This is a genomic window from Micromonospora saelicesensis (assembly GCF_900091575.1).
Lineage (GTDB): Bacteria > Actinomycetota > Actinomycetes > Mycobacteriales > Micromonosporaceae > Micromonospora > Micromonospora saelicesensis.
The window spans coordinates 115,344-172,646 of the sequence record NZ_FMCR01000008.1 but is presented as its reverse complement, the minus strand read 5'-3'; the positions used below and the strand labels follow the sequence as shown (position 1 = coordinate 172,646).

Here is a 57,303-nt window from a genome sequence, read left to right as displayed (position 1 = left end):
GCCGGGTGGAGAGTCGCACCGCGCCGACAGCGACCAGCAGCACGGCCGCACCGAGCAGCAGCGCGATATCCAACCCGGGCGTCACGGCTGCCTTGCCTGGGCTGTCCTCACTCGGCGGATCCGTCGCGCAGGCGGCGCAGCACCTCGGGCAACTCCGGGCCGGGCCGATCGACGAGGAAGAGCTTGTCCCGGCTGGCCGCGCCGGCACGCAGAGACACGGCGGCCCGTCGGACGCCCAACGCGCCCGCCAGCGCCCGGCGGGCGGCCTCGGTGGCCCGACCGTCGACGGCCGGGTCGTGGACCGCGATCACGAGGGCGGGCCCATGCGGGCCGTCGAAGCGGCCGCCCACCCGGTCCCGGGAGGCGCCGGGCTTCACCCGTACCGCCACGGTGAGCGTGTCCTGCGCGGGCACCGGCGCCGCTTCAGATCGGCCGGGCGTCGGCGAGGAGAGCGGTCGCCGGCGCGCAGTGCGCGCACGGGGTGAAGCCGAGGTCCACTGCCTCGGCGACCGGCAACGTCTCGGGTTGCCAGCCGATCAGGTGGGGGCAGCCGTCGAGGTGGTAACGGGGGCGGCCGTCGACGACCTCGACGGCTTCGAGCAGTCGGGCCACCCGGGCCGCCTCGGCGGCCGTGATCTGCTGGGCTGCCGGCTCGTCGACCGCCGCGACCGCCGGGTCGAACACGTCATCGGTTGACGCCGCGACCGGGGACGCCGGGCTGACCGGCCGGGCCCGCGCGGGCGCCTCGTCCGCCGCACTCACCAACGGCGACGCGTCATCGACGTGCGGCGCGTCGACCGGCGAGGTCTCATCGACCGGCGGCGCATGGTCGACCGGCGGCTCGGGTGGTTGCCGCCACCCGGTGCCGCCGGTACCAAACGTCGTGGGCACGTGCTGGACCGGCACCTCCGGCTCGACCAGCGGCGGCCCGTACGCGACACCCGGTGTGGCCTGGCTGGCCGTGCGGGGTGCGTCGGGGTGCCGCCGGTCGGTCCGGCCGGGATCCGCCATGGCGCGGTTGGCGGCTGCCTGGCGGGCGCCCACCACCAACGCCACGGCGGCCAGCAGACTGGCCGCGATGGAGATGACCAACAAGAAGCTGGAACCACCGGCCAGGCCGAGCACCAGTAGCACCACCGCGACGAGGATGAGCAGGAGACTTGCGACTATCACGGCTCACCCCCGCCGCGTCGAACCGTCCAGGCCGGGCCGGCGACCGTCACCATTGGCGGACAGCGATCGCCGGCCGGTGCTCAGCGTCCGGCTTCGAGGGCGCCGGAGCGCCCGCCGCCGCCGTACGAACCAGCGAGACCTGCTGCGGCCAGCCCGTTGCCGCCAGCGACCCGGCCGGCTTCGGAGCGGGTCATCTCGGCCTCGAGGCCCTGGCCACGACCGTCGAGGTCACGCAGCTGGCTCTCCAGGTACGCCTTGAGCCGGGTGCGGTACTCGCGCTCGAACTGCTTGAGCTCCTCGATGTGCTTCTGCAGCGCCGTGCGCTTGGCGTCCAGGCCGCCCATGGCCTCCTGGTGCCGCTGGCGGGCGTCCCGCTCAAGGGCGTCAGCCTTGGCGCGCGCCTCCCGGGTCACCTCCTCGGCCTTGCTGCGAGCCTCGGACAACAGCTGGTCGGCCTCGCGGCGAGCGTCGGACACGTGGTCGTCGGCGGTGCGCTGGGCCATCATCAGCACGCGCAGGGCCTGCTGCTCACCGTCACCGGTGACGCCGCCGGCCGGGCCGCCGGTCGCGCGGACCTGCTCCAGCTCGGCCTGCATCGCGCGGGCAGCCTGCTCGGCCGCCGACTTGTCGCGCTGCACCCGGTCCAGTTGGGCCTTGACATCGTTGAGCTCCGCCGCCAGTCGGGCGTCGCCGCCGGGGCCGGCGGGGGCACCGCCACGGCCGCCGCGCTCCACCTGGGCGCGCAGCTCGTTGTTCTCCTCGATGAGACGGGCGAGCTCGCGCTCGACCTCATCCAGGAAGGCGTCGACCTCCTCCTCGTCATACCCCCGTTTGCCGATCGGCGGCTTTTTGAAGGCGACGTTGTGGACGTCGGCCGGGGTCAGCGGCATCGAAACTCCTCGGGTCAGTTGCGGCCGCGAAAGCGCGTCGGTCATCAGGCAGATGCCCTGATCGACGGCCCTAACACGAACTCCATCAGCACGAACAGGATAACCAGGAGCACAAGGGAGGCCAGGTCGATGCTCACGGTACCAATTCGCAGCGGAGGGATCACACGCCTCAACGCGTTGAGAGGGGGATCAGTGACGCTCCACACGGATTCCAATCCTGCCGATGCTCCACGCCCCGGTTGCCAGCGACGGCCGTACTGCAGGACGGCGCTCAACACGAACCGGGACAGAAGAAGGAGCAGGAAGACATAAAGGATCAGGTACAACACTTGCAGTAAGATCGACAACACGGTCAGCGACGTCCCTCGGGTCGGGCGGGATCAACTCAGACTGAAAAAGCCGCCCTCAGCGATCTTGGCTTTGTCCTCTGCGGTGACCTGGACGTTAGCCGGTGAGAGCAGGAACACCCGATTGGTCACGCGCTCGATCGTACCGCGCAGGCCGAACGCCAGTCCGGCGGCGAAGTCCACCAGACGGCGGGCATCGGCCTCATCCATCTCGGTGAGATTGATGATCACCGGGACGCCGTCGCGGAAGTGCTCACCGATGGTGCGCGCCTCCCGGTAGGTGGTGGGGTGCAGCGTGGTGATCTGGTAACGCTGCTCCTCCTCCGGCAGGGCCCGCTCGCGCGACGTGACCTGCGGCGCGAGGGCCAGGTTGTCCCGAGTGTGGTAGGTCAGCGCACCGGAGGTCTCGCCCGCCGACGACCGGGTGATCGACCGGACGCTGGACCGCTCGATCCGCTCCGGCCGCTCACCGTCACCGCGCTCGGACTCGCTCAACCGCCCGCTCGACCGCTCGGAGAGTCGACCCCGCCCGCTGTCGCGCGGCCGGGGAGCCGGCGGCTCCTCGGCGTCGTCCTCGTCGTCGTCGGTGAACTCCTCGGCGTACCGGCTCTGCCGGTAACGCGAGTCGCGGTAGCCACCCTTTTCGTAGCCACCGTCGTCGTAGGCCCGCTCGTCGTCTTCTTCGACCAGACCGAGCCAGACCCCCGCCTTGCGCAGTGCACCCATCCCGCGCCCTTCCGTCCGCCGTGCGGCACGCGCCCCCGTGCCATGTCGCCCGTCGCGAGTGGACAACCATGCCCATCGGACCGGAACGGCAATCCCCCCGGCGCGCGATTCGCGTCGCGCGCCATGACCCCCGACTAGGAGACACCCGCCCCTGAAACAACACTGATGTAATTTGCTTGTCTCGCGGTCAGGCTACCGCAGCGTGGGACGCATTCCGAGCAACGCGCTACCGACGCGGACATGTGTCGCGCCGTAACGGATCGCGATTTCGAAATCTCCGCTCATACCGGCGGACAACGCGGTGGCTCCCGGATGGACGGCCCTGAACGCGTCGGCGACCTCCGCGAGCCGGGCGAACGCCCGCTCCGGCTCCCATCCCAGCGGAGCGACCGCCATGAGACCGACCAGACGCAACCCCGGCGCGTCGGCCACCGCCTCGGCCACCGGCTCCAGACCGGCGGCCGGATCGGTCGAACCGGGCAGGGCTCCGCCCCGGGCCGCGTCGCCGTCGATGCTCACCTGGACCAGGGCGTCGAGCGGCTCCTGCCGGTCGGCGGTGGCGGTGGCCAACGCCCGGGCCAGCCGGACACTGTCGACGGAGTGCACCACGTCGGCGTAGCGGACCACCGAGCGGGCCTTGTTGCGCTGCAACTGGCCGATGAAGTGCCAGCGGGGACGCACCCCGGCGGTAGCCACCTCGGCGGCCTTGCCGGCTGCCTCCTGGTCGCGATTCTCCCCCACGTCGGTCACCCCGAGCCCGGCCAGCGCCAACACGTCGCTGGCCGGGTAGGTCTTCGTCACCGCGATCATCGTGACCTCGGCGCGGTCCCGGCCGGCCTGCGCGCAGGCGTCATCGATCCGGGTCCGAACCTGGGCCAGACCGGCCGCGAGTTCGGCGTGCCGATCTGGTCGTACCGTGGCTGAGCTGTCGGTCATCGGCGGTGCTCAGGACCCGTTCTTGAGGAAGTCGGGAACGTCCACGTCGTCGAAGAGCACGCGACGCGGCGACTGGGCCGGAGCCGGGTTGGTGGCCGGCGCGGGCGCCGGGGTGCTCTGCGGCGCCGGCTGGTTGGTGTTGGTCTTGCGGGTCGGCTCGGCCGCCTTGTACGCGGGCGTGCCGCCGTCGAAGCCCGCCGCGATGACAGTCACCCGCACCTCGTCACCGAGCGCGTCGTCGATGACCGCGCCGAAGATGATGTTGGCGTCCGGGTGGGCCGCGTCGGTGACCAGCTGGGCGGCGTCATTGATCTCGAACAGGCCCAGGTCGGAGCCGCCGGCGATGGAGAGCAGCACGCCCCGCGCGCCGTCCATGCTCTGCTCCAGCAGCGGGCTGGAGATGGCCGCCTCGGCCGCCTCGACCGCGCGGTTCTCGCCGCGGGCGCTGCCGATGCCCATCAACGCGCTGCCGGCGCCGCTCATCACGCTCTTGACGTCGGCGAAGTCCAGGTTGATCAGACCCGGGGTGGTGATCAGGTCGGTGATGCCCTGCACACCCGAGAGCAGCACCTGGTCGGCCGTGCGGAACGCGTCCATCATGCTGATGTTGCGGTCGCCCAGGGCCAGCAGCCGGTCGTTCGGGATGACGATCAGCGTGTCGCACTGGTTGCGGAGCTCGTCTATCCCCGTCTCGGCCTGCACCTGGCGGCGCTTGCCCTCGAAGGAGAACGGCCGGGTCACGACGCCGATGGTCAGCGCGCCGAGCTTGCGGGCGATGTTTGCCACCACGGGAGCGCCGCCGGTGCCGGTGCCGCCGCCCTCGCCGCAGGTCACGAAGACCATGTCGGCGCCCTTGAGCACCTCCTCGATCTCGTCGCGGTGGTCCTCGGCGGCGTTCTTCCCGACGTCCGGGTTGGCCCCGGCCCCCAGGCCACGGGTCAGCTCCCGGCCGACGTCGAGCTTGACGTCGGCGTCGCTCATCAGCAGCGCCTGCGCATCGGTGTTGATCGCGATGAACTCGACGCCCTTGAGCCCAACCTCGATCATCCGGTTGACGGCGTTGACGCCGCCACCCCCGATGCCGACGACCTTGATGACCGCCAGGTAGTTGTGCGGAGGTGTCATCTCCGGTCCTTTCCTTCGAGATTGGCTTCGGCCGACCGGTTACGGCGTGGCCAGACCAGCGGCCGACGACAGCTGTCACCAACGAGGATCAGGGGTAAACCCTAACCCTCTACTAGAGGCTTACAGTTATGTCAACCACTGAAGCTCTTCGAGGCAACGTAAGCGCCACCGCGCGATGAGCCAAGGACCCGGGCGGCGTGTCGCCGCGCGGAGCGCCACGGGTCACGTCCGCGCACGCTCACCGGTCAACGAAAGGTCACCACATCCGGCGCGCTCACGTCGATCCGGTCGGTGTCTTCGTCGAGCAGCGCGGTGGCCACCCGAGCCTTGTCCGTACCCCGGCTCGCGTCGCCCCAGACCACCGTCCGGTCGCCGCGCAACCGCAGGCTGATCCGGGCCAGCCCCGCCACGTTCACGTCCACCAGCTCCGCGCGCAGCTGCGGCGTCAGCGCGACGAGCACCTCCAGCCCGGCCCGGGTGCCCGGGTCGTCGGCGGCCGGCCGGGCCACCGTCACCTGTGGCAGGTCGGCGGGCCGTCGCTCCACGGTCCGGAACGCCACCCCGCTCCGGTCGATCAGGGCGAACGCCTCGCCCTGCGGCACCACCGCCACCGCGGTCCGCTCGGTCACCCGCACCACCAACGCGCCGGGCCAGTCCCGGGAGACCGTGGCCCGCTCCACCGCCGGCAGCGCGCCGACCCGACGGGCGGCGGCGGTCAGGTCCACCCGGGCCAGCGGCACCCCGTCCGGCACCCCGACCGCGTCGTGCACCTGCACCGGAGTGACCAGGTCGGCACCCTCCACGCGTACCTCCCGCACACCGAACAGCCCGGTGCCGAGCACCGTCCAGGCGACCAGCCCGGCCAGGGCGAGCACCCCGGCGGCCACCGCCCACGGCAGCGCCGCACGCATGCGACGCTGCCGGGCACGGGCCATGAACCGGCGGGTCGAGGGCGGTACCGCGTCGCGGCCCGCCCGGACCAACTGCCACCGCCGGGCCGGACCGCGGCGCGGGGCGCCGCCGTCGGCGGCGCTGGTCCGCCCTCGGGCCGGGCCGGGACTCATCCGGCCGTGGGCGCCGAGCCGCCGGGCACGGCGGTGCCACCGAGAGCCGCGCCGTCGCCGCCGGACGTCGTCCCACCCGGCACCGGATCACCGATCGCCGGGGTGGTGGCCACCGGGTCGACGGTCGCGGTCGGTGCCGAGCCGGCCGTACGCTCACCCAGGGCGGCCAGCAGCTCGTCGCCCATCAGCGAGATCGGCGGGGCACCCATGGTGACCACGACGTCCCCGGAGCGGGCGCGACGGGCCACCTCGACCGGGGCCTGCTCCCACGACTCCACGAACACCTTGCGGTCGGCGGGCAGATCCACCGCCGCGATCAGCGCCGCCGAGCCCTCGCCGGGCTGACGCAACTCACCCGGCCCGAAGACCTCCAGGAGCACCACCTCGTCCGCGATGGCCAGCGCCTCGGCGATCTCCGCCTGGTTGTCGCGGGTGCGGTACAGCCGGTACGGCTGGAAGACGACGATCAGCCGGCCGTCCCCGGCGACCTCCCGCAACGTCTGCATGGCGAGGGTCATCGAGGTCGGGTGGTAGGCGTACTCGTCGTAGACCAGCACGCCGTCCGCGACACCCTTGCGCTCGAAGCGCCGTCGCACCCCGGGGAAGACCGCCAGCGCGGCCTCCGCCGCCTCCAGCGGCAGTTCCAGCAGGTACGCGGCCAGCACCGCGGCCGCGCTGTTCAGCCCCATGTGCCGCCCCGGCACCGGCAGCCGGAACTCGCCCAGCGACCGGCCGTCGATCGCGGCCAGGTAGCGCACCCCACGCGCGGAGGAGACGATCTCGGTCAACCGCAGGTCGGCGTCGGCGGCCTCGCCGTAGGTGAAGACCCGCCGTCCCTCGGACCGCAGGCTCTCTGCCAACCGCCGACCGCCCGGGTCGTCGGCACAGGTGATGATGAACCCGTCCGGGTCGGTGAGGCGGGCGAACTCCACGAACGCCGCCTCCAGCGTCGCGTAGTCGCCGTAGGTGTTCAGGTGGTCCGCCTCGACGTTCGTGATGATCGAGACGTACGGGCGGTAGATGAGGAACGAGCGGTCGCTCTCGTCCGCCTCGACCACGAAGTGCTCGCCGGTGCCGTGGTGGGCGCCCGAACCGACCTCGGAGATCTCCCCGCCGATCACGAAGGACGGGTCCACTCCGGCCTGCTGGAGCACCATCGTCACCATCGAGGTGGTGGTGGTCTTGCCGTGCGTGCCGGCGACAGCCACCGCCCGACGGCCGGTCATCGCCGCGGCGAGCGCCTCCGAGCGGTGCAGCACGCGCAGGCCACGCCGACGCGCCTCGACCAGCTCCAGGTGGTCCTGCGGAATGGCCGACGAGTAGACGACGGTGTCCACGCCGTCGAGGTTGGTCACCTCGTGGCTGAGGTGGATGGTGCCGCCGAGCGCCCGCAGGCCGGCCAGCGAAGGCCACTCCCGCAGGTCGCTGCCGGAGACCCGGATGCCACGGGTGAGCAGCAGCCGGGCCACGCCGAGCATGCCCACCCCACCCACTCCGATCAGGTGGACGGCGCCCAGGTCCTCGGCGGTGAGCGTGCCGGCCGGGGTGAACTGCGCGGTCATCGGGCCACCGCCGCCAGCACGAAGGACCGCAACGCCTCGTCGCCGTCGCGCCGGCCGTACGAACCGGCGGCGGCACCCATGTTGTAGAGCCGCTGTGGGTCGCGGATGAGGGGGATGACGGTGCGCTCCAGCCAGTCCGGGGTGAGCTCCGCGTCGTCGACCAGCAGCCCACCGCCGGCCTCCACCACGGGCAGCGCGTTGCGCCGCTGTTCCTGGTTGCTGTGCGGGTACGGCACGTAGATCGTGGGCAGCCCGATCGCGGCCACCTCGGCGACGGTCATCGCCCCGCCCCGGGCCAGCATCAGGTCGGCGGCGGCGTAGCCCAGCTCCATCTCGGACAGGTACGGCAGCGTCACGTACGGCACCGGCAGGTCGGTGGGGATCGGCACCGGCTCGTTGCGGGCACCCATCACGTGCAGCACCTGCACGCCGTTGCGGGCCAGCTCCTTGGCCGCCCCGGAGACCGCCAGGTTGATCGAGCGGGCGCCGGACGAGCCGCCGGACACGAAGAGCACCGGCAGGTCCGGGCGGAGCCCGAAGTGGGCGCGGGCGGCGTTGCGCAGCGCGTACCGGTCCAGACCGGCGATGCTGCGGCGCAGCGGCACACCGACGACTGTGGCGTCCCGCAGCGACTCGGCCTGGCTCGGCTGGTTCGGGAAGCCGACGGCCACGTTCTTGGTGAACTTCATGCCCAGCTTGTTGGCCACGCCCGGCGGCACGTTCACCTCGTGGATCACCATGGGCAGCTCACGACGCCACGCGGCCAGGTAGGCCGGCACCGAGACGTACCCGCCGAAGCCGACGACCACCTCGGCGCGCACCTCGTCGATCACCTTGCCCGCGGCGCGCGCCGCGGTCCACATCCGGCCCGGGGTGCGGACCAGGTTCATGTTGACCGACCGGGGCAGCTGGTACGCCGGGATCTGCCGCAGGTCGTAGCCCTGCGGCGGGATCAGGTCGTTCTCCATGCCGCGGGGTGTGCCGAGGCAGGTGATCCGGACGCCCGGGTCGTGTCGGCGCAGGCAGTCGGCGAAGGCGAGCAGCGGGTAGACGTGCCCCCCGGTGCCACCTCCCGCGAGCACCACCGAACGCAGCGGACCCATCAGCGTCTCCTCTCGCTCGCCGTACCCCCGCGGCTGCGGTCCTGTCGGACCCCGCGCGGTGCGGCCTGATCGTCATGGCGCCGCTCGCGGGACCGGGGCACGGACCCTCGGCCAGCGGGCGGCGTCGCCGGTCGGCGACGCCGGCCGGGAAGCGGCGGCAACGGGGCCCAGAGTAGTCGGACCCACCGGGCCGGCGGACGGGCATGCAGCGCTCTGGCCGCATCGGGTTCGGCGCGGGCGAAGGACGCCAGCATGCCGATGCCGGCCAACGTCACCACCAGGGCACTTCCGCCGTCGGAGATGAACGGCAACGGCAGACCGGTGATCGGCAGCAGCCCCACCACCCCACCGATGTTGATCACGGCCTGGCTGACCAGCCAGGTGGTAACGGCGGTGGCGGCGAGCCGGCGGAACGGGTCGTCGACCCGCCGCGCGATCCGGAAACCGGTGTACGCGAGGACCGCGAAGAGGCTGAGCACCACGACGCACCCGATCACGCCCAACTCCTCGGCGATGATCGCGAAGATGAAGTCGTTGTGCGCCTCGGGGAGCCAGTCCCACTTCAGGCTGCCCTTGCCCAGCCCGACACCGAACCAACCACCGTGTTCGATGGCCAGCCGCCCCTGGTAGAACTGGAGGCAGTCGTTGAGTTTGCAGGTCTCCGGGTCCGGCGGATTGAAGAACATGTCCAGCCGGGCGAGGCGGTAGTTGTCCGCGCCGCGCTCGCCGGAGCCGGCGCCCAGCGAGGCCACCGCCACGAGCAGGCCGATCCCGACCAGACCGGCAGTGGCCAGTGCGCCGAAGACCCGCATCCGCACCCCGGCGGCCCAGAGCAGGCCCACGACCAGGGCCAGCAGACAGAGCATCGTGCCGGTGTCGTTGTAACCGACCAGGACGAAGAGCAGGCCGACCACCGGGAAGAGCGGGGTGGCCAGCTCACGCCACCAACCGAGCGCGGCGCCCTTGCGGGCGACGATGTGCGCACCCCAGAGCACCATCGCGAACTTGGCCAACTCGGAGGGCTGCACCTGGATCCCACCGATGAACAGCCAGTTCAGCCGGGCCTCGATCGGCCCGATCTGCCCTGATTGCTGGCTGGTCAGCCGGGCGTAGGCGACCAGCAGGTTGAGCACCACCAGCAGGGCGATCGAGGTGAACAGCAGCGGCCGGCCCAGCGACCGGTAGGTGCTGGCGGGCAGGCGCTGGCAGACCCAGAACGCGCCGATGCCGATCACCGCGAAGATGGCCTGCTTGGTCACCGAGGCCGAGGCGTTGCCGTCCTCGGCGTAGTCCTTCACGCTGGTCGCCGAGAAGACCATGGTCAGCCCGATCAGCAGCAGCAGGCCGGCGCAGGACAGCAGCAGGTAGTACGAGGTCAGCGGCCGGTCCAGCAGGCCGCGCAGCGCGGCGAGCCCGCCGGCCCCGTCGATACCGCGCAGCGGCACGGGCGCCGCTGGTTCCGCCGCACGCGCCGCCGCGCCCGGTTCCGGCCCCCGCGCGTCGTCGGTTGGCGCAACCGCCTCCGCGGTACGCCCCGACGCGCCCGGCGACCGCCGCGCCCGCCCGCCTGCCCTGCCCTCAGTGCCGATGTCCTCCCCCACCCCGACATCATCACCGCTAAACACGCCCGAGACCCCCAGAACGCCCCCTCGGGCGTGTCGGCCCTGCGGATCAGGTCATGTTGGCGAGGAACTCGCTGTAGAACAGGCCCAGGGCGATGGCCACGCCGATGCCGGCGATGATCCAGAAGCGCACCACGATGTTGACCTCGCTCCAGCCGGCCAGCTCGAAGTGGTGCTGGAGCGGAGACATTCGGAACACCCGTTTACCGGTGGTCTTGAAGGAGATGATCTGGATCACCACGGACATCGTGATGATCACGAAGAGCCCGCCGATGATCGGCAGCAGCAGGATGGTGCGGGTGGACATCGCCATGCCGGCGATCAGACCGCCCAGCCCCAGCGCCCCGGTGTCGCCCATGAAGATCCGCGCCGGGGAGGTGTTCCACCAGAGGAAGCCCACACAGGCCCCCGCCGCCGCCCCGGCGATCAGCGCGATCTCCAACGGGTCGCGGACCTCGTAGCAGTACGGCTGGGTGTAGTTCGGGTCGGCGCACCAGTGCCGGTACTGCCAGAACGCGATCAGCGCGTACGCGGCGAGCACCATCACCGACGCGCCGGTGGCCAGACCGTCCAGGCCGTCGGTGAGGTTGACGCCGTTCGTCGCGGCCATCACCACGAAGATGAAGATGATCACCGCGCCGACCTTGCTGACCTCCAGGAAGTCGATGTCCCGGATGAAGCTCAGCGTGGTGCTGCCCACCGTCTCGGTGTTGGTCGCCAGGCCCGAACCGTTGGTCATCGTGCTCGGGAACCACAGCGCTATCACCCCGAAGACCGCACCGACCAGGATCTGGCCGAGCAACTTGCCGCGCTTGTTCAGCCCGGCGCTGTTGCGCTTGCGCACCTTGAGGAAGTCGTCGAGGAAACCCACAGCGCCGGAGAACACCATCAGCCCCAGCAGCACCAGCGCCGTGATGGTCGGCTCCACCTGGGCGATCTGCTGGTCCGGCAGGGTGGTCAGGGCGAGGTGCCCGGCCACGTACGCGATCACCGTGGCCAGGATGAAGACCACGCCACCCATCGTGGGCGTGCCCTTCTTGCCCTGGTGCATGGCGGGGCCGTCGGACCGGATCGGCTGACCGGCCTTGAGCCGGGTGAACACCTTGATCGCGATCGGGGTGCAGAAGAGCGAGACGAGGAAGGCCACCCCGATGGCGACGATGACCGCCCTCATCGGGTCGACTCCCCACCGGCGTCGGCGCGCAGGGCGTCGGCCACCTCCCAGGTCCGGTACCGGGAGCCCTTGACCAGGACGACATCACCCGGTCGTAGCTCGCTCCGCAGCACCTCGACGGCCGCCGCCTGATCGGTGAGCAGCACCGACTCTCCTCCCCAGTTTGCTACCGCTGTCGCGCCTTCGTGGATCGGCGCGGCCGGCTCACCCACCACGAGCAGCCGGTCGACACCCAACTCGGCCGCGAGTTGGCCGACCTCGGCGTGGCCGTCGTACTCGAACGGGCCCAGCTCGGCCATGTAACCAAGCACCGCGACGGTACGCCGCCCCTGGCCCATGCTCGCCAGCGCCCGCACCGCTACCGCCATCGAGGCCGGGTTGGCGTTGTACGAGTCGTCGATCACGGTCACCCCGTCGGGGCGGTCGAAGACGTCCATCCGTCGGGTCGAGACCAGCCCCAGCTCGCCGAGGGCCGTGGCCAGCTCGGCCAGCGGCATGCCCAGCTCCCGGGCGACCGCCGCCGCCGCGAGCGTGTTGCCGACCTGGTGGCGGCCGGCCAGCCGGAGCCGCACCGGCGCGCGTCCCTCCGGGGTGACCAGGGTGTACGACGGGTGACCCCGCTCGTCGAGCGTGACGTCCTCGGCGCGCACGTCGGCATCCGACGCCTCGCCGTAGCGGACCACCCGGGCCTGCGTGCGGCTCGCCATCGCATCCACCCGGGGGTCGTCGGCGTTCAGCACGGCCAGCCCGTCCGGCGGCAGCGCCTCCACCAGCTCGCCCTTGGCCAGGGCGATGGCGTCCTGCGAGCCGAACTCGCCGATGTGCGAGGTGCCGACGTTGAGCACCACGGAGATCCGGGGCGGCACCAGCTCGCACAGGTACCGCACGTGCCCGACCCCGCGCGCACCCTTCTCCATCACCAGGTAGCGGGTGTCCGGGTCAGCCCGCAGGGCGGTGTACGGGTGCCCCAGCTCGTTGTTGAACGAGCCGGGTGGCGCCACAGTGGCTCCGAGCCGGGCGGTGAGCTGACCGATCAGATCCTTCGTGGTGGTCTTGCCGGACGAGCCGGTCACGCCGATCACGGTCAGCCCGGTCAGCCGGTCCACCGCGGCGCGGGCCAGTCGGCCCATCGCGGTCAGGGCGTCGTCGACCAGCACCATCGGCACCCCGGGCACCTGGCGGCTGCCGAGCACCGCCACCGCGCCGGCCTGGATCGCCGTCGCCGCGTAGTCGTGCCCGTCGACCTTCTCCCCCGGGAAGGCCACGAAGAGCGACCCGGGTCCCACCTTGCGCGAGTCGAACTCCACCGATCCGGTCACGGTGGCGGCCGGGTCGGCGGCCACCAGCCGCCCGTCGACCGCCGCGGCCACCTCGGCCAGGCTCAGCGCGATCACCGCTGACCCGCCAGGTCCCCGAAGCGGGCCCGCAGCGCCTCGGCCAACTCGATGCTGTCGTCGAACGGAAGCACCTGGCCCGCTACCTCCTGGCCGCGTTCGTGGCCCTTGCCGAGCAGCGCGATCACGTCGCCCGGCTGGGCCAGCCGCACCGCCTCGTCGATCGCGGCGCGGCGGCCCGCCACCTCGATGATCCGAGCGGCCGTGCCGGCCCGGTACGCCCCGGCCAGCACCTCGGCGCGGATCTCCCCCGGGTCCTCGGTGCGCGGGTTGTCGTCGGTCACCAGCACCACGTCGGCTCCCTCCGCCGCGGCCGCGCCCATCACCGGCCGCTTGCCCCGGTCCCGGTCCCCACCTGCGCCGATCACACAGATCAGTCGGCCGGCGCTCAACTCGCGCAACGCGGCCAGCGCGGCCACGATCGCGTCCGACTTGTGGGCGTAGTCGACCACCCCGCGCACCGGCGCGGCCACGTCGACCAGTTCCAGCCGGCCGGGGACGCCCCCGCAGGCGGCCACACCGGTCGCCGCGGTCACCGGGTCGACCCCGGCACCGACGAGTGCGGCGATGGCCAGCAGCGCGTTGGCCACGTTGTGCCGGCCGGGCAGCGCGACACCGGCGGCCAGGGCCACGCCGTTCGGGCCGTGCGCGGTGAACCGCTGGGCGTACCCTTCGCCGCCCACACCGTCGGCCCACCAGGTTGCGCCCTGGTCACCGGCCGCCGAGTAGGTGACAGTGGCCGGCTTGAGCAGCGGCTTCAACGCCGGGTCGTCGTGGTTGAGCACCTCGACCGCGCAGCGCCCGTCGAACAGCTGGGCCTTCGCGGCGAAGTAGTCGTCGCTGTCGGCGTGGAAGTCCAGGTGGTCGGAACCGAAGTTGGTGTAACCACCGACGGCGAACCGCACACCGCCCACCCGGCCCATGGCCAGCGCGTGGCTGGAGACCTCCATGACCACGGCGGTGACCCCACGCTCGCGGGCGGTGGCCAGCATGGCGTGCAGGTCGGTCGCCTCGGGGGTGGTGCGGACACTGTCGATCACCAGATCGCCGAGCCGGGTCTCCACCGTCCCGACCAGCCCGGTGGTGTGCCCGGCGGCCCGTAGCCCCGACTCGATCAGGTACGCCGTGGACGTCTTTCCCGCGGTGCCGGTCACCCCGATCACTGTGAGATCGGCGGTCGGGTCGCCGTACACGGCCGAGGCCAGCTCGCCGAGCACGGCGCGCGGGTCGGGCACGACAAGGGTGGGCAGGCCGGTTCCCGCCGCCAACTCCGCGCCGGCCGGGTCGGTCAGCAGCGCCACGGCACCCGCCTCGACGGCGCCGGCGGCGAACTCCGCGCCGTGCCGACGGGCACCGGGCAGCGCCGCGTAGAGGTCGCCGGGGCGAACCTCCTGGCTGGCGTGGGTGACCCCGGAGACGACCACCGCGGCGGCGTCCGCCGGAAGGTCGACGGCGAGCCGGACGGCGAGATCACCGAGCCGGACTCCGGTCACGGTACGTGGACGTGGATTGCCGGGCACGGCGTCAGACCCTACCCGGTCGTCCGGTTCCGGCCGCACAGCCGCCCCGGTGGTTCGTCGGCACTCACCGATGATGTCCCGCCGTTGCTGCTCAGCGCGGATAGACCACGAACTTGGGCGCGGATCCGCCGGTGGAGGGCGGCACCCGGTAGTGACGCAGCGTGAACTGCATCATGTCCCGGAACGCCGGATTGGCGATCGCCGCGCCCCCGCCGTTGGGCGCGTAGACGAAGACGGCGATCACGTAGCGGGGGTTCTCGGCGGGGGCCATCCCGATGAACGAGGACACCTCACCGGGCTGCTTCTTGCCGTTCACCAGCCGCCACCCGGTGCCGGTCTTGCCGGCGACCCGGTAACCGGGGACCGCGGCGGTCAGGCCGGTGGCGTGGTCGACGGTGGTGACCGCCTCCAGCATGGTGCGCAGGGCCGCCGCGTTCTGCGGGCTGAGCACCGACCGGGTCACCGGAGCCGGCGCGGGGGTCCGCTTGCCGTCCGGCCCGATCACCTCCTTGACCAGGTGCGGCTGCACGTACGTGCCGTTGTTGGCGATGGCGGCGTACGCGGCGGCCATCTGCAACGGGGTGGCATCGACGCTGTGCCCGATCGGCACCGACCCGCGCGACGACCCGCTCCACTCGTCGGCCGGCAGCAGTCGCCCGCTGGCCTCCCCGGGCATCCCCTCGCCGGTGGGCTTACCCAGCCCGAACCGCTTCTGGTAGTCGATCAGCCGGTCCCGGCCGAGCCGCTCGGCGATGGTGATCGTGCCGACGTTCGACGAGTAGGCGAGCATCCCCGGCACACTCATCCGCTTGCCGTCGGCCGGGTGCGTGTCGGAGAACCAGGTGTCGCCCATCTTGATGCTGTTGGCGATCGGCAACGTGGTGTCCGGCGTGATCACCCCCTCCTGCAGGGCCGCGCCGTAGGTGATCGCCTTGTGCACCGAGCCGGGGTCGACCACGAAGCTGGTCGCGGCGTCCTCCCGGGCGACCGGGTCGCTGGGCACCGGCTTCGCCGCGTCGTAGGTGGGGTTGCTGGCCTGGGCCAGCACCGCGCCGGAGGGAATCTCGATGACCACCGCGGCGCCGGTGCCGCCCGGCGCCTGGGCCATGCCCGCGCTGAGGATCTGCTGCGTCCGGAACTGCAGGTCGCGGTTGACGGTGAGGGCGAGCGAACTGCCCGGCTTGGCGAGCGTGGTCCGGCTGTAGCCGCCCGGAATGGGCGCGGCGAGATCGCCGAGGCCGGCCTCGTACACCCGCTTGCCGTCCTGACCGGCGAGCACGTCGTCGTAGCGGGCCTCCAGCCCTTCCAACCCGACCATGTCCTGGCTGGTGAAGCCGATCAGGTTGGCCGCCAGGTCACCGCCGGGCACCTCACGGCGCTCGTCGCGGTGCACCCCGATGCCGAGGAGTTCAAGCGCCTGCACCCGCTTGGCGGTGGAGATCTCCACTCCCCGCGCCAGGTACACGAATCGGGACGCCTTACCGTCCTCCAGCTTGCGGGGCTTCATCAGCTCCACGAGCTTCGACACCGGGATGCCGAGCAGTGGGGAGAGCGCCTTGGCGACGGCGGCCGGGTCCTTCACCTCGGTCGGGTCGGCGTACACGTACCGCGCCTCGACACTGCGGGCCAGCGGCGCGCCGGTGCTGTCGTAGATCGCGCCCCGCGGCGCCGGCAGCTCGACCGTGCGGAGGCGGTCGCTGATGCCACCCCCGGCGTACGCCGGAGCATCGACCGTCTGGAGGAAGATCAGCCGGATCCCGATGGAGGCGAAGAGCGTCAGGGCGAGCACGGTGCCCAGCCGCAGCCGCAGCCGCGAGTCGGCCAGCTTCGGTGGGCGTCGTGGCTTGCGCGACGGCCGCCGGGCCGCCGGTCGGTCGGTGCGTCGCGGCGCGCGTGGCGTGGTCCGGCGGCGCGGCGGCGGCTCGTCCCCAGCCGGGCCACGGGGGGTACGCGGCGCGACGGTGCGCACCACAGCACCGCGTCCGGCCGCCGGAGCGTCGCGCCGGCCGGCCCGGGCGGCGGCCCGACCGCCGTCGAGCACCTGCAACGCCGGCCGGAACGGGTCACCGGACCGGGTGCTGCGCGGCGTACGCCGCTGCTCGGCGCCCTGACCGCGGGCCGGCGTGCCGCGCTCCTCGCGGACGGTCCGACCCCTCGGGGTGTACGCCCGGGCGCCGGAGATGCCCCCGATGCCCGGCTCGCCGGTGCGTGGCTCGCCGTCGGCGGGCCCGGCATCACGTGCAGAACCGCGCCGGGACCCCGTAGGGTCCCGGCGCGGCTCGTCCGACCTTGGTGGCACCGGTCAGCCTCCCGCACCCTGGCTCGTCACCGACGGCTGGCCGTTCGCCGGCTGCGGCACACCGATGGTCTTGCCGTCCGGCAGCCGGATGTAGCCCGGCTCGCCGGCGTCGACCAGGCCCAGCCGCCGCGCCTCGGCGGTCAGGTTGCCCGGCGCCTCGGCGTCGGCGATCTGCTTGTCCAGTTGCTGCTTCTCCAGGTCCAGTCGAGCCTGCTGCTGCTGCAACCGCTCCAGCCGGAACGCGTTCTCGTTGATCTTGGTGTTGACCGCCAGGATGCCCAGCACCCCGCCGACCACCAGCACCACGATCAGCGCGGCGAACGGCGCACGCGGCACCGAGATGGGCGGCGGCGGCGCCACCCGCAGCCGCGGCGGCCGGGCGCTGGTCGCGCTGGCGGCCTTCTCGACCGGTCGCAGCGCGGCGGAGCCCTGAGTCGGGAACTCGCGCGCCCCCCGGGCACGAGTCTCCCCCTGCCGATTCGTTCGATCGATGCGTGGCGTACCGTTTCCGAGGCGCGGAGCCCGCTCCGCCGCGGTCCGGCCCCCCGACCGCGGTGCGCGCTGCCCGCCGCCGGTGACGTCCCGGCGGTCGCGCTTGTCAATGCTCATGTCCCTCCCCCTCAACGTCCGTCCCTCTAGCCGTCCCGGCGCCCCTGACCCCCCACGGATCAGGCGGACCCCGTGCCCGGTTGGTGCATTCCCTTCACCCGTCGGCGAGACCGTTCGCGGTCGGTCCGCCCCTGCTCTGTCGCGTTCGGGTCGAGGCGCTCCGCGGCCCGCAGCCGCACCGAGGCGGCCCGCGGGTTCGCGGCGACCTCCGCCTCCCCCGGCAGTTCGGCGCCCCGGCTGAGCAGCCGGAACGTCGGACCGGACCCGGGAAGCTCGACCGGGAGGTCAATCGGGCCCTTACTGCGGACCCGGTCCGTGAGGGCCGCCTTGGTGAGCCTGTCCTCCAGCGAGTGGTAGGACAGGACCACCATGCGACCGCCCACGGTCAGTGCGTCTAGTGCGGATGGCAACGCTGTCTCCAGCGCTGCCAGCTCTCTGTTTACCTCGATCCGTAAAGCCTGAAACGTTCTCTTTGCCGGGTGCCCACCCGTTCGTCGGGCTGGCGCCGGAATGGAGTCTCGAACCAGCTCCGCCAGCAGCGCGGACGAGGTGATCCGGGCCCGCTCCCGCTGCCGGATGATCGCCGAGGCGATCCGGCCGGCGAACTTCTCCTCGCCGTAGACCCGCAGCACCCGGGCCAGGTCCGGATGCGCGTACGTGTTGACCACCTCTTCGGCGGTCACCCCCCGGGTCTGGTCCATCCGCATGTCCAACGGCGCGTCCTGGGCGTACGCGAACCCTCGGTCGGGCGCGTCCAACTGCAACGACGAGACACCCAGGTCGAACAGGATGCCGTCGATGGCCGGATAGCCCAGCCGGTCCAGTACGTCCGGCAACTCGTCGTAGACGGCGTGCTCCAGGTGCACCCGATCGGCGAACCGGGCCAGCCGGACCCGCGCGTGAGCGAGCGCCTCGGTGTCCCGGTCGAGCCCGATCAGGACCGTCTCCGGATGCGCCTCGAGCACCGCCTCCGCATGCCCGGCCAGACCGAGCGTCGCGTCGACGTAGACCGTCCGGCCGCCTCGACCCAGCGCGGGGGCCAGCAGCTCGAGACACCGCTCGAGCAGCACCGGCACGTGCGTGCCGCGCAACTCCCCCATGATGACCCCCACTGGTTGAAACGTCCGTTCTTCTCGTGCGCCTGTCGTCGGACGGCGCTGCCGTCGTACCGCCAGATCCCCATCCGCTCCCGCCTGACACCGGACCGTCGCCCAATGACTGGATCGTGCGCCTGGCACCGGGGAAGTGATGCCAGGAACTCGAAAGCGGCTGGAGATCTCGCAGTACGTCGGGCGCCGTTACCGCCCTACAGACCGCCGGGCAGCACCCCCTCCTCGATGTCGGCGAAGTCGTCTTCGCTCTCGGCGAGGTAGGTCTCCCAGGCGACCTTGTCCCAGATCTCCACCCGCGTGCTCGCGCCGATCACCACCAACTCGCGGTCCAACGCGGCATAGGCCCGCAGGTGAGCCGGGATGGTCACCCGACCCTGCTTGTCCGGAACCTCGTCGTGCGCGCTGGCAAAGAAGACCCGGCTGTAGGCCCGGGCCGCCTTGTGAGTCATCGGCTGTGCGCGCAACTGCTCCGCGATCCGCTGGAACTCAGGGGTCGGGAAGACGTAGAGGCAGCGCTCCTGCCCTTTGGTGACCACGACACCCCCCGCCAGCTCATCCCGGAACTTGGCCGGAAGGATCAACCGGCCCTTTTCGTCCAGGCGCGGAGTGTGGGTGCCGAGGAACATCGGCCCAACCCCCTCGCCCTTGAGCGGCGTTCGCGGCGCCGCTGACCCCCCGGGCCGGTGAGCCCTCCCGGCCTCACCATTGGTCCCCACTCTACTCCACTTCCCTCCACCCGCAACCAAATTCGCCCGCGTGGCGCGCCCGACCCGACGACAAAACCGCACGTCACAAGGGGTGGAGCGGAGTGGAGGGCTCTGAGCGCCCCTCGGCGTGGTCCGCTTTCCGACATAGATCGACTCCGTCCGGGGGACGCCGACCCGGCCGCCCGCGCAGCCACCACGGCCGAACGGTTCACCGTCGGCGGCGATCTGGTGGGGCCGGCGGTCCGGTAACCTCGCTCGCGTGACGGACGCGAAAATGCCCCTACGGGCCAAGGTGGCCAGCTCCGTGTCACGGACCGCCGCGGCGCTCTCCCGGGCGGCCGGCCGTGGCGACGGTTCAGTGATCGGCGGGTGGATCGGCCTGAAGATCGACCCGGACCTGCTGGCCCACCTGTCGGCCGGGCGCGCGATCGCGCTCGTCTCCGGCACCAACGGCAAGACCACCACCACCCGATTGACCTCCGCCGCGGTTGGCGTGCTCGGCCGGGTCGCCACCAACTCGTTCGGCGCCAACATGCCCAGCGGGCACACCTCGGCGCTGGCCAAGGCCGGCAGCACCCCGTACGCGGTGCTGGAGGTCGACGAGCACTACCTGGCGCAGGTGCTGGAGGCGACCGAGCCGCACGTGGTCGCGCTGCTCAACCTCTCCCGCGACCAGCTCGACCGCGCCAAGGAGGTCGCCATGATGGCGCAGCTCTGGCGCGCGGCGCTGGTCCGGCACACCGACGTACGGGTGGTGGCCAACGCCGACGACCCGCTGGTCGTGTGGGCCGCCACCCCACCGGGCGACCCCGCCCGGGGCATCAACCCGCCGCACGTGACGTGGTTCAGTGCCGGCCAACGCTGGCACGACGACTCCTGGGTCTGCCCGGAGTGCGGCTCCACCATCCAGCGCTCCGGCGAGCAGTGGTGGTGCACCGGCTGCCCGCTACGCCGACCGGAGCCGCACTGGGTCGTCGAGGACGAGGGCGTGCTCGACCCGACCGGCGCCTGGCACAAGGTCTCCCTCCAACTGCCCGGCAAGGTCAACCTCGGTAACGCGGCGACAGCGCTGGCGGTGGCCGCCGAGTTCGGCGTCCGCCCGGTCGACGCGGTGTCCCGCCTCGGCATCGTCACCTCGGTGGCCGGCCGCTACGCCCAGGTCGACAAGGACGGGCGCAACATCCGGCTGCTGCTGGCCAAGAACCCGGCCAGTTGGCTGGAGGCGTTCGACATGGCCGACGACGCGCCGACCCTGCTCTCCATCAACGCGCGCGACCCCGACGGTCTGGACACCTCCTGGCTCTACGACGTCGACTTCGCCCCGCTGCGCGGCCGGCAGGTGTTGATCACCGGTGACCGGGCATACGACCTGGCGGTTCGACTGGACGTCAACGACGTGCCGTTCCAGCACGTCCGCACGTTCGACGACGCACTCCGGTCGGTCCCGCCCGGGCGGCTGGAGGTCATCGCGAACTACACCGCGTTCCAGGACATCCGAGCGGAGTTGGACCGTGTCATCTGAGAGTCTGCGCATCGTCTGGATCTACCCCGACCTGCTCTCCACCTACGGAGACCGGGGCAACGCCCTGATCCTCGCCCGCCGGGCCCGTCAGCGTGGGATGCCGGTCGAGGTGCTGGAGGTCCGCTCCGACGAGCGGCTGCCCGCGACCGCCGACATCTACCTGGTCGGTGGCGGCGAGGACGGCCCGCAGGCGCTCGGCGCACAGCGGCTGCTGGCCGACGGCGGCCTGCACCGCGCCGTCGCGCAGGGCTCGGTGGTGTTCGGCGTCTGCGCCGGCTACCAACTGCTCGGCACCTCGTTCTTCGCCAAGGGTGTGCAGTGCCGCGGGCTGGAGCTGCTCGACCTGCGGTCCGACCGGGGCGAGAGCCGGGCCGTGGGCGAGCTGGCCGGTGAGATCGACCCCCGGCTGGGCCTGCCCCCGCTGACCGGTTTCGAGAACCACGGCGGCCGCACCCACCTCGGTCCGGAGGTCTCTCCGCTGGCCCGGGTCACCGCCGGGGTGGGCAACGACGGTGCCACCGAGGGCGCGTGGCGCGGCAAGCTGCTGGGCACCTACTCGCACGGGCCGGCGCTGGCTCGCAACCCCGCCCTGGCCGACCTGCTGCTGCGCTGGGCCACCGGCGCACACCAGCTCCCGCCGTTGGACGACACCTGGTCGGACCGGCTCCGCAACGAGCGCCGCTCCGCGGTGGCCGCCGCCCGGGCATGATCCGTGCCGTCCGGCGGCTGCTCCGGCAGCCGTCGGCCGCCCGGTTCGCCCTGCTCGTCCTGCTGATCGGCGGGTGCGGGTTACTGCTGCTGCTGGTGCCCCGGCCGGATCCGGCGCAGTTGCCGCTGGTCGCCGACCGGCTGGGCGACCTCGCCCCGGTGGCGGCGATCCTCGGTGGTGCGCTGCTGCTGGTCGCGCTGGTACCCCGGACCTTCATCACGCTCGCCGCAGGTGCGATCTTCGGCCCGCTGGAGGGCGCCGCGTACGCCCTGGGCGCCGCGCTGGTGGCGGCGGCGATCGGGTTCACGGTCGGCCGGTTGCTCGGTCGGGAGTTCGTGGCCGAACGGGTCCGCGGTCGACTGGCCCGCCTCGACGGCTGGTTCGCCCGGCAGAGCGTGCTCGGTGTGGTCACCGTCCGGTTGCTGCCGATCGCCGGCTTCGGCCTGGTCAGCTACGGCTACGGCACTACCGGCGCCCGGGTGCTGCCGTTCCTGGCCGGCAGCGTGATCGCGTCCGCGCCGACCGCCTTCGGCTACGCGGCGATCGGCGCGGCGGTCAGCTCACCCGGCCACGTCAACTGGTACGCCGCCGCCCCGGCCAGCCTCGGCCTGATCGCCAGCCTGGTGCTCATCCACCAGTGGTGGCGCGCCGAACGCCAGCGCCGTCGGATGCCAGTATGACCGTGCCCGAGCCGACCGACAGCTTTGCCGAGGAGCCACTCACCGGCGGATTCATCGCCGCCGTGGTCCGGGTCGGCGACACGGTACGACGTACCCCGCCCGCCAACCTGGACTTCGTCGGCGCGCTGCTGCGCCACCTGGCCGGGGTGGGCGCGGACCTCGCGCCCCGCCACCTGGGCGTCGACGCCCACGGTCGGCAGATGCTCAGCTACGTCGCCGGGCGGGTGCCGTGGCGGGACCGGGAGGACCCCGAATTCTTCGCCGACCCGGCGCTGGTGCGACTGGGCCAGCTGATCCGGCGGCTGCACGACGCGTGCGCGGACACCGACCTGTCCGGCGACGCCGAGACCGTGTGCCACCGCGACCTGTCCCCGAAGAACACGGTGTACCGGGACTCCCCCGCCGGGCCGCTCCCGGTTGCCTTCCTCGACTGGGACCTGGCCGCGCCAGGCCGGCGGATCGAGGACGTGGCGTTCGCCGGCTGGCACTGGGCGGCGTTGGGTGAGGATGCCGATCCCGCCGAACTGGGCCGACGGTGTCGCGTTCTCTGCGACGCCTACGAGGCGGCGTCGCCGGCACTGGACCGGGGTGAGCTGGTGGACGTGATGCTCGATCAGATCGGGAGCACCTGGCGGGGCATCGACGCCGGTGCCGAGCGGGGCGAGCCGGCCATGCTCCGGCTGCGCGCCTCAGGCGTGGTCGACGGAATACGCCGCTGGCACAACTGGCTGTATACCCATCGCAGTGTCGTAGCGGTGACCGCCTGCCCTCCGCCGGGGCGACAGGTCCACTGACCGTGCCGTTGACCTGCAGTCACCACCGACGGCCAGACCACGGCCTGGGTGTCGCGCGACGAGCACCCTGACCGTCTGGCGACCGGACTGGGCGGCACCGGTCCGCGTGTTCCGGGTGACCCCTCCGCCCGGCTCCGGCTGCCGCTACCTGTTGCCACCAGGCACCAGGCCCCCGACCGTCGACCCCTTCCACACGGTTGCCAGGCCCACGGCCGTCCGGGGATCTGGTGATCTTCCAGTACGAGCCGGTTGTCCGGTGACCGGCGGGGATGCGCCGGAGAGCGTTATGACTCAGAGGCATATTTATGCCTCTGAGTCATAACGCTCAACGCGGTGCCCGCCTCCGTGGACGTCACAGTCGGTATCGCTCGCGCCGGACCGCCCGCTGCCCTGACCGGCAAGGGGTCAGGCGACGACCGAGACCATCCGGCCCTTGACCACGATGACCTTGCGAGGTTCCTTGCCGGCCAGGGTCGCCGCCACCGCGTCCAGGGCCGCCGCGCGGACGCTCTCCTCGGAGGCGTCGGCGGGGACCTCGATGCGGCCACGGACCTTGCCGTTGACCTGCACCGGGTAGGTCACCGTGTCGGCCACCAGCAGCGCCGGGTCGGCGGTCGGGAAGTCCGCGTACGTCAGTGAGGTGTCGTGGCCCAGCTTGCGCCACAGCTCCTCAGCCACGTGCGGGGCGAACGGCGCCACCATCAGCACCAGCGGCTCGGCCACCTCGCGGGGCGTGGCCGACAGTCGGGTCAGCCCGTTGGTCAGCTCGATCAGCTTGGCGATCGCGGTGTTGAACCGGATGCCGTCCATGTCGCCACGGACCCCGTCGATCACCTTGTGCAGCAGCCGGCGGGTCGCCTCGTCGGCCGGGTCCTCGGTGATCCGCAGGGCGCCGGTCTGCTCGTCGACGACGGCCCGCCACACCCGCTGCAGGAACCGGTACGAGCCGACCACCGCCCGGGTCTCCCAGGGGCGGGAGACCTCCAGCGGGCCCATCGACATCTCGTACACCCGGAAGGTGTCCGCGCCGTAGGCGGCGCACATGTCGTCGGGGGTCACCACGTTCTTCAGCGACTTGCCCATCTTGCCGTACTCGCGGTTGACCTCCAGGTCACCCAGGTAGTAGGCGCCGTCGCGCTCGAAGACCTCCTCGGCCTGCACGTAGCTGCCGCGCGCGTCGGTGTACGCGTACGCCTGGATCATGCCCTGGTTGAACAGCTTGCGGAACGGCTCGAACGACGACACGTGCCCCAGGTCGAACAGCACCTTGTGCCAGAACCGCGCGTACAGCAGGTGCAGCACGGCGTGCTCGGCGCCACCGACGTACAGGTCGGTGCCCCCGCAGTCACCGTCGGCGCGCGGGCCCATCCAGTACCGCTCGTTCTCCGCGTCGACGAACCGCTCGCTGTTGGTCGGGTCCAGGTAGCGCAGCTCGTACCAGCAGGAGCCGGCCCACTGCGGCATCACGTTGGTTTCCCGGGTGTAGCGCTTCGGCCCGTCACCCAGGTCCAGTTCGACCTCGACCCAGTCGCGCCGCCGCGACAGCGGGGTCTCCGGGTTGCTGTTGGCGTCGTCGGCGTCGAACGTCTTCGGGGAGAAGTCGTCCACCTCCGGCAGCTCGACAGGCAGCATCTCCTCCGGCAGGGCGATGGCCGCGCCGGTCTCGTCGTAGACGATCGGGAACGGTTCGCCCCAGTAACGCTGCCGGGAGAACAGCCAGTCGCGCAGCCGGTAGGTCACCGCGCCGGCGCCGTGCCCGTTCGCCTCCAGCCAGGCGATGATCGCCGCCTTGGCGTCGGCGACCCCCAGGCCGTTCAGGTCCAGGCCGCGCTCGGGCGCGGCGCTGTTGATCGCCGGACCGTCCCCGGTGTACGCCTTGCCGTCGAAGCCCTCCGCCGGCTGCACGGTACGGACGATGGGCAGCTCGAAGACCTCGGCGAACGCCCAGTCCCGCTCGTCCTGCGCCGGCACCGCCATGATCGCGCCGGTGCCGTAGCCAGCCAGCACGTAGTCGGCGATGAAGATCGGGATCTGCCCGCCGGTGACCGGGTTGGTGGCGTACGCGCCGATGAAGACGCCGGTCTTCTCCTTGGTGTCGGACTGCCGCTCGACGTCGGTCTTGGCGGCTGCCGCCTTGCGGTACGCCTCGACGGCCTCCCGGGGGCTGGCGTGCCCGCCGGTCCAGGCGTCCCTCGTCCCGTCCGGCCAGTTGGCCGGCGCCAGCGTGTCGACCAGCTCGTGCTCGGGCGCCAGCACCATGTAGGTGGCGCCGAAGACGGTGTCCGGACGGGTCGTGAACACCCGCACCGGTGCCGCGCTGGTCGGGAAGTCGATGTGGGCGCCGGTGGAGCGGCCGATCCAGTTGCGCTGCATCAGCTTGATCGGCTCGGGCCAGTCCAGGCTGTCCAGGTCGTCCAGCAGACGGTCACCGTACGCGGTGATCCGCATCATCCACTGCTTCAGGTTGCGCTTGAAGACCGGGAAGTTGCCCCGCTCGGAACGGCCGTCGGCGGTGACCTCCTCGTTGGCCAGCACGGTGCCCAGCCCCGGGCACCAGTTCACCGGCGCCTGCGAGACGTACGCCAGGCGGTGGTCGTCGACGACCTGGCGGCGCTCGGCGACGCTCAGCTCGGCCCAGGCGCGGCCGTCCGGGGTGGGCCGGTTACCGCCCTCGAACTCGGCGATCAGCTCGGCGATCGGACGGGCCCGGCCGGCGTCGCGGTCGTACCAGGAGTTGAAGATCTGCAGGAAGATCCACTGGGTCCAGCGGTAGAAGTCGGTGTCGATGGTGGCCACCGAGCGGCGCTCGTCGTGCGCCAGCCCCAGCCGGCGCAGCTGCGCCTTGTACCGCTCGATGTTCGCGACAGTGGTGGTCCGGGGGTGGGTGCCGGTCTGCACCGCGTACTGCTCGGCGGGCAGGCCGAACGCGTCGAAGCCCATCGCGTGCAGCACGTTGCGGCCGGCCATCCGCTGGTAGCGGGCGTAGCAGTCGGTGCCGATGTAGCCCAGCGGATGGCCGACGTGCAGGCCCGCCCCGGAGGGGTACGGGAACATGTCCAGCACGTACAGCTTCTCCGCGCCAGCGCGTGGGTGGGTCGGGTCGGCCAGCGGGCCGGTCGGGTTCGGTGCGTGGAAGGTGCCCTCGCGCGCCCAGATGTCCTGCCAACGAATCTCGATCTCGTCGGCCAGGGCCGCGGTGTACCGGAACGGGGGAATGTCGCCCGCCGGTGCGGCTGCCTCACTCATCGTCTCTCCTCGCTTCGCTTCGCTTCGTCTCGGCACCACCGGGCCGGGCCGGCGGCGGGCACAAAAAAGCCCCTCGCGCAGGAGGGGCCGCCGTGCTGTCGCTGGGTTCAGCGCATCAGCACGGCCCGGTAAGAAGCAGGAAGACTCCGGCCATGCCCCGCAGTGTACCTCGCCGTGCGGTGCGACGACGTACCGCCGCCAGGTAGGACGCGAGGCGGTCACGCGGCCGCGGCGAACCGGGCGGTGTCGGAGGTGAAACCCCAGCACTGCTGGGAGTTGAAGACCACGGCGTCCTTGCAGTAGGCGGGGCTGGAGGTGGCGGTCGCGTCGGTCAGTAGCACTGTGGCGTAGTCCCGAAAGTACGCGTCCTCGACGGTGGTGCTGACGCACTGGTCGGTGTTGACCCCGCCGAACAGGAGGGTGCGGATGCCCTGGGCGCGCAGCACCTGGTCGAGGTGGGTGGCATGGAAGCCGTTCATCCGGTACTTCTCCACCTGCACGTCCTCGGGACGCACCAGCTCCCGCAACTCGTCCACCAGCGTCGCGCCCCACGATCCCTCGGTCAGCACCGGGCCGTGGTCCAGCTGCTCCCCGATGCCGGCCTGGTCGAGGCGGTGCTTGAACGACCAGAGTGTGGGCGCGCCGAGATTACGCAGGTCAGGGCGGTTGTACCAGTACACCCAGATCACCGGTACGCCGAGCTGGCGGGCCGCCTCCACCGCCCGTACCGCGCCGGGGATCGCCGCCCGGCAGGCCGTGTGGTCCAGCCCGGAGCGGTCGGTCCAGCCGCCCGGAGAACAGAAGTCGTTCTGCAGGTCGAGCAGGACCAGGGCGGTCGCGTCCAGGTCCACCACGACAGGCAGCAACTCGGCCTCGATACAGGCTCGTCGCTCGCCGGCGCCGGTCGCCACGTCGACGTGGTCGGCGTGCAGCCGCCACTGCGCCACCCCACCTCCGAGACGTACGCCGCCGTCGTCGGCCTGCCCGTAGATGTCCCGCTCCCGCCACACGCTGCTCTCCCCCGGTCACGTGGCCGCCGACCGGTCGGCCGTGCGGGCGGGCCACCGGATACCCGCGCGCGGACTGGTCACGCATCTCCCGAAGGGCGGATATTCCGGTGCGTAAGCGGCGGACTACCTGCGGGGGTCGGCGATAACGACAAACATGGTTAGCCTGAGAGACTAGTGAGATTCCTGCGGCAAACGAGGCTCGACGTCGCGAACCCAACGGCGGGTCCAGGTGCTCTCTAGAGAGCTGCCGTGACGGCGACGAGGAGGAGGCCCGTGACACAACAGACCTGGGACGAGGTGGGCGGCCTGTTGCCGCACGACGAGTTCCGCGCCGCCAGCGAGGCCATCGTGGCCAACATCGAGCAGGTCATCGAGGGTAAGACCGCCACCGTGCGGCTCGCCCTGGCCGTCCTGCTCGCCGAGGGTCACCTCCTGATCGAAGACGTCCCGGGTGTCGGCAAGACCAAGCTTGCCAAGGCCCTCGCGCGGTCCATCGACTGCACCGTGCGACGGATCCAGTTCACCCCCGACCTGCTGCCCAGCGACGTCACCGGGGTCAGCGTCTACAACCAGGAGACGCACGACTTCGAGTTCCGCCCCGGCGCCGTGTTCGCCAACCTGGTGGTCGGCGACGAGATCAACCGGGCCTCGCCGAAGACCCAGTCGGCGTTGCTGGAGTGCATGGAGGAGCGGCAGGTCACCGTCGACGGGGTGACGTATCAGCTCCAGACCCCGTTCATGGTGATCGCCACCCAGAACCCGATCGAGATGGAGGGGACCTACCCGCTGCCGGAGGCGCAGCGCGACCGGTTCACCGCCCGCATCGCGATGGGTTACCCGGACTCCAACGCCGAGCTGGCCATGCTCGACGGGCACGGCGCCACCGACCCGCTGCACGAGCTGCGCGCGGTCTCCGACGCGGCCATCGTCCGGCAGTTGATCGCCACCGTCCGGCAGGTGCACGTGGCGGACGCGGTCAAGCAGTACGCGATCGACCTGGTCACCGCCACCCGCGAGGCCCCCGACCTGCGGCTCGGCGCGTCCCCCCGGGCGACCCTGCAACTGTTGCGCACCGCCCGGGCGGTCGCCGCCCTGGAGGGCCGCGACTACGTCCTTCCCGACGATCTGCAGGCCCTGGCGGTGCCGGTGCTCGCCCACCGGATCATCCCGACCGCCGACGCGCAGCTCGCCCGGCGCACCACCGACGCGATCGTCTCCGAGCTGGTGCACCGCCTGCCGCTGCCACACGACCGGCAGCGCAACCCGTACGACACCCGGCCCCCCGCCACCGGCAACGGTCGCGCACCCTACGAGCCACGGAGGCCATGACGTGCGTGCCGGGCTACGCGGGCTGACCACCCGCGGGCGGTCCTTCCTCGCCGCTGCGGTCGCGGCGGCGGTCTCGGCCGGCATCCTCGGCGAGAAGGACCTGCTCCGGGTGGCTGTGCTGTTGGCCATCCTGCCGTTGCTGGCCGCCGCCTACGTCGGGCGGAGCCGCTACAAGCTGGCCTGCAACCGCTCCCTGGACCCGCACCGGGTTCCGGTCGGCGCCAACTCCCGGGTGGTGCTGCGCCTGCAGAACCTCTCCCGGCTGCCGACCGGCACCCTGCTCCTGGAGGACCGGCTGCCCTACGCGCTGGGCAGCCGGCCCCGGGTGGTGTTGGAGCGGCTCGGCGCGCACCAGGCCAGCTCCGTGGCGTACACGGTGCGGGCCGACGTGCGGGGTCGCTACGACGTGGGCCCGCTGGTCGTCCGGATGACCGACCCGTTCGGCCTCTGTGAACTCACCCGCTCCTTCCCCAGCACCGACCACCTGACGGTCATCCCGCAGGTCACCCCGCTGCCGTCGGTCCGGCTCCCCGGGGAGTACGCGGGCAGCGGCGACAGCCGGGCCCGCTCGGTGGCGGTGCACGGCGAGGACGACGCGGCGACCCGGGAGTACCGGCGCGGCGACGACCTGCGCCGGGTGCACTGGAAGTCCACGGCCCGCACCGGTGAGCTGATGGTGCGCCGCGAGGAACAACCCTGGGAGAGCCGGGCCACCGTCGTCCTGGACACCCGGGCGTACGGTCACCGGGGCGAGGGGCCGACGGCCAGTTTCGAGTGGTCGGTCTCGGCCGCCGCGAGCATCGCCGTCCACCTGCGGCAGGCCGGTTACAAGTTGCGCCTGGTCACCGGCTCGGGGGCAGATGTGGACGCCTCGGAGGCCGGCGGGGACGGCGCGCTGCTCGACCACCTCGCGGAGGTCCGACTGGATCAGCGCGCCGAGGTCACCGGCCTCGTGCAGCGGGTCCGCCAACGCGCCGACGGCGGTCTGATCATCGGCCTGTTCGGCACTGTGAGCGTCGCCGAGGCGGAGCTGCTGGCCGGGCTGCGGGGCAACGGTGCCACCTGTGTCGGCTTCCTGCTGAACAGCTCCACCTGGCTCAGCCTGCCGGAGAAGGCGCGGGCCGAGGCGGAGCACGCCCACGCCGCCGCTGTCCTCGCCATGTTGCAGAGTGGTTGGCGGGTGGTCGGCGTCGACCACGGCGGCCGGCTGCCGGCGCTGTGGCCGCAGGTCGGTCGGGGCGCCCAGGGGTTCGCCCTGCGGGCCGCGCTGGCCGAGACGGTCGCCGGCGGTGTGCGATGAACGGAAGGCTCCCCTCATGATCAGCAGTCGGAACATCGGCATGGTGGCGGCCGCTGCCACGCTGTTGGCCGCCGCGCCGCTGTCGGCCATCTTCCAGGGCTGGACGTGGTTGATCGAGTCCATCATCGCGGTCGCCGTGGTGGCCGGGGTGGCCGCGCTGACCCGCCTCGCCCGGGCACCCTTGTGGGGTCAGGTGCTGGGCATGCTGGCCGGCCTGATGCTCGCCCTGACCTGGTTGTTCCCCAGCGGCCAGGAGCTGTTCGCGATCCTGCCCACTCCGGGCACGTTCGCGTACTTCGGCGACCTGCTCGCCGGCTCCATGCAGGACATGCGCTCGTACGGGGTCGAGGTCCCGGACACCGACCCGCTGTTGTTCATCGCCGTGCTCGGCGTCGGCGGGGTCGCCGTGCTGGTGGACGTACTGGCCGTGGGGCTGCGCCGGCCCGCGCTGGCGGGGCTGCCGATGCTCGCCATCTACTCGGTGCCGGTCGCCGTCTACGTGGACAGCGTCCCCGCGGTGCCGTTCGTGGTGGGCGCCGCCGGTTACCTCTGGCTGCTGGTCACCGACAACGTCGACCGGGTGCGCCGCTTCGGGCGCCGGTTCACCGGTGATGGCCGCGACGTCGACGTGTGGGAGGCCTCTCCGCTGGCGTCCGCCGGTCGTCGGCTCGCGGCGGTCGGGGTGGCCCTGGCGGTGGTGCTGCCGCTGGCGGTGCCCGGCATGACCGGCGGGCTGCTCGACTCGCTCAGCCGAGGGCCGGGCAACGGCCCCGGCAACGGGTCCGGCTCGGGCGGCACGTCGGGTCGGATCGACCTGTTCGCCTCGCTCGCCGGCCAGCTCAACCAGTCCCAGGTGGCCGACCTGGTGAAGGTGAAGACGTCCGAGCAGAGCCCGTTCTACCTGCGCTACGCGGTCGCCGACGAGCTGCGCCCCGCTGGTTTCCAGGCGCGCAACCCCAGCGGCCGGTCGGTCAACAAAGACCTGCCGAACCCGGCCGACCGGGCCGGCCCAGGCGTGCAGCAGACCACCTACCAGGCGACCGTCGAGGTCACCAAGAGCCTGAGCATGTCGCTGATGCCGGTGTACGCCGAACCGACCCGCGCCGACGACCTGAGCGACAACTGGCTCTACGACGCCAACCAGCAGGTCGTCTTCTCCAACCGGGAGAACTCCCGCGGTCGGAAGTACTCCTTCGACTACGTCCGCTCGACCTTCACGCCCGATGCGTTGCGGACAGCGAAGCCGCTGCCGACCGAGCACCCCGTACGCCGACAGATGACCGCCACCCCCGGGCCGGTGCCCGAGGTTGAGGAGCTGGTCAAGGGGCTGATCCAGGGCAAGCGCACGGACTACGACCGGGTGCTGTCGATCTACAAGCACTTCTCGGCGGACAACGGGTTCAGCTACCGGTTGAGCACCGAGAGCGGCAGCAGCGGTCAGGACATCGTCAACTTCCTGACCAACAAGGTCGGCTACTGCCAGCAGTACGCCGCCGCGATGGCCTGGCTGGTTCGCTCGGCCGGCATTCCGGCCCGGGTGGCGTTCGGGTTCACCAACGGCAGCAAGCGCGACGGTGACACCTTCACGCTGACCAACCTCAACCTGCACGCGTGGACCGAGGTCTACTTCGACGGGGCGGGTTGGGTGCCGTTCGACGCCACCCCGGCGTACGGGGTGCCCGGCTCCACCCGGTCGGCCTGGGCGCCGGACACTGACGCGCCGGAGGCGCCCAGCCCGGACTCCAGCGCCACGAGCGCCCCGACGGACCCGGGCGCCTCGACGGAGCCGACCAGCCCGGACAACGCCGACCGGGACACCGACGACGGGCTCTCTCTCGGCGGGACGACGCCGAACGAACAGCCACCGGTCTGGCCCTGGTGGGCAGCGGCCCTGGTGGCCCTGCTGGTGCTGCTCGCGGTGCCCGCGCTGCGCCGGATGGCCCTACGCCGCCGACGCAGTGGCCGCGCAGCGAGCGTGGCGATGGCCTCCGCCGCTGTCGACCGCGACAGCGAGCCGGGGGTACGGCCGGTGGTGGTCAGCGCGGACGCCAACCGGGCTCGCGCGGACGCGCACGCCGCCTGGGCGGAGCTGCTCGACACGCTTGTGGACTTCCGGGTCCCGGTCGATCCGACCGAGACGCCCAGGGCGACCGCGGACCGGCTTGTCCGGGACGCCCTCGACGGTGACGACGCGATCGGGTCGGCGCGGCTGCTCGGCCGGGCGGAGGAGCGGGCCCGCTACGCGCGGGATCCGCTGACCGGTGAGCGGTTGCTGCCGGCGCTACGCGCGGTCCGTGCGGCGCTCGCCTCACGGGCGGACCGACGGACCCGCCTGCTCGCCGCCGTCCTGCCGCCCTCGGTGCTGCTGCGTTGGCGCACCACCATGGCCGACAGGTCCAGCCGGATGGTGGCGCTCACTGGGCAGGCCCGGTACCGACTGCTGCGGTGGAACCCTCGACGGCTGCTGGCCGACCGCGCCGCTCGCTGACCGAAACCCGACCCGCCCACTCCGCCACTCATGATCACTTGATGACCGGTAGTTGCCGATAGATCCTCGCGACTGCACACCATCAAGTGATCATGGGTGGCGTGGGGTGGCGACGCCGGGCCGGGCATGGGTGCGGCGGCTCAACGACCCCCAGATCGTGCTCGATCCAGGAAATAGGCCCTTCCCTGGGCACGATGCCACTACATCCAGGACCGAGCACGATCATGCGGAGAGTGGTCCTGCGGAGAGCTGGCAGCCGTGGAAGGGCGCGCGGATACGCCGGAGGTCGCCGGGGCTGTGCCCGGCGACCGCTCGTCGCGGCGTACGGCCCGCCTCAGCGGCGGGACCGGCTCAGCGGTGCCCCTCCGGGCGCTGCCGCCACCTGTCCTCCATGCGGTCCAGCAGTGACGACCGGCGACCGGATCGGCCACCGCGGGGACGACGACGACTCGTCGTGCCGCCCACCACGTGCAGGTCGGGTGACTGCGCCCGCCGGTGCGACTGCACCGCGAACGCGGCCGACGCCAGCATGACGACGAAGCCCGCCACCGCCAGCGGTGGAGTCTTGATCACCGCGCCATAGACCAGTAGAGCCAAGCCAGCGATGATGACGCCGGCGGCGACGAGCAGGCGACGCCGCGCATGGAAGCGCGGATCGCTGGCGCGCACGGCCGAGGCGAATTTGGGGTCCTCGGCAAGCGACCGCTCGATCTGCTCGAACAGCCGCTGCTCGTGCTCCGAGAGCGGCACGGCACTCCTCCCCGGTCACGTTGGTCGGGCCCACTCGGGCCGACAGACCGTGGCAGCCAACCGGCTGCTTACCCGCAAGTCTACGAGGGGGGTCGCGCGTCGGAAAGCGGGACGACCTATGGGCGGGGTGGATTTTCGTTTCGACGGGGATCACGGTCGCCCATCAGACTGGCCGGACCTATGACGGACCGCCCGAAACGGGCAGCGGCGGCGTCCGCGGCAGCTTCCGCTTCGCGCCAGCCACGCTCGGGCGCGCCGAGGGTGAGTTGTCGGGGAGCGCCCTGCGCCGGGGCGAGCCCTTCCACCCGGACACCGACGAGTCGGATCCGCTCGCCCGGGTCCAACGCGGTGTAGAGCGCCCAGACCGTGTCGAACATCTCGCGGGCGGTGTCGGTGGGAACGTCGAGGGTGCGAGATCGGCTGACGGTGCGGAAGTCGGACAGCCGGACCTTGAGTGAGACGGTGCGCCCGACCTGCTCCGAGCCGCGCAATCGGACACCGACCTTCGCGCTGAGCGCGAGCAACGCACGGCGGATCTCCAACGGGTCGGCCACGTCGACGTCGAAGGTCACCTCGGCGCCGATCGACTTGTCGACGTGCTCGGGGCTGACCCCGCGCGGGTCGCGCCCCCAGGCCAACTCGTGCAGGTGGGATGCCGAGGCGGCACCGACGGCTCGGCGGAGCATGCCCACCGGCGCCTCGGCGAGGTCGCCGACGGTGGTCAGGCCGAGCCGGCGTAGCGCCTCGGCGGCGCGCTCCCCCACCCCCCACAGCGCGTCCACCGGCAGCGGGTGCAGGAAGTCGAGGACCTGCCCGGGGGGCACGACCAGCAGGCCGTCCGGCTTGGCCCGGGTGGAGCCCAGCTTGGCCACGAACTTGGTCGGCGCCACCCCGACCGAGCAGGTCAGCGCCTGCTCGTCGGCGACCCGGCGACGGATCAGCCGGGCGATGGTGGCCGGGGAGCCGAAGAGCCGACGGGCGCCGGTCACGTCGAGGAACGCCTCGTCGAGGGAGAGCGGCTCGACCAGCGGCGTGACGTCCCGGAAGATCTGCATGACGGCCCGGGAGGCGGCCGTGTAGGCGGAGAAATCCGGCGGCAGGTAGACCGCGTGGGGGCAGCGGGCCCGGGCCTGACTGGTCGGCATCGCGCTGCGGACGCCGTACCGGCGGGCCTCGTAGCTGGCCGAGCTGACCACCCCGCGCGGGCCGATGCCGCCGACGACCACCGGCCGGCCGCGCAGCTCGGGGCGGCGACGCACCTCGACGGCGGCGAAGAAGGCGTCCATGTCGACGTGCAGGATCGGGCTGGCGGAGTCGTCGGCGTCCGGCCCGAAGCGCGGATCGTCGCCCCGGGGCAACGACTGGCTGCGGCCCATCCCGGCAGGTTAACCCGGAGGTACGACACCACCATCGGCCAGCGGGCCGAACCGTCCCCGGGTCAGCCCCGCACGACCAGCAGCGGCACGGTCAGCTCCGCGGCGGTGTCCGACCCGTGGTAGGCCACCAACTTCGACGCCATCGGCCGCTCGGTGCGACTGGCCATGACCGCGTACGTGTCGTTGCAGATCACCACCACGTCGCCGATCCGGCCCAGGTGCTCCTCGGGCACCGGCCCGAACCAGCCGGTGGCCACCACCTCGTCGCGGGTGCGTACCCGGGCCGTGGCGCCCAGCACCTCCAACCAGGCGGCCCGCACGTCGTCGACCGCGCCCGGCTCGACGTGCAGGTAGCGCACCCGGGCCTCGCCGGCCACCAGCCGCACGCCGGCGCGCAGTCGCGGATCGGTGTCCAGGTCGAAGCGGTGCGCGGCAGGGACGTCGAGCTGCCCGTGGTCGGCGGTCACCAGCAGCGCCGCGTCCGGCGGCAGCCCGTCGACCAGTCGGGCGACCAGGGCGTCCACCTCGGTGGCGGCGACCCGCCAGGGTGCCGAGTCGACGCCGCTGACGTGGCCGTGCCGGTCCAGGTCGGCGTGGTAGCCGGAGACCAGGGTGGGCCCGGTGCCGGCGGCCAGCGCGGCCAGCATGGCGGTGGCCACCGCGTCCCCGCCAGCGGCGCCCCGGAAGTCGCCACCCCGGTTGGCGGCCACTGTCAACCCGCTGCCGCCGAACTCCGGCCGACTCACCACTGTCGTCGTCACGCCGGCGGCGCGGGCCCGCTCCAACTGGGTGGGCACCGGCTGCCAGTGCAGCGGCGACGGATCGGCGGCCCAGTCGGTGTGGGTGAGCACCCGATCGGTGCCGGGCACCCGCACGGTGAAGCCGAGCACGCCGTGCGCGCCCGGCGCGACACCGGTGCCCAGTGACACCAGGCTGGTCGGTGTGGTGGACGGAAAACCGGCGATGAGCGGTCGGGCCACCGTCGCGGCGAGCCCGGCGAGGGTCGGCGCGTACGGCGCCGCGGTCGGCAGCTGGTACCACCCGAGCCCGTCGACGAGCAGAACGGCGATCCGGCGTACCCCGGCCAGCGCGGGCCGGAGCCCGAGCGGGTCGGCTGAGCCGGGCACCCCGAGCACGGCCAGCGCGCTGGGCAGCACGTCGGCGAGGCGGCCGCCGCCGTGGTCCGGCCCGAGGATCTCCAGCGGCGCCGGCCGGCCACCGGGCGCGGCGGTCATGCCGGCCGGCGGGCGAACAGGTGCAGTTGGGCGGCCAGGTCCCGGTACGGCGGTTGGGCGGCCAACGCCCGTTCCAGCTCGACCACGGCGGCGGACTGCCCGTCGGCGACCGCGGCCGGCAGCAGGTCGGCGAGCACGCGTACCCCGTGGATCTCCTCGACCACCAGCCCGGCGGCGCCGAGCAGCGCGGCGGCGCCGGGGGCGTCGTAGCGTCGGCGCAGCGTGTCGCGCGGGCCCGCGGTGCCGGCCGGATCGGCGGCCAGGGTGGTCGCGACGTCCAGGTGCCCGTTCATCGCGCGACCCAGCACGGCGGCGGCTCGGCCGGCCACCAACACACTGGCCGCGCCACCCGGGCGCAGCGCGGTGGCCAGCGCGGTCACCACCGGCGTCGGGTCGTCGACCACCTCCAGGACGGCGTGGCAGAGCACCAGGTCGACGCCGGCCGGCTCGACCAGCCCGGCGAGGGCGTCACCGTCGCCCTGCACCGCGGCGATCCGGTCGGCCACACCGGCCTCGGCGGCGCGGCGGGTGAGCGCGGCGAGCGCGTCGGGGCTGGCGTCGACGACGGTAACCCGATGCCCGGCGCGGGCCAGCGGAACGGCGAAACCGCCGGTGCCGCCGCCCACGTCCAGCACGGTGAGCTCGGCATCGCCGCGCCGGTCCAGCTCGGCGCGGAGCACCGACCAGATCACGGCGGTGCGGGGTGTCAGCGGCGGCTCGGCGAACCGGCCTCGGGTCTGCTCCACCCGGTCGAGCCTAGTCACCCGGTCAGCCCTTGCGGCCGGTGGTGGCGATGCCCTCGACGAAGTGCCGCTGTGCCAGGAAGAACAGAATGATCATCGGGAGGGTGGCCAGCACACTGCCGGCGAGCACGACCTCCCACTGTTGCTCACCGCCGTAACCGAACCGGTCCAGCACCACCTTGAGACCGCGCGGCAGGGTGTACAGCTGCTCGTTGCGCAGGTAGATGAGCGGCTTGAGCAGATCCGTCCAGCTGGCCTTGAACTCGAAGACGAAGGCGACCAGCAGCGCCGGCCGGATCAGCGGAAAGGCCAGCTTCCAGAACAGCTGCGGGTAGCTCGCTCCGTCCATCCGGGCGGCCTCGAAGTATTCCCGGGGCAGCGAGAGCAGGAACTGTCGCAGCAGGAAGATGTAGAAGGCCGAGCCGAACAGGTTGCCGGCCCAGAGCGGCACCTGGGTGTCGGTCAACCCCAGGTTCGACCAGATCAGGTACGTGGGGATCATGGTGACCGCGAACGGCAACATCATTGTCGCCAGCACCAGCCCGAAGAGCAGGTTGCGGCCGGGGAAGCGGAAGTAGGCGAAGCCGAACGCCACCCAGGCGCTGGAGAGGGTCACCGCGGCGGCGGCGGCCAGCCCGACCACCACACTGTTGCCGAACCAGGTCAGCAGCGGCACGGCCTGCCACGCCTCGGCGTAGTTCTCCGGGGCGAACGGAACGGGCAGGAAACCGGGGGCGAAGACGTACTCGCGGGGGCGCAACGAGGCGCTGACCAGCCAGACGAACGGCAGCATGAAGAGCACAGCGGCGCCGACCAGCGCCGCCACGAACAACACCCGATGCCAGATCGGCCGGCGGGCCGGCTCGGCGGGCGGGCGGCGCGCCGCCGACCGGCCCGGCTGGAGGCCGGGTACCGGTGCGGCGGCGCCCCGTTCGACGGCGGTCGTCACGACTGGTCCCCGGCTGCTGGATCCTCCTCCGCCCGAGACCGTCGGGCGTTGGCCACCGGACCATCGGTGATCTGGTACTCGCGCGGCTCAAGGTGCTGCTCGGGCACCCAACCGTTGGTCAGTCGGGTCCGTCGCGCGTTGGCCACGCCGTTGTGGCCCATCATGCCCGTCACTTGTCTTCTCCCTCGTAGTACACGAACCGGTTGCTGAGTTTCACCTGTATCAGAGTGATGATCAAGATGATCACGAAAAGTAGCCACGCCATCGCCGAGGCGAAGCCCATGTGCAGGAACTGGAACGCCTCCTGGAACAGGTGGATGACGTAGAAACTGGCCGCATCGCTGTTGAACGTGTTCTGGGTCTCCCTGTTGCCGAAGTACATGGTGTAGACCTCGGTGAACATCTGCAGCGACGCGATCGTGTTGACGATCAACGTGAAGAACAGCGCGCCCGAGATCATCGGCAGGGTGACCGACCGGAACCGGGCCCAGGGGCCGGCGCCGTCGATGGCCGCCGCCTCGTACAGGTCGCGGGGCACGTTCTGCAACGCGGCCAGGTAGATGATCACAGTGGAGCCGAGGCTCCACAGGCTCATCAGGATGATGCCGGGCATCACCCAGTGCGGGTCGGTGGTCCAACTCGGACCCGCGATCCCGACCAGGCCCAGGGCGCGGTTGATCAGGCCGTCCTGGGTGTTGAGCAGCAGCAGGAACAGGATCCCGACCGCCACCGCCGGGGTCATCACCGGCAGGTAGAAGACCGTCCGGAAGAAGCCCTGCAACCGGCCGACCCGCTTGAGCAGCAGCGCCAGCCCCAGCGAGATGAGCATCACCAGCGGGACGTGCAGCGCCGTGTAGTAGACCGTGTTGCCGAGACTGCGGGCCACCGCCGGGTCGCTCATCAACTGCCGGTAGTTGTCCAGCCCGGTGTACTCCGGTGGATTGATCACGTCGTACTCGGTGAAGCTCAACCAGAGGCTGGCGAGCATCGGCCCGGCGTAGAAGATCAGGAACCCGATGATCCAGGGCGCCAGGAAGAGGTACGCCCAGCGGGCCTCCCGCCGGGCCAGCGGCGTACGGTGCCGCCGGCCCGGGACGGGAGGGGTGACGGTGGCCATCGTGGGTTACTTCGCGGCCTTGTCGAGCGCCGCGGTGGCCTCCCGCTGCGCTCGCTGCAACGCCTGCGCCGGCTGTTCCTGGCCGGCCAGGACCCGGTTCACCGCGTCGTAGTACGCCTTGTCGAACTCGGCGCCGGCCGGCGAGGCGGGCAGCGCGAACGCGGCGTCCTGCACCGAACGGATGGTCGCCACCGCGTCGTCGAAACGCTTGTTGCCGGTCGGCTGGTACAGCTCGTCGAAGATCTTCTTGTCGGCCTCGGCGTTGGCGGTGTAGACGCCGGTGAACGGCTGGCCGGCGGCCTTGCGCGCATCCACCCGGGCCTTCGCGGCGGCCAGCCAGGTGTCGGTGGCGGTCATCTTCTTGACGAACGCGCACGCGGCGTCCGGGTTCTTCGCGCCCTTGGTGATCACCCAGGCCTGCCCCGCGGACTGGGTCAGCGGCTTGCCCTGCCGGTCCACGAACGGCTTGACCACCAACTCGGCGTTCGGGGAGTTCTTGGCGGCCTGGTTGAGGAACCACTCCTCCATGGGCCACGCCACGATCTGGTTCTTCGACAGCGGGTTCTGGGCGCCGAAGAAGTCGAAGGTGTCCCGGAACGACTTGAAGGCGCCCCAACCACCCTGCTGCTGGATCAGGTTGACCCCGGTGGTCAACGCCTCGATCACCTTGGGATCGTCCAGCTTGGCGGCGCGACCGTCGGCGGAGAGCATGTCGACGCCGTTGGCCTTGGCCCACATTGGCAGGAACTCGGGAATCTTCGGGTCGATGCCGATCCGGCCGAGCCGACCACCGGAGACCGAGGCCAGCTTGGCGTTGAGCGCGGGCAACGCGGCCCAGTCGGCCAGGTTGACCTGGTCGGCGGTGAGTCCGGCCTTCTTGAGCAGCCCCTCGTTGAGGTAGACCACCCGGACGGTGGAGAACTCCGGGATGCCGTAGACGGTGCCGTCCAGGGTGACCTGCTCACGGGCGGCGGGCCGGTACTGCCCCAGGTCGATGTCCTGCTTGTCGACGCACTGGGTCAGCGGCTGGATGGCGCCCCGCTTGGCGTACGTGCCGATCAGCTTGCGGTCCATGTAGACCAGGTCCGGCGGGTTTCCGGAGGCGACCGCGGAGAGGAACTGCTGCTCGTCGAACGCGCCCTCGGTGACCTTCAGCTCGACGTCCGGGTTGTCCCGCTTGAACGCGTCCACCCGGGTGGTGGCGATCTCGTCGGAGAAGCCGAAACCCATGGTGCTGAGCGCACCCTTGGTGGCGGTGCCCCCGCCCCCCTCGTCGTTACCGCCGCCACCGACTCCTCCACAGCCGGTGAGTGCCAGGGTGAGCACCCCGGCGAACGCGGTCGTCCGCAGCTTCCGTGACATGAGGCCCTCCCGAACAGGTCCCGGGCTACCTTGCCCGCGACCTGCACTTCTCCTCGAACGGTGGGGTTCAAACGTGGGAATCCGACGATCAGCGAAAGTCACGGGACGCGGGGCTGACTGGTGGCTCGATGGCGTCCAGCCGGTCGGCGACCAGGTTGGTCACCCCCTCGTGCCGCTGCAACCGCCCCCGGACAACCAGCGCGGCGCTGGTCCGCGCCACCCGCCGGTAGCGCTGCCACAGCCCCGGCGAACAGGTGACGTTCAGCATCCCCGTCTCGTCCTCCAGGTTGAGGAAGGTGACCCCGCCCGCCGTCGCCGGGCGTTGCCGGTGGGTGACGATGCCACCGACCCGGATCCGCTGCCCCGGCTCCACCCGGCCGAGCCGGGCGATCGGCACCGCGCCGAGCACGTCGAGCTGACCCCGGATGAACCGGGCGGGGTGGCTCTCCGGCGACAACCCGGTGGCCCACACGTCGGCGACCAGCCGGTCCACCGCCTCCATCCCGGGCAGCGTGGGCGCCGCCGCACCGGTCACAGTGCCGGGCAGCCGACCCGGCCGGTCCTGGGCCGCCGCACCGGCGGCCCACAGCGCCTGCCGCCGGGTCAGCCCGAAACAGGCGAAGGCGTCCGCGGTGGCCAACGCCTCCAACTGCGCGGCGGTGAGACCGAGCCGCCGGGCCACATCCGGCATGTCCCGGTACGGCCCACCGGCGACCCGTTCGGCCTCGATCCGTTCGGCCACATCGGCACCGAGGGTCCGCACACTGGACAGACCGAGCCGGACGGCGGGGCCGCCCAGCCCCCAGGCGTGCGGCGGCTCCCCCGGCCCGCTGCCCCACCGGGTCTCCGGGGTCGACTCCAGCACCGCCAGAGCCCCGCTGGCGTTGATGTCCGGACGACGGACCTCCACCCCGTGCCGGCGGGCGTCGTCGACCAGGGTCTGCGGCGAGTAGAAACCCATCGGCTGGGCGTTGAGCAGCGCGGCCAGGAACGGCGCGGGGTGGTAACGCTTGAGCCAGGAGCTGGCGTAGACCAGGTAGGCGAAGCTCATCGCGTGGCTCTCCGGGAAGCCGTAGCTGGCGAACGCGGTGAGCTTGCGGTAGACGTCGTCGGCCAGCTCACCGGTGATGCCCCGCTCGGCCATCCCGGCGTAGAGCCGGTCGGCGATCCGGGTCATCCGCTCGACCGACCGTTTGGCGCCCATCGCCCGGCGCAACTGGTCGGCCTCGGCCGCGTCGAAGCCGGCCAGGTCGATGGCGAGCTGCATCAGCTGTTCCTGGAACAGCGGCACACCCAGGGTCTTCTCCAGGGCGTTGCGCATCAGCGGATGCGCGAAGGTCACCGGCTCCTGGCCGTTCTTGCGCCGGATGAACGGGTGCACCGAACCGCCCTGGATCGGGCCGGGGCGGATCAGCGCCACCTCGACCACGAGGTCGTAGAACTCGCGGGGCTTGAGCCGGGGCAGGGTGGCCATCTGGGCCCGGCTCTCCACCTGGAACACCCCGACCGAGTCGGCCCGGCAGAGCATGTCGTAGACCTCCGGGTCGTCCAGGGTCATGTCGCCCAGGTCGAGCCGGGACCCGATCATGTCGTAGCCGTAGTGCAGGGCGGAGAGCATGCCCAGACCGAGCAGGTCGAACTTGACCAGGCCCACCGCGGCGCAGTCGTCCTTGTCCCATTGCAGGACGCTGCGCCCGGGCATCCGCCCCCACTCCACCGGGCAGACCTCGATCACCGGCCGGTCGCAGATCACCATGCCGCCGGAGTGGATGCCCAGGTGCCGTGGGAACGTCTGCAACTCGTTGGCGTACTCCACCACCTGCTCGGGGATGTTCTCGACATCGACCGTGGCGACCGAGCCCCACCTGTCGATCTGCTTGCTCCAGGCGTCCTGCTGCCCCGGCGAGTAGCCGAAGGCCTTGGCCACGTCCCGCACTGCCGACCGGGGCCGGTAGGAGATGACGTTGGCGACCTGGGCGGCGTGCTCCCGGCCGTAGCGGGTGTAGACGTGCTGGATCACCTCCTCCCGGCGGTCGGACTCGATGTCCACGTCGATGTCGGGTGGGCCGTCCCGTTCCGGGGCGAGGAACCGCTCGAAGAGCAGTTGGTGCCGGACCGCGTCCACATTGGTGATCCGCAACGCGTAGCAGACCGCCGAGTTGGCCGCCGAACCCCGACCCTGGCAGTAGATGTCCTGGTCACGGCAGAACGTGACGATGTCGTAGACCACCAGGAAGTAGCCGGGGAAACCCAGCTCCTCGATCATGTTCAGTTCGTGGTCGAGTTGCGCGTACGCCGTCGGGTGCGCCTGCGGCGGCCCGTAGCGCTCGTGCGCCCCGTCAGCGGTCAGCTTCCGCAGCCAGCTCATCTCGGTGTGCCCCGGCGGCACCGGGTACGCCGGTAGCTGCGGCGCGACGAGCTGGAGGTCGAAGGCCAACTCGGCGCCGAACTCGGCGGCCCGCGCCACCGCACCCGGGTACGCGGCGAACCGGGCCGCCATCTCCGCGCCGCTGCGCAGGTGGGCGGTGGCAGCCGCGGGCAACCAGCCGTCGATCTCGTCCAGGCTGCGTCGGGCCCGGACCGCGGCGACGGTGGTGGCCAGCCGACGCCGGCCGGGGCTGGCGTAGTGCACGTTGTTGCTGGCCACCGTCGGCAACCCGGCCGCGGCGGCCAGCTCGGCGAGCGCGTCGTTACGATCGGCGTCGATGGGATGGCCGTGGTCGGTCAGCTCCACGGCCACCGTCTCCGCGCCGAAGAGCGCGGTCAGCCGGTCCAATTCGCGGGCCGCCGCGTCCACCCCCTCGGTGAGCAGCGCCCCCGGCACGTGCCCCTTGCGGCAGCCGGTCAGCACCAGCACATGGTCACGCAGCTCGGCGGCGACCTCCTCCAGGTCCCCGTAATCCGGGCGGCCCTTCTCCCCGCCACGTAGCTGGGCGCGGGCGATGGTGGTGGCCAACCGGGCGTACCCCTCGTGGCCGTGCGCGAGCACCAGCAGGTGCGCGCCGTGCGGGTCGGGCTCGCCGTTCTGCGGGCCGGGCAGGCCGAGGGACAGCTCCGCGCCGAAGATGGTCGGCAGGCCCAGCGTACGAGCCGCCTCGGCGAAGCGGACCACCCCGTAGAAGCCGTCGTGGTCGGTGACGGCGAGCGCGGTGAGCCCCAGCCGGGCCGCCTCCTCGGCCAGCTCCTCCGGGTGGCTGGCGCCGTCGAGGAAGCTGAAGTTGGTGTGCGCGTGCAGCTCCGCGTAGGGCACCACGCCGTCGGGGCGGGTCAGCTCCGGTGGCTGGTACTGCTCGCGGCGGCGGCTCCAGGCCGGGGAGTCGCCGCCATCGGCGTCCACGGCGAGCGGGTCCACCACGTGCAGGTGCCGCTCTTCGCGCGACCGCCCACCGCCCGACCGGCCGGAGCCGCCGCTGGCCCGCCCGGAGAGCACCTGCTCCAGCTCCGACCAGGGCATCTTCGGGTTGTGGAAGCTCATCGAGCATCCGCCTCCGACCTGGGGAGCAGCGGCTCAGTCATAGATCGCCTCCACCAACCACTGCCCGGCCTCGACGGCCAGCAGCAGGGCGGCACCGTCGGCCAGGCTGACCTGGAACCGGGCCCGGCGGCGGGCCTCGGCCGGCGCCCACCACCGCTCGTCCACCGGCCACGGGCCGGCCCAGCCCACGATCTCCGCCGGCTGGCCGGTGCCGACCACCAGCCGAGCCGGTGGGGCGCTCACCGCCAACCGCGCGCTGATCACCACCGGCTCGCCGGCGGCGTCGTGCACAGTCGCCGCGAGCGGAGTGGGCAGCACCACCGCCGGCGCGGGCGCCGGCAGCCGGCCCGGCCACGGCGGAGCCCCGCCTCCACCCCGGCCGGTGGCCGGGTCGGCGCCGGCATCGGCCGGCAGGCCAGGACGGGCGGGGACGCGTTCGTCGCCCCACGGCACCAGTCGCACCTGGTCGGCCGGGGAGCGCCCACCACCGAGCACCGCGGTGACCACCGCTTCCGGGCCGAGGATGCCCTGCACCCGGCTCAACGCCCGGTGCGCGCGTTCCCGCTCCTCGCCGGTCTCCCCCCAGAGGCCGGCCTGCAGACCGGCCTGGGCGATCACCCCGTCCGGGATCAGTCGCAGCCGGATGATGCCGGCCGTCGGTCGGGCCGGTCGGGCACCGGCGCGGCCGTTGCTGCCGGAGAGCCACCCGTCGAGCTGCCAGCGCACCCGGTCGGCGATGGCCGCGGCGGTGAGCAGGCCATCGTGCCGCCACACCCGGTGCAGCTCCTGCCCGTGCTCGGTCACCGCCTCGATGCCGAGCCGGGTGCAGGCCAGCCCGTGCCCGGCCAGCCGTTCGTGCAGCCGCTCGGCCAGCGCCCGGGCCACGAACGCCGCCGCGTCGACCCGGTCGATCGGCTCGTCGTGCTCCGCGGTCACCGTCAGGTCGGCCGGCGGCTGCCGGACGGCGAGTGGGCGGTGGTCCCGCCCGGCGGCCAGCCGGTGGGCCAGCGCACCGTCGAACCCGAACCGGGCCAGCACGTCGCCGGCCGGCAGGGCGGCGAAGTCGCCGAGGGTGCGTACCCCCAGCCGGCGCAGCAGGTCGGCCAGCGCCGACCGGCCGAGCGCCTCGACCGGCAACCCGGCCAGGAACTCCGGTGTCCCGCCCGGTGCCACCACCCGGCCAGCGCGAGCGGCCAACCCGGCCGCGAACACTCCGTCGGCGATGCCGACCTGGCTCTCCACCAGGCACGACTGCGCCACATGCTCGATGATCCGCTCGGCGGCCGCCTCCTCGCCGCCGAGGTAACGGCCCGGCCCCCGGGCGGCCACCGCGCAGGCTCCCGGACGGACCACCTCGACACCGGCGACCAGCTCCTCCACCGCGGCGACCACCGGCTCGAACGCCCGGGCGTCCCGGCCCGGGTCGTACTCCACGACGGTGAGCTGCGGGCAGCGCCCCTGCGCCTCCCGCTTGCGCAGCCCCCGACGCACCCCCTCGGCGCGGGCCCGCTCGGAGCAGGCGACCACCCGATTGGCGTGCAGCACGGCGACCGGGCCGGTCGCCGGCACCCCGTCGACGATCTCGGCGGCGAGCACCGGCCAGTCCGGGCACCACAGCAGCAGCGTGCGTGCCGGCGCGCCGGTCACCCCCGACCGACCAGGGCGAGTGGCACAGCCGATCGGCCCATGGGCGACGGCAGCGTACGAGGGATCACCCGGGTCAGCTCGTCACCCGGGAGCCAGACCTTGATCTCCTTGGGCCGGGCGGCCGCCCCGCGCCCGCGCGCCGAGACGGTGATCTCCCGGCGGCGCAACCGCCCCCGGCCCAGCCCGAGCCCCTCCCAGACTCCTCGGACCACCTGCAACGTCACGTCCGCGCCGTCCCACCGGCCGTACGGGACGAGCACACTGCCGCGCTGCCGGGCCCGGGCGGCCAGCCGGGTGGCGACCGAGGCGGAGACCGAGGCCGGCACGGTGGTGACCACGACGTCCACCCCGTCGATCAGCGCGGCGACCACTGTGGCCCACTCGGGGCCGGGGTTCGGCACCAGGGCCAGCCGGTCCAGGGCGATGCCCAGCTCAGCCGCCGCGCCCGCGCCGAACGTCGGCACCCCGACCACGGCGCACCACGAGCCGGCCCGGGACGCCTCGGCGAGCAGGGCCAGCATCAGCGAGGTGCCACCGCTGCGGCGGGGCTGGCCGGCGGCGACCGCGATGGTGCTGCCCCGGCGCAGGCCCCGGTTGGGCAGCAGACCGGTCAGCTCGGGCACCACTGGCAGCACCCGGTGGCCACCGACCGGGTCGGGTGCGCTCGCCGGACGCACCAGATCGGCCAGCGCGGCGGAACCGACCACCATGCGGCCCGCCATTGGACCAACTCCCCCGTCGTTGCTGTGGATCAGATCAGGACCGGCACGCCGTGCCACCGGCCGCCCGGCTCCCCCCACGGGGCGGCCGGTGGCACGGCGGGATCAGGCGGCGAGGCCGTCCAGGGCCGGTTGGTGGGCCACACCGAGCGCGGTTTCCACCACCGTGACGAACTGTTCGGCAGCGCGGAGCAGGTCGTCGGCCTCCCGGGCGCTGACCACCCGGGGGATGCCGGCCTCGGCGGCGGCGCGCTTGCTGGCCCCTGCGGCGAAGAACCGGGACCACTCGTCGAGCTCCGGAGCGACGGCGCAGAGGAGGACCCAGACGCTGGTGATCCGGTTGCGTCGGCTCGGCGCGGGTCGGGCCCGGGCGGCGAGCAGGGCCGCCGCCGCGCGCAGGGCGGCCAGGTGGGCAGCCGCGTAGCGCAGACCGTCAGGTCGGGTCTGGCCGGCCTCGACCAGCCCACGGCGGGCCAACGTGAGGAGCTGGGCGGGGGTGCGGTGCGGCAGCACGTGCGCCGGCACCGTCGGTGCCTGAGCCGGGTTGGTCGGCATGGGTGTCTCTCCTCCACGTGGCCGAGACGTCACTGCGGCGGCTGATGCCGCCGACGAGACGCCGAGGTCGGGGTGGTGCGGAGGAAGACGCACCGGGTGTGGCCGGCCGGGTGTGGATGCTTCCCCACACCACACCCGGCCGGCGGACCGGCGGGTGCGTCGCCCGCCGCCCGGGGGTCGTGGGCGGCGGGCGACGCTCCTGCCTGTTGGGACCAGGCTCGCGACTGCCCGGAAACCCTGGTGCGGCCCGCGGAGCCGCACCGCCCGGAGGTGGCGCCGCGAAACGCCGCGCTCCGGCTGGTTGGAACGGGCGTTCGAGGCAATCGAACACTCGTTCTAACTGCTGCTGACAGTACACCTCCCCTCCGACGAAAATGCAACGTGTGACGCGCCGAGCGTGCCGGCCGGCTGAACCGGCCACCAGCGGACCGGGAAGAATGGCGGGATGCAGCCACACCCGAACGTACGGGCGGTGCAGGACGCGCTCACCGCCGCCGGCACGCTCGACGGCGCCGGTGAGCCCAGCATGGTCCGTCTGCTGCCCGACGCGGTGCACACCGCCGCAGCGGCCGCCGAGGCGCTCGACGTCGAGGTCGGCCAGATCGCCAACTCACTGATCTTCGACGCGGACGACACACCGCTGCTCGTCCTCACCTCCGGCGCGCACCGGGTCGACACCGCCGGCCTGGCGGCATCGATCGGCGTCACCCGACTGCGCCGGGCCACCCCGGAGTTCGTCCGGGCCCACACCGGGCAGCCGATCGGCGGGGTCGCCCCACTCGGGCACCCGCACCCGCTGCGCACCCTGGTGGACACGGCGCTGGCGGCGTACCCGGAGATCTGGGCCGCGGGTGGCGTACCCCAGGCGGTCTTCCCGACCACCTACCCCGAGCTGTTGCGGGTCACCGCCGGCACCCCGGCCGAGGTGGCGTGAGCGAGCGAAGCGAGCGCACCAGCAGTCCCAGCAACGACGCCGGCGCGGCTCCGGAGCTGGTCACGCTGCACGTGTGGCGGACCTCCCGCGGCGCGCTGCCCCGGGCGCTGACCCGGATGGCGGTGGACCCCCGCCGGTTGCGGGCCCTTCCCGGCGTTCGGTTCGGCAAGCTGCTGGGCACCGGGACCGGCACCGACTTCGGGCCACGGGACGCCGACCTGACCCGGTGGGCGGCGCTGACCGTCTGGGACTCTCCCGCCGCTGCGGCCGGCTTCGACGACTCGCCGGTCGGGCGGGCCTGGGCGCGCATCGCCCACGCCCAGGCGCGCATCGACCTACGCCCGCTGACCAGCCGGGGCGAGTGGTCCGGCCAGCGGCCGTTCGGCGACCCGTCGGGCGGTCGGGTCACCGGCCCGGTGCTGGCACTGACCCGGGCCCGGCTGCGGGCCCGCCGGGCGGCCACCTTCTGGCGGGCGATCCCGCCGGTGGCCGCCGCCCTGCGCGACGCGCCCGGGCTGCTGGCCCGGTTCGGGGTCGGAGAGGCCCCGTTGGGTTGGCAGGGCACGGTGAGCGTGTGGCGCGACCCGACGGACCTGGTGGCGTTCGCGTACCGTCACCCGGAGCATCGGGCGGCGATCATGCGAACCCCCACCGCGGGCTGGTACGCCGAGGAGCTGTTCGCCCGGTTCGAGGTGCGCGACGTGGTCGGCGACCGGTCGGTGCTCGGATGGGTCGCCGACGGCGGCCCGGAAACGGTGAAGGGTGGACGGGCATGAGGTTGGTGCGCTGGACGCCGGACGATCTCGTCCGGCGGCTGGACGACGTGGTGGCCGTCTACGGCGAGGCGATGGGATACCGCACCGACCTGCTGGAGGCTCGGCGCGGTTACATCGCCACCCACGTCCGCCGGCCGGGTTTCCGGGCGGTCGCCAGCCTGACCAGCGAGGGTCACCTCGCCGGCTTCGGCTACGGCTACCTGGGCGCCTCCGGTCAGTGGTGGCACGACCAGGTGCACCGCGCGTTGGACGCCCCGACCCGCACGCGCTGGCTCACCCACTGCTTCGAGGTGGTCGAGCTGCACGTCCGGCCACCAGCGCAGGGGCACGGTCTGGGCGCCGGTCAGCTACGCGCGCTGCTCGGCATGGCGGAGGGCGACACAGTGCTGCTGTCCACCCCGGAGGCCGACGAGCAGACCTCGCGGGCCTGGCGGTTGTACCGACGGTTCGGCTTCGTCGACGTGCTGCGCGACTTCCACTTCCCCGGCGACGAGCGACCGTTCGGCGTACTCGGTCGGGATCTGCCGCTCGAGCCACCGGCGTCATGACCCGGCGGATCTCCTGGACGTTGCTCGCCGTCCTGGTGCTCGCCCAGATCTGCTACCCGCTCACCACCGGCGCCACCCGGGCCGGGCTCACCGTGGCCACCGTCGTCCTCGGTTGGCTGCTCTCGGTCGGCCACGCGCTGCTCAGCCGGGGCCCACGGGTGGCGGCGGCGCTGGTCGCGGTGGCCACCGGCGGCGGGTTCGCGATCGAGGCGATCGGGGTGGCCACCGGCGTGCCGTTCGGCAGCTACGACTACTCCGGAGAGCTGGGCCCCAAGCTGGCCGGCGTGCCGCTGATCATTCCGCTGGCCTGGACCTGGATGGCCTGGCCGGCCTGGCTGGCAGCGGTCCGACTGACCGGCGGCAGGGCCGCAACGGCCAACGGCAGCGGGTCGACAGCCGGCGGCAGCGGGTCGACGGTGGGTCGATGGGTGGGGCGGATCGCGCTGGCCACCGTGGGGCTGGCCGCCTGGGACCTCTTCCTCGACCCGCAGATGGTGGCCGAGGGCTACTGGGTCTGGCGCGACGCCACCCCGGCCCTGCCCGGCCTGGCCGGCATCCCGGTCAGCAACTACCTGGGCTGGCTGCTCTTCGCGGTGCTGATGATGAGCGCGCTGCGCCCGCTGGCCGGGCCGGCCGCCGAGCACACCGACCGGCGGGACCACCCGATGGTCGCGCTCTACCTGTGGACGTACTTCTCCAGCATCCTGGCCCACGCCGTCTTCCTCGACCTGCCCGCCTCGGCGCTCTGGGGCGCCGCCGGCATGTCGGTGACCGCCGTCCCCCTGGCGGTGACCCTCCTGCGTGCCCGCCGGGGCGGTGACTCCGGTCGGGAGGCCCACCAGCCACACCGCCCCGGCGTCGACGCGACCCGATGACCGTCCTGCTCGCCCTGCTCATCGCCGTCGCCGCGTTGACCGGGCACACCTGGCTCAACGCCACCCGGTGGCTGCGCCGACCCACCGACCGGCCCGACGACGTCGACGAGATCGTCACCGTGCTGCTGCCGCTGCGCGACGAGGCCACCCGGGTCACGCCCTGCCTGCGCGCTCTGCTGGCCCAGCGCGGCGTACCCGGGCTGCGCGTCGTGGTCCTCGACGACGGGTCCACCGACGGCACCGCCGACGTGGTCCGCGCGGTGGCCGGCGACGACCCCCGGGTCACGCTGCTCACCGGGGTCGCCCCACCGCAGGGCTGGCTGGGCAAGCCGCACGCCTGCTGGCAGTTGGCCACCCGGGCCGACCCGGACGCCACAGCGCTGGTCTTCGTCGACGCCGACGTGGTGCTCGCCCCGCACGCCGTGGCCGCTGCCGTCACCGAGCTGCGCGCCGCCCGGGCGACGCTGCTGTCGCCGTACCCCCGGATCGTGGTGGCGACGGCCGGGGACCGGTTGGTGCAGCCGCTGTTGCAGTGGCTCTGGCTGACCTTCCTGCCGCTGCGCGCGATGGAGTGCTCGTCGCGGCCGTCGCTGGCCGCGGCGGGCGGGCAGTTCCTGGTGGTGGACCGGGCCGGCTACACCGCCGCCGGCGGGCACGCCGCGGTCGCCGACAAGATCCTGGAGGACGTCGAGCTGGCCCGGGCGGTCAAGCGGGCCGGTGGGCGGATCGCCCTGGCCGACGGCTCCCGGCTGGCCACCTGCCGGATGTACGACAACTGGCCGCAACTGCGCGACGGGTACTCGAAGTCGCTCTGGGCGTCGTTCGGGCACCCGGGCGCGGCGGCAGCAGTGGTGGCGGCGCTGCTGCTGCTCTACACCGCACCACCGCTGATCGCGCTGACGGGTGCGGCGGCCGGCGCACCGAGGGTGGCAGCAGTGGGCCTGGCCGCGTACGTGCTCGGGGTGGCCGGACGGGTGCTCACCGCCCGCGCGACCGGTGGCCGGTGGTGGCCCGACGCGCTCGCACACCCCGTGTCGGTCGTGGTCCTCGGTTGGTTGACCCTGCGGTCGTACCATCTGCGAAAGCGACGCCGCCTGACCTGGCGGGGCCGCCCGGTCAGCTAGGGAGGACGCGGCATGGCGCGGATCGTGGTCGTCGGCGCCGGGGTGGGTGGCCTCGCCACCGCCGCCCGGCTGGCCGCTACCGGGCACCAGGTGACCGTCTTCGAGCGGGCCGACACGGTCGGCGGCAAGCTCGGCCGGTACGCGCACGACACCCCTGCCGGGTCGTTCCACTTCGACACCGGGCCGAGCCTGCTCACCCTGCCCGAGGTCTTCCACGACCTGTTCGAGGCGACCGGGGCGAAGCTCGACGAATACCTGGACCTGGTCCCGCTGGACCCGATCGTCCGGCACGTCTTTCCCGACGGTGGCCCGACCCTGGACTCGTGCGCCGACCCGGCGGAGTTCACCGCCCGGATCGGAGCCGCGTTCGGTGACCGGGCGGCAGCCGACTGGCAGCGGCTGTGGCGCCGGGCGGCGCGGGTGTGGCAGGCCTCCTCACGGGACATCCTGCGTCGTACCGTCGATTCTCCCCGCGACCTCGCGTCGCTGGCCTGGCGCGTCGGCGACCTGGCCGCCATCGCCCCGGGCCGCAGTCTGCGCGGCCTGGGCCGCCGGCACCTGTCCGACCCGCGGCTGCGGATGATGTTGGACCGGTACGCCACCTACACCGGCGCCGACCCACGTCGGGCACCGGCGGCGCTGGTCGCGGTCCCCTACGCCGAGCTGGCCTTCGGCGGCTGGTACCTGCGCGGCGGGCTGGGCACGCTCGCCGACGCGCTGCTGACCCGCTGCCTGGACCTCGGCGTGGTCGTGCAGACCGATGCCACGGTCACCCGGATCGACGCCACCGGCGGCCGGGTGCACGGGGTACGCCTCGCCGGCGTCACCACCCCGGTGCCCGCCGACGTGGTGGTGGCCAACGTGGACGCGCTCACCGTCTACCGTGACCTGCTGCCAAACCCGCGTCGGCTGGCCGGGCTGACCGACCGCAGCCTCGCCGGCTTCGTGCTGCTGCTCGGCGTCTCCGGCAGCACCGGGCTGGCCCACCACAACGTCTTCTTCCCGGACGACTACGACGCCGAGTTCGACGCGGTCTTCGGTGACCCCGGGCGCGGCGTACGGGCCCGGCCGGCGGCCGACCCGGCCGTGTTCGTCACCGTGGCCGACGACCCGATGGTCCGCCCAGCCGGACACGAGGCGTGGTTCGTGCTGGTCAACGCCGCCCGGCAGGGCACCGCGGCGGGCGCGGTCGACTGGCGACGCCCGGGGCTGGCCGACGCGTACGCCGACCGGATCCTGGACGTGCTGGCGCGGCGCGGCGTGGACGTGCGCGACCGGCTGCTGTTCCGCGAGATCCGCACCCCGGCCGACCTGGACGTGGCGACCGGCGCGCCAGGTGGCTCGATCTACGGCACCGCCGGTGGGCTGCTCCGCCCGGCGAACCGGGGCCCGGCGAACGGGCTGTGGCTGGTGGGTGGCTCCACCCACCCGGGCGGCGGGTTGCCGATGGTGACCCTCTCCGCGCAGATCGTCGCCGACGAGATCGGCCCCGCCTGGTAGACCCGGCCTGCTCCAGCCGGTGTCTGTCGCGGTAAGCGTCTCTCAGCCGGCGCCTGTTTCGGTCGGCACCTTTCAGCCGGCGCCTGACTCAGCCGGCGCCTGACTCAGCCGGCGCCTGACTCAGTCGGCGCCTGTTTCGGTTGGCGTCGGACTGGCCCGGTCAGTCGGCGTCGAGCAGGGCTCGGCGGATGCTGGAGAGCAGTTGCCCCAGGCCGAAACCGGCCAGCAGCACCCAGACCGCGGTCGCCATGGTGATGGTGCCGGCGGCCAGGTCCGGCTCGATCAGCCCGGCCAGCCCGGCGACCAGCAAGCCGGCCAGCGCCACCGAGACCCGGGTGGGGCGTTCGCCCACGGTCACCGCACCGATCTCCCGCATGCCGGCGGCGACCGCCCGCGCCCGGACGTACTCGTGCAACCAGGACAGCGCGCCGCCCGCGACGACCAGCGCACCCGGCGCGCCCACCAGCCAGAACGCCAGCAACCACGCCACCTCACCGAGCCGGTCGGCGACCGAGTCGTAGACGTAGCCGAGCCGGGTGGTGCGGCCGGTGGCGACCGCCACCGCACCGTCCACGCTGTCCGCCACGGCGGCGAGCAGCACGAACAGCGCGCCGAGGAAAGGCCCGTCCCCCGGCCGGCCCACCAGCAACGGTACGCAGAAGCAGAGCAGCACCCCGGCCACGGTGACCGCGGTGGGGCTGACCCGCAGTCGACCCAGCACATATCCGACGTGGTACGCGAATCGCAGCCAGGCGCGTACCACCGGCGCCGCGACCCGCGGGTCGAACCCGCCGTGCAACCGCGCCCACGCCGTGGCGTACTGATCCCAGTTCAGCTGTGTGCCCACCACGGATCAACCGTCGTGCCGGGCAACAGGTGTCGCAGACGCAGCGTTCACACGCGGGCGCCGGCCTTCAGGTTCTGCCAGACCTCGCGGGTCGCGGTGGACCGGTTGAGGGTGATGAAGTGGATTCCCGGCACACCCTCGTCCAGCAGTCGGCGGCACATCTCGCTGGCCTGCTCGATGCCGAGCCGGCGGACGGCGTCCGGGTCGTCGGCGACGCGTTCGAAGCGGGCCGCCAACGCCGGTGGGAACGGCGCACCGGACAGCTGCACGGACCGCTCGATGGTGCTGAACTGGGTCACCGGCATCACGCCGGCCAGGATCGGGGTGTCACAGCCGGCAGCGGCCACCCGGTCACGTAGCCGCAGGTAGTCGTCGGCGTCGAAGAACATCTGGGTGACCGCGAACTCCGCGCCGGCCCGACACTTGCGGACGAACTGGGCGGTGTCGCTGGCCACGTCGGGCGAGCGGGGATGCTTGTACGGGAAGGCCGCCACGCCGACGCTGAAGTCACCGGCGTCGCGCACCAGCCGGACCAGGTCCTCGGCGTAGTCCACGCCCTCGGGGTGACGGATCCACTCACCACCCGGGTTGCCCGGGGGGTCACCACGAACGGCCAGCACGTTGCGCACCCCAACCCCGGCGAGCCGGCCGACCACGTGCCGCAGCTCGGCGACGGAGTGGTTGACCGCTGTGAGGTGGGCCATCGGCAGCAGGGTGGTCTCGGTGGCGATCCGCTCGGTCACCGCCACGGTGGTGTCCCGGGTCGAGCCGCCGGCGCCGTACGTGATCGACACGAACGACGGGCGCAGCGACTCCAACTCGCGGATGGCCTGCCAGAGCAGCTGCTCCCCCGCCTCGGTCTTGGGCGGGAAGAACTCGAACGAGAAGGTCGGCTGGCGCTCACGGATGAGCTCCCCGATCGCCGGCTGCGGATTGGGGAGTGTCGAGGGAAGACCGAGCGCCACGACCCGACTCTAGCGGTCGATGGCACCAGGACCCAGGCCCTTCCCACCCTGACGGCCGGGCCGGCCCCCCGCGTCCCGATCCGACGGGCGGGAAGGCGTCGTACCTCCTGGGTAGGAAGGGGTGGTGCGGGAGGGGCGGCGGGGGCGGCCCAGGTGCCCGCGCGGGGGTCAGCAACCGAGCGGTGTCGCTGGTCCCGCCCGTTCAGGGCGGGCCGGTCGGCGCCGCGCCGACGCCCGCCAGGAGGACAGATGATCCCGCCCGCACCGCCGCGCCCCGCGCAGCTCGGGCCGCTGCTGGCTCGCTGCCGACTCGACCGGGGCTGGAGCCAGCAGCGAGCCGCCGCCGAGTTGTGTGCCGCCGCCGGGGTGCCGACGCTGAGTCGGCACGAGATCTCCCGGTGGGAACGACAGCGTCGCGTGCCGGGCGGGTTCTGGCTCGGCTGGCTCGCCGTCGTCCTGGACGTGCCGCTGGTGGTGCTCGCCGAGGCCGCCGCGGCCGCCCGTCGGGCCGGCTCGACGCGGGCCACCGGGCCGGGCCGCGCCGCGGCGGCCGGCCCGCGACCGGCCGGGCGGACGGGTCCCGGCCGCACCGGCGGGACTACGCGTGGCGGTGGAGCACGAGCACGGACGACCGGCTAGCGTCGGGGCGTGACCCACGCTGCTCCCGTGTCCCCCGTCGACCGCGCCGGCCTGCGGCAGCGGGTCGACAAGGCTCTCACCGAGTTCCTGGCCGGCCAACGGGTCCGGCTCGCCGCCGTGGACGACGCGCTGGGTCCGGTGGCCGAGGCGATCGAGGCGTTCGTGCTCGGCGGGGGTAAGCGGCTGCGTCCCGCATTCGCGTACTGGGGGTTCCGGGGGGCCGGCGGGCTGGACGGCGACCAGGTGCTGACCGCCCTGGCCTCACTGGAGTTCGTCCAGGCCAGCGCCCTGATCCACGACGACCTGATGGACCGTTCCGACACCCGTCGCGGCGAGCCCGCCGTACACCGACGGTTCGCCACCCAGCATCGGGAGGCCGGCTGGGGCGGCGACCCGGACGGTTTCGGCGACGCCGCGGCCATCCTGCTCGGCGACCTGTGCCTGGTCTGGTCCGACGAGCTGCTGCACTCCGCCGGCCTGGACCTGTGGTCCCTGGCCCGGGCCCGGCCGGTCTTCGACGAGATGCGCACCGAGGTCACCGTCGGGCAGTACCTCGACGTGCTGACGCAGGTCACCGGGGACACCTCGGTGGAACGGGCCAGCAAGGTCGCCCGGTACAAGTCCGCGAAGTACACCGTCGAGCGTCCGATGCTGCTCGGCGCCGCGCTGGCCGACGCGCCGGAGGACGTACGGACTGCCTACTCGGCGTACGGGCTGCCGCTGGGCGAGGCGTTCCAGCTCCGCGACGACGTGCTGGGGGTCTTCGGCGACCCGGCGCTGACCGGCAAACCGGCCGGGGACGATCTACGCGAGGGCAAGCGCACCTACCTGGTGGCGGCGGCCGTGGAGGCCACCGACGACGCGGGCCGCGAGCTGCTGCTCGGCCGGCTCGGCGACCCGGAGCTGGACGAGCACGGGGTGGCCCGGCTCCGCGAGGTGATCTCGGGAAGCGGGGCGCTGGCCCGTACCGAACAGCGGATCGTCACACTCACCGACGCCGCCCTGGCCGCCCTGACCGCCGTCGACCTCGACACCGAGGCCCGCCAGGCCCTGGTAGACCTGGCCATAGCCGCAACCCGCCGATCCGACTAACCCCTCACCCTGCCCCACCCCCTCCCCCCTCCCGCCCCCGCCCGCTGGCGTTGATCATGAAGTTATTGCCACGACACGCCGAGCGGCCTGGCAATAACTTCATGATCAACCGATGCGGGGGCCGGGGCAGGGGGCCGGGGGCGGGGGTTAGAAGCCTTGGGCTTGGGCTCGGCGTTTCACCTCGCGGGCCTGGTCGCCGGAGAGGGCGGCGGCTGGGGTGGCGCCGGGGAGGGTGTCGTCCGGCTCGTAGAGCCAGCGCAGGACAGCCTCGTCGTCGTAGCCGTTGTCGGCGAGCAGATTGAGCACGCCGGGCAGGTGCTTGAGCACGGTCTGGTTGGCAACCAGGTCCGCTGGGATCCGGCGGACGCCGTCACGGCGGACCGCCAGCAACTCCCGGTCACGGATCATCTGGTGCACCTTGCTGATCGACACGTCGAGGCGTTCGGCGACGTCGGGCAGGGTCAACCAGTCGGCCGGGTCGGTGGGGCCGGCGAGCTCCAGGCCGGGCGCGGCCTGGTCGGGTACGGGTTCGGTCACCCGACCACCCTGCCACGCCGCCGCCGCGACGAGCCACCGGCACCCCGGGCAGCCCATCTGCGTCCTCTTGCCTGATCGCCGCTGACCAGCGAACAATGGGCCGGGAACGCGGCGGGACGGACCGGTTGGGCGTACGGCTGTAGCATCCTGTTCATCCTTCACCCCCTGGACACATAGACTGCCTGCCGATGGACACTCAGGTCGCCGACACGTTGCTGGGCTCGCTGATCGACGGGCGCTACCGCATTCGCGGTCGCGTGGCCCGTGGTGGCATGGCGACCGTGTACACCGCCACCGACGAACGCCTTGAGCGCACCGTCGCTGTCAAGATCATTCATCCGACCCAGGCGAGCGAGGCACGGGCCCGGATCGCCAACTTCGTGGCGCGGTTCACCGACGAGGCGAAGACCATCGCCCGGCTGACCCACCCGAACGTGGTGGCGGTCTACGACCAGGGCACGCACGCCGGCCTGCCGTACCTGGTGATGGAGTACGTCCGTGGCCGCACGCTGCGTGACGTGCTGGCCGAGCGACGCCGGCTCAACCCGGACGAGGCGCTGGCCATCGCCGAGCAGATGCTCGCGGCGATCGCCGCCGCGCACCGGGCCGGTCTCGTGCACCGCGACGTCAAACCGGAGAACGTGCTGGTCGCGGAGGCGCCGACCGGTGGCGTCGCCAACCTGGTCGACAGCGTCGTGAAGGTGGCCGACTTCGGGCTGGCCCGGGCGGTCGAGGCGAGCGCCGACGAGGAGCAGGGCAACCAGCTGATGGCCACCGTGGCGTACGTCGCCCCGGAGCTGGTCACCGAGGGCCGCGCCGATCCGCGCACCGACGTCTACTCGGCCGGCATCGTGCTGTTCGAGATGCTCACCGGCCGGGTGCCGTACGACGGGGACCGCCCGGTGGACGTCGCCTGGCAGCACGTCGACCGGGACGTGCCGGCGCCCTCGACGCTGGTGCCGGGCCTGCCGTCGGTCCTCGACGACCTGGTGCAGCGTGCCACCCGGCGTGATCCGGAAGCGCGGCCCGCAGACGCCGGCGCGTTGTTGACCGAGGTGCAGGTGGCCCGGGACCGTCTGGGCGACGCCAACAGCCAC

Annotated in this window: 51 protein-coding genes and 1 pseudogene (2 of these 52 running past the window's edge); 16 read left to right on the top strand and 36 right to left on the bottom strand. The window is 72.6% G+C overall.

The window, feature by feature from the left end:
• The 19 genes and pseudogenes from GA0070561_RS29205 to mraZ form a co-directional block, all read right to left on the bottom strand.
• Positions 1-85, bottom strand: the 5' portion of a protein-coding gene (locus GA0070561_RS29205; protein WP_091407721.1) for a potassium/proton antiporter. The gene continues 1,415 nt to the left of window position 1, outside the view; only the first 85 of its 1,500 coding nucleotides appear in the window; its start codon is at positions 83-85; its stop codon lies beyond the left edge, outside the window.
• 22 nt (positions 86-107) lie between these two features.
• Positions 108-413 carry a DUF167 domain-containing protein gene (locus tag GA0070561_RS29200; protein WP_091407718.1) on the bottom strand — a complete coding sequence of 102 codons (306 nt, stop codon included), beginning with the start codon at positions 411-413 and terminating at the stop codon, positions 108-110.
• Between the two features lie 10 nt (positions 414-423).
• Complete coding sequence (locus GA0070561_RS29195; RefSeq protein ID WP_425255918.1) at positions 424-1,128, bottom strand: hypothetical protein; 705 nt, start codon at positions 1,126-1,128, stop codon at positions 424-426.
• Positions 1,129-1,253: 125 nt separating this feature from the next.
• Positions 1,254-2,063: a DivIVA domain-containing protein gene (locus GA0070561_RS29190; RefSeq protein ID WP_036411965.1), complete on the bottom strand. Its 810-nt coding sequence runs from the start codon at positions 2,061-2,063 to the stop codon at positions 1,254-1,256.
• 44 nt (positions 2,064-2,107) lie between these two features.
• Entirely contained in the window at positions 2,108-2,413 is a 306-nt protein-coding gene (locus GA0070561_RS29185) for a YggT family protein (RefSeq protein ID WP_030334503.1), read from the bottom strand.
• Positions 2,414-2,443: 30 nt separating this feature from the next.
• Entirely contained in the window at positions 2,444-3,136 is a 693-nt protein-coding gene (locus tag GA0070561_RS29180) for a cell division protein SepF (RefSeq protein WP_091407714.1), read from the bottom strand.
• A gap of 192 nt (positions 3,137-3,328) precedes the next feature.
• Positions 3,329-4,072, bottom strand: a complete 744-nt coding sequence (locus GA0070561_RS29175; RefSeq protein ID WP_091407712.1) for a YggS family pyridoxal phosphate-dependent enzyme — start codon at positions 4,070-4,072, stop codon at positions 3,329-3,331.
• A 9-nt stretch (positions 4,073-4,081) separates the two neighbouring features.
• Positions 4,082-5,197, bottom strand: coding sequence for a cell division protein FtsZ (gene ftsZ / locus GA0070561_RS29170; protein ID WP_091407710.1), 1,116 nt, complete (start codon positions 5,195-5,197; stop codon positions 4,082-4,084).
• Between the two features lie 245 nt (positions 5,198-5,442).
• Entirely contained in the window at positions 5,443-6,261 is an 819-nt protein-coding gene (locus tag GA0070561_RS29165; RefSeq protein WP_091407707.1) for a cell division protein FtsQ/DivIB, read from the bottom strand.
• Positions 6,258-7,823, bottom strand: coding sequence for a UDP-N-acetylmuramate--L-alanine ligase (murC, locus tag GA0070561_RS29160; protein ID WP_091407704.1), 1,566 nt, complete (start codon positions 7,821-7,823; stop codon positions 6,258-6,260). Before murC ends, GA0070561_RS29165 begins: the two co-directional genes overlap by 4 nt.
• The gene (murG, locus tag GA0070561_RS29155) at positions 7,820-8,926 is read right to left on the bottom strand and encodes an undecaprenyldiphospho-muramoylpentapeptide beta-N-acetylglucosaminyltransferase (RefSeq protein ID WP_091407701.1); all 1,107 of its coding nucleotides are present in this window, start codon (positions 8,924-8,926) and stop codon (positions 7,820-7,822) included. Before murG ends, murC begins: the two co-directional genes overlap by 4 nt.
• Positions 8,926-10,371 carry an FtsW/RodA/SpoVE family cell cycle protein gene (locus GA0070561_RS29150; RefSeq protein WP_091407699.1) on the bottom strand — a complete coding sequence of 482 codons (1,446 nt, stop codon included), beginning with the start codon at positions 10,369-10,371 and terminating at the stop codon, positions 8,926-8,928. Before GA0070561_RS29150 ends, murG begins: the two co-directional genes overlap by 1 nt.
• A 226-nt stretch (positions 10,372-10,597) precedes the next feature.
• Positions 10,598-11,722: a phospho-N-acetylmuramoyl-pentapeptide-transferase gene (gene mraY / locus GA0070561_RS29145; RefSeq protein ID WP_030334519.1), complete on the bottom strand. Its 1,125-nt coding sequence runs from the start codon at positions 11,720-11,722 to the stop codon at positions 10,598-10,600.
• Positions 11,719-13,116 carry a UDP-N-acetylmuramoyl-tripeptide--D-alanyl-D-alanine ligase gene (locus GA0070561_RS29140; protein ID WP_091407696.1) on the bottom strand — a complete coding sequence of 466 codons (1,398 nt, stop codon included), beginning with the start codon at positions 13,114-13,116 and terminating at the stop codon, positions 11,719-11,721. The genes mraY and GA0070561_RS29140 overlap by 4 nt, the downstream gene beginning before the upstream one ends.
• Positions 13,113-14,675 carry a UDP-N-acetylmuramoyl-L-alanyl-D-glutamate--2,6-diaminopimelate ligase gene (locus GA0070561_RS29135; RefSeq protein ID WP_091407694.1) on the bottom strand — a complete coding sequence of 521 codons (1,563 nt, stop codon included), beginning with the start codon at positions 14,673-14,675 and terminating at the stop codon, positions 13,113-13,115. Before GA0070561_RS29135 ends, GA0070561_RS29140 begins: the two co-directional genes overlap by 4 nt.
• A 52-nt stretch (positions 14,676-14,727) precedes the next feature.
• Positions 14,728-16,935 (bottom strand): peptidoglycan D,D-transpeptidase FtsI family protein, encoded by a 2,208-nt coding sequence (locus GA0070561_RS29130; protein WP_091407691.1) that lies wholly within the window; start codon positions 16,933-16,935, stop codon positions 14,728-14,730.
• Between the two features lie 3 nt (positions 16,936-16,938).
• Positions 16,939-17,544 (bottom strand): cell division protein FtsL, encoded by a 606-nt coding sequence (ftsL, locus tag GA0070561_RS29125; protein WP_091407689.1) that lies wholly within the window; start codon positions 17,542-17,544, stop codon positions 16,939-16,941.
• Positions 17,534-18,644, bottom strand: a pseudogene (rsmH, locus tag GA0070561_RS29120) (16S rRNA (cytosine(1402)-N(4))-methyltransferase RsmH). Before rsmH ends, ftsL begins: the two are co-directional and overlap by 11 nt.
• A gap of 206 nt (positions 18,645-18,850) precedes the next feature.
• Entirely contained in the window at positions 18,851-19,282 is a 432-nt protein-coding gene (gene mraZ, locus GA0070561_RS29115; protein WP_030488958.1) for a division/cell wall cluster transcriptional repressor MraZ, read from the bottom strand.
• A gap of 355 nt (positions 19,283-19,637) precedes the next feature.
• On the opposite strand from mraZ, the gene GA0070561_RS29110 reads away from it, so the two are divergent.
• From GA0070561_RS29110 to GA0070561_RS29095, 4 genes are read left to right on the top strand one after another with little or no spacing between them, the layout of a single operon-like run.
• Positions 19,638-20,885, top strand: a complete 1,248-nt coding sequence (locus GA0070561_RS29110) for a MurT ligase domain-containing protein (RefSeq protein ID WP_091407686.1) — start codon at positions 19,638-19,640, stop codon at positions 20,883-20,885.
• Positions 20,875-21,594, top strand: a complete 720-nt coding sequence (locus GA0070561_RS29105; protein ID WP_091407683.1) for a type 1 glutamine amidotransferase — start codon at positions 20,875-20,877, stop codon at positions 21,592-21,594. Before GA0070561_RS29110 ends, GA0070561_RS29105 begins: the two co-directional genes overlap by 11 nt.
• On the top strand, positions 21,591-22,274 hold the full coding sequence (locus tag GA0070561_RS29100; protein ID WP_091407680.1) for a TVP38/TMEM64 family protein: 684 nt from the start codon (positions 21,591-21,593) through the stop codon (positions 22,272-22,274). The genes GA0070561_RS29105 and GA0070561_RS29100 overlap by 4 nt, the downstream gene beginning before the upstream one ends.
• Positions 22,271-23,068 (top strand): aminoglycoside phosphotransferase family protein, encoded by a 798-nt coding sequence (locus tag GA0070561_RS29095; RefSeq protein ID WP_091407678.1) that lies wholly within the window; start codon positions 22,271-22,273, stop codon positions 23,066-23,068. The genes GA0070561_RS29100 and GA0070561_RS29095 overlap by 4 nt, the downstream gene beginning before the upstream one ends.
• A 405-nt stretch (positions 23,069-23,473) precedes the next feature.
• Here GA0070561_RS29095 and leuS read toward each other — a convergent pair whose 3' ends face one another.
• Positions 23,474-26,314, bottom strand: a complete 2,841-nt coding sequence (gene leuS / locus GA0070561_RS29090; protein ID WP_091407676.1) for a leucine--tRNA ligase — start codon at positions 26,312-26,314, stop codon at positions 23,474-23,476.
• A 218-nt stretch (positions 26,315-26,532) separates the two neighbouring features.
• Positions 26,533-27,324: a cysteine hydrolase family protein gene (locus tag GA0070561_RS29085; RefSeq protein WP_091407673.1), complete on the bottom strand. Its 792-nt coding sequence runs from the start codon at positions 27,322-27,324 to the stop codon at positions 26,533-26,535.
• Positions 27,325-27,597: 273 nt separating this feature from the next.
• Between GA0070561_RS29085 and GA0070561_RS29080 the strand changes: the two genes are divergently transcribed.
• The 3 genes from GA0070561_RS29080 to GA0070561_RS29070 are packed head-to-tail and all read left to right on the top strand — an operon-like array spanning position 27,598 to position 32,441.
• Positions 27,598-28,653 (top strand): AAA family ATPase, encoded by a 1,056-nt coding sequence (locus GA0070561_RS29080; protein ID WP_091407670.1) that lies wholly within the window; start codon positions 27,598-27,600, stop codon positions 28,651-28,653.
• A gap of 1 nt (position 28,654) precedes the next feature.
• The gene (locus GA0070561_RS29075) at positions 28,655-29,953 is read left to right on the top strand and encodes a DUF58 domain-containing protein (protein WP_091407668.1); all 1,299 of its coding nucleotides are present in this window, start codon (positions 28,655-28,657) and stop codon (positions 29,951-29,953) included.
• A gap of 16 nt (positions 29,954-29,969) precedes the next feature.
• Positions 29,970-32,441 carry a transglutaminase TgpA family protein gene (locus GA0070561_RS29070; protein WP_091407666.1) on the top strand — a complete coding sequence of 824 codons (2,472 nt, stop codon included), beginning with the start codon at positions 29,970-29,972 and terminating at the stop codon, positions 32,439-32,441.
• 351 nt (positions 32,442-32,792) lie between these two features.
• On the opposite strand, the gene GA0070561_RS29065 is transcribed toward GA0070561_RS29070, so the two are convergent.
• From GA0070561_RS29065 to GA0070561_RS29015, 12 genes are all read right to left on the bottom strand, one after another.
• Entirely contained in the window at positions 32,793-33,191 is a 399-nt protein-coding gene (locus GA0070561_RS29065; RefSeq protein ID WP_088988398.1) for a DUF3040 domain-containing protein, read from the bottom strand.
• A gap of 116 nt (positions 33,192-33,307) precedes the next feature.
• Positions 33,308-34,567: a DNA polymerase IV gene (locus tag GA0070561_RS29060; protein ID WP_091407663.1), complete on the bottom strand. Its 1,260-nt coding sequence runs from the start codon at positions 34,565-34,567 to the stop codon at positions 33,308-33,310.
• Between the two features lie 62 nt (positions 34,568-34,629).
• Positions 34,630-35,802 carry an alkaline phosphatase family protein gene (locus GA0070561_RS29055; protein ID WP_091407660.1) on the bottom strand — a complete coding sequence of 391 codons (1,173 nt, stop codon included), beginning with the start codon at positions 35,800-35,802 and terminating at the stop codon, positions 34,630-34,632.
• Entirely contained in the window at positions 35,799-36,566 is a 768-nt protein-coding gene (locus tag GA0070561_RS29050) for a methyltransferase domain-containing protein (protein WP_091407658.1), read from the bottom strand. Before GA0070561_RS29050 ends, GA0070561_RS29055 begins: the two co-directional genes overlap by 4 nt.
• A gap of 4 nt (positions 36,567-36,570) precedes the next feature.
• Positions 36,571-37,494, bottom strand: a complete 924-nt coding sequence (locus GA0070561_RS29045; protein ID WP_091407655.1) for a carbohydrate ABC transporter permease — start codon at positions 37,492-37,494, stop codon at positions 36,571-36,573.
• Positions 37,491-37,667: a hypothetical protein gene (locus tag GA0070561_RS33820; RefSeq protein WP_167362520.1), complete on the bottom strand. Its 177-nt coding sequence runs from the start codon at positions 37,665-37,667 to the stop codon at positions 37,491-37,493. The genes GA0070561_RS29045 and GA0070561_RS33820 overlap by 4 nt, the downstream gene beginning before the upstream one ends.
• Positions 37,664-38,611, bottom strand: a complete 948-nt coding sequence (locus GA0070561_RS29040) for a carbohydrate ABC transporter permease (protein WP_091407653.1) — start codon at positions 38,609-38,611, stop codon at positions 37,664-37,666. The genes GA0070561_RS33820 and GA0070561_RS29040 overlap by 4 nt, the downstream gene beginning before the upstream one ends.
• A 6-nt stretch (positions 38,612-38,617) precedes the next feature.
• Positions 38,618-39,973, bottom strand: coding sequence for an extracellular solute-binding protein (locus GA0070561_RS29035; RefSeq protein WP_091407650.1), 1,356 nt, complete (start codon positions 39,971-39,973; stop codon positions 38,618-38,620).
• Positions 39,974-40,061: 88 nt separating this feature from the next.
• Positions 40,062-43,448, bottom strand: a complete 3,387-nt coding sequence (locus tag GA0070561_RS29030; protein ID WP_091407647.1) for an error-prone DNA polymerase — start codon at positions 43,446-43,448, stop codon at positions 40,062-40,064.
• A 33-nt stretch (positions 43,449-43,481) separates the two neighbouring features.
• On the bottom strand, positions 43,482-45,095 hold the full coding sequence (locus GA0070561_RS29025; protein ID WP_091407645.1) for a DNA polymerase Y family protein: 1,614 nt from the start codon (positions 45,093-45,095) through the stop codon (positions 43,482-43,484).
• Positions 45,092-45,817 (bottom strand): hypothetical protein, encoded by a 726-nt coding sequence (locus tag GA0070561_RS29020; protein ID WP_091407642.1) that lies wholly within the window; start codon positions 45,815-45,817, stop codon positions 45,092-45,094. Before GA0070561_RS29020 ends, GA0070561_RS29025 begins: the two co-directional genes overlap by 4 nt.
• A 102-nt stretch (positions 45,818-45,919) precedes the next feature.
• Entirely contained in the window at positions 45,920-46,369 is a 450-nt protein-coding gene (locus GA0070561_RS29015; protein WP_007463070.1) for an SAV_6107 family HEPN domain-containing protein, read from the bottom strand.
• 445 nt (positions 46,370-46,814) lie between these two features.
• Here GA0070561_RS29015 and GA0070561_RS29010 point away from each other — a divergent pair, with 445 nt between their 5' ends.
• The 6 genes from GA0070561_RS29010 to GA0070561_RS28985 are packed head-to-tail and all read left to right on the top strand — an operon-like array spanning position 46,815 to position 52,126.
• Complete coding sequence (locus tag GA0070561_RS29010; protein ID WP_091407640.1) at positions 46,815-47,303, top strand: YbaK/EbsC family protein; 489 nt, start codon at positions 46,815-46,817, stop codon at positions 47,301-47,303.
• The gene (locus GA0070561_RS29005) at positions 47,300-48,079 is read left to right on the top strand and encodes a monooxygenase (RefSeq protein ID WP_091407636.1); all 780 of its coding nucleotides are present in this window, start codon (positions 47,300-47,302) and stop codon (positions 48,077-48,079) included. Before GA0070561_RS29010 ends, GA0070561_RS29005 begins: the two co-directional genes overlap by 4 nt.
• Entirely contained in the window at positions 48,076-48,627 is a 552-nt protein-coding gene (locus GA0070561_RS29000) for a GNAT family N-acetyltransferase (protein ID WP_091407634.1), read from the top strand. The genes GA0070561_RS29005 and GA0070561_RS29000 overlap by 4 nt, the downstream gene beginning before the upstream one ends.
• Complete coding sequence (locus GA0070561_RS28995) at positions 48,624-49,502, top strand: carotenoid biosynthesis protein (protein ID WP_091407632.1); 879 nt, start codon at positions 48,624-48,626, stop codon at positions 49,500-49,502. The genes GA0070561_RS29000 and GA0070561_RS28995 overlap by 4 nt, the downstream gene beginning before the upstream one ends.
• The gene (locus GA0070561_RS28990; protein ID WP_091407629.1) at positions 49,499-50,626 is read left to right on the top strand and encodes a glycosyltransferase family 2 protein; all 1,128 of its coding nucleotides are present in this window, start codon (positions 49,499-49,501) and stop codon (positions 50,624-50,626) included. Before GA0070561_RS28995 ends, GA0070561_RS28990 begins: the two co-directional genes overlap by 4 nt.
• A gap of 12 nt (positions 50,627-50,638) precedes the next feature.
• Complete coding sequence (locus GA0070561_RS28985) at positions 50,639-52,126, top strand: phytoene desaturase family protein (protein WP_091407626.1); 1,488 nt, start codon at positions 50,639-50,641, stop codon at positions 52,124-52,126.
• A gap of 160 nt (positions 52,127-52,286) precedes the next feature.
• Here GA0070561_RS28985 and GA0070561_RS28980 read toward each other — a convergent pair whose 3' ends face one another.
• Together GA0070561_RS28980 and metF are read right to left on the bottom strand one after the other, a co-directional pair.
• Positions 52,287-52,976, bottom strand: a complete 690-nt coding sequence (locus GA0070561_RS28980; protein WP_091407624.1) for a CDP-alcohol phosphatidyltransferase family protein — start codon at positions 52,974-52,976, stop codon at positions 52,287-52,289.
• A gap of 44 nt (positions 52,977-53,020) precedes the next feature.
• The gene (gene metF / locus GA0070561_RS28975; RefSeq protein ID WP_091407621.1) at positions 53,021-53,938 is read right to left on the bottom strand and encodes a methylenetetrahydrofolate reductase [NAD(P)H]; all 918 of its coding nucleotides are present in this window, start codon (positions 53,936-53,938) and stop codon (positions 53,021-53,023) included.
• A gap of 249 nt (positions 53,939-54,187) precedes the next feature.
• Between metF and GA0070561_RS28970 the strand changes: the two genes are divergently transcribed.
• A complete protein-coding gene (locus GA0070561_RS28970) occupies positions 54,188-54,577 on the top strand; it encodes a helix-turn-helix domain-containing protein (RefSeq protein ID WP_091407620.1) in 390 nt (129 codons plus the stop codon).
• Positions 54,578-54,586: 9 nt separating this feature from the next.
• A complete protein-coding gene (locus tag GA0070561_RS28965) occupies positions 54,587-55,669 on the top strand; it encodes a polyprenyl synthetase family protein (RefSeq protein ID WP_091407617.1) in 1,083 nt (360 codons plus the stop codon).
• Positions 55,670-55,816: 147 nt separating this feature from the next.
• Here GA0070561_RS28965 and GA0070561_RS28960 read toward each other — a convergent pair whose 3' ends face one another.
• Complete coding sequence (locus tag GA0070561_RS28960; protein ID WP_091408069.1) at positions 55,817-56,206, bottom strand: Rv2175c family DNA-binding protein; 390 nt, start codon at positions 56,204-56,206, stop codon at positions 55,817-55,819.
• 188 nt (positions 56,207-56,394) lie between these two features.
• Between GA0070561_RS28960 and pknB the strand changes: the two genes are divergently transcribed.
• On the top strand, positions 56,395-57,303 hold the 5' portion of the coding sequence (gene pknB / locus GA0070561_RS28955) for a Stk1 family PASTA domain-containing Ser/Thr kinase (RefSeq protein WP_091407614.1). Its footprint extends 1,080 nt past the window's final position; the window shows 909 of its 1,989 coding nt (coding positions 1-909); its start codon is at positions 56,395-56,397; the stop codon falls past the right edge of the window.

Bases quoted from the DNA above. Each gene is read 5' to 3' on its own strand.
- GA0070561_RS29095 (WP_091407678.1), top strand. From the start codon at position 22,271: ATGACCGTGCCCGAGCCGACCGACAGCTTTGCCGAGGAGCCACTCACC.
- GA0070561_RS29100 (WP_091407680.1), top strand. From the start codon at position 21,591: ATGATCCGTGCCGTCCGGCGGCTGCTCCGGCAGCCGTCGGCCGCCCGG.
- GA0070561_RS29175 (WP_091407712.1), bottom strand. From the start codon at position 4,072: ATGACCGACAGCTCAGCCACGGTACGACCAGATCGGCACGCCGAACTC.
- GA0070561_RS29055 (WP_091407660.1), bottom strand. From the start codon at position 35,802: ATGACCGCCGCGCCCGGTGGCCGGCCGGCGCCGCTGGAGATCCTCGGG.
- GA0070561_RS29070 (WP_091407666.1), top strand. From the start codon at position 29,970: ATGATCAGCAGTCGGAACATCGGCATGGTGGCGGCCGCTGCCACGCTG.
- GA0070561_RS29035 (WP_091407650.1), bottom strand. From the start codon at position 39,973: ATGTCACGGAAGCTGCGGACGACCGCGTTCGCCGGGGTGCTCACCCTG.
- GA0070561_RS29165 (WP_091407707.1), bottom strand. From the start codon at position 6,261: ATGAGTCCCGGCCCGGCCCGAGGGCGGACCAGCGCCGCCGACGGCGGC.
- leuS (WP_091407676.1), bottom strand. From the start codon at position 26,314: ATGAGTGAGGCAGCCGCACCGGCGGGCGACATTCCCCCGTTCCGGTAC.
- murG (WP_091407701.1), bottom strand. From the start codon at position 8,926: ATGGGTCCGCTGCGTTCGGTGGTGCTCGCGGGAGGTGGCACCGGGGGG.
- ftsL (WP_091407689.1), bottom strand. From the start codon at position 17,544: ATGAGCATTGACAAGCGCGACCGCCGGGACGTCACCGGCGGCGGGCAG.
- ftsZ (WP_091407710.1), bottom strand. From the start codon at position 5,197: ATGACACCTCCGCACAACTACCTGGCGGTCATCAAGGTCGTCGGCATC.
- GA0070561_RS28995 (WP_091407632.1), top strand. From the start codon at position 48,624: ATGACCCGGCGGATCTCCTGGACGTTGCTCGCCGTCCTGGTGCTCGCC.
- GA0070561_RS29110 (WP_091407686.1), top strand. From the start codon at position 19,638: ATGCCCCTACGGGCCAAGGTGGCCAGCTCCGTGTCACGGACCGCCGCG.
- GA0070561_RS29190 (WP_036411965.1), bottom strand. From the start codon at position 2,063: ATGCCGCTGACCCCGGCCGACGTCCACAACGTCGCCTTCAAAAAGCCG.
- GA0070561_RS29040 (WP_091407653.1), bottom strand. From the start codon at position 38,611: ATGGCCACCGTCACCCCTCCCGTCCCGGGCCGGCGGCACCGTACGCCG.
- GA0070561_RS29010 (WP_091407640.1), top strand. From the start codon at position 46,815: ATGCAGCCACACCCGAACGTACGGGCGGTGCAGGACGCGCTCACCGCC.
- GA0070561_RS28970 (WP_091407620.1), top strand. From the start codon at position 54,188: ATGATCCCGCCCGCACCGCCGCGCCCCGCGCAGCTCGGGCCGCTGCTG.
- mraY (WP_030334519.1), bottom strand. From the start codon at position 11,722: ATGAGGGCGGTCATCGTCGCCATCGGGGTGGCCTTCCTCGTCTCGCTC.
- GA0070561_RS29030 (WP_091407647.1), bottom strand. From the start codon at position 43,448: ATGAGCTTCCACAACCCGAAGATGCCCTGGTCGGAGCTGGAGCAGGTG.
- GA0070561_RS29060 (WP_091407663.1), bottom strand. From the start codon at position 34,567: ATGGGCCGCAGCCAGTCGTTGCCCCGGGGCGACGATCCGCGCTTCGGG.
- murC (WP_091407704.1), bottom strand. From the start codon at position 7,823: ATGACCGCGCAGTTCACCCCGGCCGGCACGCTCACCGCCGAGGACCTG.
- GA0070561_RS29015 (WP_007463070.1), bottom strand. From the start codon at position 46,369: ATGCCGACCAACCCGGCTCAGGCACCGACGGTGCCGGCGCACGTGCTG.
- GA0070561_RS28985 (WP_091407626.1), top strand. From the start codon at position 50,639: ATGGCGCGGATCGTGGTCGTCGGCGCCGGGGTGGGTGGCCTCGCCACC.
- mraZ (WP_030488958.1), bottom strand. From the start codon at position 19,282: ATGTTCCTCGGCACCCACACTCCGCGCCTGGACGAAAAGGGCCGGTTG.
- GA0070561_RS29020 (WP_091407642.1), bottom strand. From the start codon at position 45,817: ATGGCGGGCCGCATGGTGGTCGGTTCCGCCGCGCTGGCCGATCTGGTG.
- GA0070561_RS29180 (WP_091407714.1), bottom strand. From the start codon at position 3,136: ATGGGTGCACTGCGCAAGGCGGGGGTCTGGCTCGGTCTGGTCGAAGAA.
- GA0070561_RS28990 (WP_091407629.1), top strand. From the start codon at position 49,499: ATGACCGTCCTGCTCGCCCTGCTCATCGCCGTCGCCGCGTTGACCGGG.
- GA0070561_RS29000 (WP_091407634.1), top strand. From the start codon at position 48,076: ATGAGGTTGGTGCGCTGGACGCCGGACGATCTCGTCCGGCGGCTGGAC.